The organism is Secundilactobacillus kimchicus JCM 15530 (assembly GCF_001433995.1).
In the GTDB taxonomy this organism is placed as follows: domain Bacteria; phylum Bacillota; class Bacilli; order Lactobacillales; family Lactobacillaceae; genus Secundilactobacillus; species Secundilactobacillus kimchicus.
The window spans coordinates 1-57,671 of sequence record NZ_AZCX01000012.1; the positions used below are offsets into that span (position 1 = coordinate 1).

The 57,671-nt window shown below is 48.4% G+C and carries 54 protein-coding genes and 1 tRNA gene (1 of these 55 running past the window's edge); 16 read left to right on the forward strand and 39 right to left on the reverse strand.

Annotation, left to right across the window (positions count from 1 at the left end; genetic code table 11):
• Positions 1-1,003: 1,003 nt before the first annotated feature.
• Both FC96_RS11110 and FC96_RS11115 read right to left on the reverse strand, forming a co-directional pair.
• A complete protein-coding gene (locus FC96_RS11110) occupies positions 1,004-3,010 on the reverse strand; it encodes a cation:proton antiporter (protein ID WP_056943055.1) in 2,007 nt (668 codons plus the stop codon).
• Between the two features lie 252 nt (positions 3,011-3,262).
• A complete protein-coding gene (locus FC96_RS11115) occupies positions 3,263-4,717 on the reverse strand; it encodes an ABC transporter substrate-binding protein/permease (protein WP_156403224.1) in 1,455 nt (484 codons plus the stop codon).
• Between the two features lie 233 nt (positions 4,718-4,950).
• Between FC96_RS11115 and FC96_RS11120 the strand changes: the two genes are divergently transcribed.
• The gene (locus tag FC96_RS11120; RefSeq protein ID WP_056943056.1) at positions 4,951-5,691 is read left to right on the forward strand and encodes an amino acid ABC transporter ATP-binding protein; all 741 of its coding nucleotides are present in this window, start codon (positions 4,951-4,953) and stop codon (positions 5,689-5,691) included.
• A 106-nt stretch (positions 5,692-5,797) separates the two neighbouring features.
• Here FC96_RS11120 and FC96_RS11125 read toward each other — a convergent pair whose 3' ends face one another.
• On the reverse strand, positions 5,798-7,639 hold the full coding sequence (locus FC96_RS11125) for a S53 family peptidase (RefSeq protein ID WP_056943057.1): 1,842 nt from the start codon (positions 7,637-7,639) through the stop codon (positions 5,798-5,800).
• A gap of 249 nt (positions 7,640-7,888) precedes the next feature.
• Between FC96_RS11125 and FC96_RS11130 the strand changes: the two genes are divergently transcribed.
• Together FC96_RS11130 and recA are read left to right on the forward strand one after the other, a co-directional pair.
• Positions 7,889-8,095: a hypothetical protein gene (locus FC96_RS11130; RefSeq protein ID WP_055679602.1), complete on the forward strand. Its 207-nt coding sequence runs from the start codon at positions 7,889-7,891 to the stop codon at positions 8,093-8,095.
• Between the two features lie 468 nt (positions 8,096-8,563).
• A complete protein-coding gene (recA, locus tag FC96_RS11135; protein WP_082593628.1) occupies positions 8,564-9,613 on the forward strand; it encodes a recombinase RecA in 1,050 nt (349 codons plus the stop codon).
• 87 nt (positions 9,614-9,700) lie between these two features.
• On the opposite strand, the gene FC96_RS11140 is transcribed toward recA, so the two are convergent.
• The 3 genes from FC96_RS11140 to FC96_RS11150 form a co-directional block, all read right to left on the reverse strand.
• Positions 9,701-11,014, reverse strand: coding sequence for a DUF5776 domain-containing protein (locus FC96_RS11140; RefSeq protein WP_156403225.1), 1,314 nt, complete (start codon positions 11,012-11,014; stop codon positions 9,701-9,703).
• A 297-nt stretch (positions 11,015-11,311) separates the two neighbouring features.
• Complete coding sequence (locus FC96_RS11145; RefSeq protein WP_162253154.1) at positions 11,312-11,608, reverse strand: type II toxin-antitoxin system death-on-curing family toxin; 297 nt, start codon at positions 11,606-11,608, stop codon at positions 11,312-11,314.
• 49 nt (positions 11,609-11,657) lie between these two features.
• Positions 11,658-13,109, reverse strand: coding sequence for an NADP-dependent glyceraldehyde-3-phosphate dehydrogenase (locus FC96_RS11150; protein WP_055679600.1), 1,452 nt, complete (start codon positions 13,107-13,109; stop codon positions 11,658-11,660).
• Positions 13,110-13,382: 273 nt separating this feature from the next.
• On the opposite strand from FC96_RS11150, the gene FC96_RS11155 reads away from it, so the two are divergent.
• A complete protein-coding gene (locus tag FC96_RS11155) occupies positions 13,383-14,399 on the forward strand; it encodes an FUSC family protein (RefSeq protein ID WP_056943059.1) in 1,017 nt (338 codons plus the stop codon).
• A 158-nt stretch (positions 14,400-14,557) separates the two neighbouring features.
• Here the strand turns inward: FC96_RS11155 and gap are convergent, their stop codons facing one another.
• Both gap and FC96_RS11165 read right to left on the reverse strand, forming a co-directional pair.
• The gene (gene gap / locus FC96_RS11160) at positions 14,558-15,568 is read right to left on the reverse strand and encodes a type I glyceraldehyde-3-phosphate dehydrogenase (protein WP_055679598.1); all 1,011 of its coding nucleotides are present in this window, start codon (positions 15,566-15,568) and stop codon (positions 14,558-14,560) included.
• 209 nt (positions 15,569-15,777) lie between these two features.
• Positions 15,778-17,595: a S53 family peptidase gene (locus FC96_RS11165; RefSeq protein ID WP_162253155.1), complete on the reverse strand. Its 1,818-nt coding sequence runs from the start codon at positions 17,593-17,595 to the stop codon at positions 15,778-15,780.
• A 233-nt stretch (positions 17,596-17,828) separates the two neighbouring features.
• Here FC96_RS11165 and FC96_RS11170 point away from each other — a divergent pair, with 233 nt between their 5' ends.
• Positions 17,829-18,194: a DUF805 domain-containing protein gene (locus FC96_RS11170; RefSeq protein WP_055679595.1), complete on the forward strand. Its 366-nt coding sequence runs from the start codon at positions 17,829-17,831 to the stop codon at positions 18,192-18,194.
• A gap of 86 nt (positions 18,195-18,280) precedes the next feature.
• On the opposite strand, the gene FC96_RS11175 is transcribed toward FC96_RS11170, so the two are convergent.
• From FC96_RS11175 to FC96_RS11215, 10 genes are all read right to left on the reverse strand, one after another.
• Positions 18,281-18,988, reverse strand: coding sequence for a CPBP family intramembrane glutamic endopeptidase (locus FC96_RS11175; protein ID WP_056943060.1), 708 nt, complete (start codon positions 18,986-18,988; stop codon positions 18,281-18,283).
• Positions 18,989-19,017: 29 nt separating this feature from the next.
• Positions 19,018-19,341 (reverse strand): heavy metal-binding domain-containing protein, encoded by a 324-nt coding sequence (locus FC96_RS11180; RefSeq protein WP_056943061.1) that lies wholly within the window; start codon positions 19,339-19,341, stop codon positions 19,018-19,020.
• A gap of 165 nt (positions 19,342-19,506) precedes the next feature.
• Positions 19,507-19,878 (reverse strand): hypothetical protein, encoded by a 372-nt coding sequence (locus FC96_RS11185; protein ID WP_055679592.1) that lies wholly within the window; start codon positions 19,876-19,878, stop codon positions 19,507-19,509.
• A gap of 542 nt (positions 19,879-20,420) precedes the next feature.
• The gene (gene dltD, locus FC96_RS11190; protein WP_082593612.1) at positions 20,421-21,668 is read right to left on the reverse strand and encodes a D-alanyl-lipoteichoic acid biosynthesis protein DltD; all 1,248 of its coding nucleotides are present in this window, start codon (positions 21,666-21,668) and stop codon (positions 20,421-20,423) included.
• Positions 21,665-21,898 (reverse strand): D-alanine--poly(phosphoribitol) ligase subunit DltC, encoded by a 234-nt coding sequence (dltC, locus tag FC96_RS11195; RefSeq protein ID WP_055679591.1) that lies wholly within the window; start codon positions 21,896-21,898, stop codon positions 21,665-21,667. Before dltC ends, dltD begins: the two co-directional genes overlap by 4 nt.
• A gap of 13 nt (positions 21,899-21,911) precedes the next feature.
• The gene (dltB, locus tag FC96_RS11200) at positions 21,912-23,126 is read right to left on the reverse strand and encodes a D-alanyl-lipoteichoic acid biosynthesis protein DltB (protein ID WP_056943062.1); all 1,215 of its coding nucleotides are present in this window, start codon (positions 23,124-23,126) and stop codon (positions 21,912-21,914) included.
• Positions 23,123-24,646: a D-alanine--poly(phosphoribitol) ligase subunit DltA gene (gene dltA / locus FC96_RS11205; protein WP_056943063.1), complete on the reverse strand. Its 1,524-nt coding sequence runs from the start codon at positions 24,644-24,646 to the stop codon at positions 23,123-23,125. The genes dltB and dltA overlap by 4 nt, the downstream gene beginning before the upstream one ends.
• Before the next feature lie 15 nt (positions 24,647-24,661).
• Entirely contained in the window at positions 24,662-24,796 is a 135-nt protein-coding gene (locus FC96_RS12790) for a teichoic acid D-Ala incorporation-associated protein DltX (RefSeq protein WP_082593613.1), read from the reverse strand.
• Positions 24,797-24,906: 110 nt separating this feature from the next.
• Positions 24,907-26,292 (reverse strand): sensor histidine kinase, encoded by a 1,386-nt coding sequence (locus tag FC96_RS11210; protein ID WP_056943064.1) that lies wholly within the window; start codon positions 26,290-26,292, stop codon positions 24,907-24,909.
• Positions 26,255-26,974: a response regulator transcription factor gene (locus tag FC96_RS11215; RefSeq protein ID WP_054661219.1), complete on the reverse strand. Its 720-nt coding sequence runs from the start codon at positions 26,972-26,974 to the stop codon at positions 26,255-26,257. The genes FC96_RS11210 and FC96_RS11215 overlap by 38 nt, the downstream gene beginning before the upstream one ends.
• Before the next feature lie 253 nt (positions 26,975-27,227).
• On the opposite strand from FC96_RS11215, the gene FC96_RS11220 reads away from it, so the two are divergent.
• Complete coding sequence (locus FC96_RS11220; RefSeq protein ID WP_056943065.1) at positions 27,228-28,544, forward strand: serine hydrolase domain-containing protein; 1,317 nt, start codon at positions 27,228-27,230, stop codon at positions 28,542-28,544.
• 48 nt (positions 28,545-28,592) lie between these two features.
• On the opposite strand, the gene FC96_RS11225 is transcribed toward FC96_RS11220, so the two are convergent.
• From FC96_RS11225 to FC96_RS11235, 3 genes are all read right to left on the reverse strand, one after another.
• The gene (locus FC96_RS11225) at positions 28,593-29,714 is read right to left on the reverse strand and encodes an LCP family protein (RefSeq protein WP_056943066.1); all 1,122 of its coding nucleotides are present in this window, start codon (positions 29,712-29,714) and stop codon (positions 28,593-28,595) included.
• A gap of 338 nt (positions 29,715-30,052) precedes the next feature.
• The gene (locus FC96_RS11230) at positions 30,053-30,259 is read right to left on the reverse strand and encodes a hypothetical protein (RefSeq protein ID WP_054661215.1); all 207 of its coding nucleotides are present in this window, start codon (positions 30,257-30,259) and stop codon (positions 30,053-30,055) included.
• A 111-nt stretch (positions 30,260-30,370) separates the two neighbouring features.
• On the reverse strand, positions 30,371-31,582 hold the full coding sequence (locus FC96_RS11235) for an aminotransferase-like domain-containing protein (protein WP_056943091.1): 1,212 nt from the start codon (positions 31,580-31,582) through the stop codon (positions 30,371-30,373).
• A gap of 115 nt (positions 31,583-31,697) precedes the next feature.
• Here FC96_RS11235 and FC96_RS11240 point away from each other — a divergent pair, with 115 nt between their 5' ends.
• Positions 31,698-32,597 (forward strand): LysR family transcriptional regulator, encoded by a 900-nt coding sequence (locus FC96_RS11240; RefSeq protein ID WP_056943067.1) that lies wholly within the window; start codon positions 31,698-31,700, stop codon positions 32,595-32,597.
• A gap of 310 nt (positions 32,598-32,907) precedes the next feature.
• Here the strand turns inward: FC96_RS11240 and FC96_RS11245 are convergent, their stop codons facing one another.
• On the reverse strand, positions 32,908-33,747 hold the full coding sequence (locus FC96_RS11245; protein ID WP_054661214.1) for a TMEM175 family protein: 840 nt from the start codon (positions 33,745-33,747) through the stop codon (positions 32,908-32,910).
• 84 nt (positions 33,748-33,831) lie between these two features.
• Complete coding sequence (locus tag FC96_RS11250) at positions 33,832-34,674, reverse strand: hypothetical protein (protein ID WP_056943068.1); 843 nt, start codon at positions 34,672-34,674, stop codon at positions 33,832-33,834.
• A gap of 151 nt (positions 34,675-34,825) precedes the next feature.
• On the opposite strand from FC96_RS11250, the gene FC96_RS11255 reads away from it, so the two are divergent.
• On the forward strand, positions 34,826-35,233 hold the full coding sequence (locus FC96_RS11255; protein WP_056943069.1) for a hypothetical protein: 408 nt from the start codon (positions 34,826-34,828) through the stop codon (positions 35,231-35,233).
• A gap of 184 nt (positions 35,234-35,417) precedes the next feature.
• Here FC96_RS11255 and FC96_RS11260 read toward each other — a convergent pair whose 3' ends face one another.
• Complete coding sequence (locus FC96_RS11260) at positions 35,418-35,954, reverse strand: phenolic acid decarboxylase (protein WP_056943070.1); 537 nt, start codon at positions 35,952-35,954, stop codon at positions 35,418-35,420.
• A gap of 97 nt (positions 35,955-36,051) precedes the next feature.
• Between FC96_RS11260 and FC96_RS11265 the strand changes: the two genes are divergently transcribed.
• Positions 36,052-36,576 (forward strand): PadR family transcriptional regulator, encoded by a 525-nt coding sequence (locus FC96_RS11265; RefSeq protein WP_056943071.1) that lies wholly within the window; start codon positions 36,052-36,054, stop codon positions 36,574-36,576.
• A gap of 1,309 nt (positions 36,577-37,885) precedes the next feature.
• Here FC96_RS11265 and FC96_RS11270 read toward each other — a convergent pair.
• Positions 37,886-38,530 (reverse strand): hypothetical protein, encoded by a 645-nt coding sequence (locus FC96_RS11270; protein WP_056943072.1) that lies wholly within the window; start codon positions 38,528-38,530, stop codon positions 37,886-37,888.
• A 179-nt stretch (positions 38,531-38,709) separates the two neighbouring features.
• Between FC96_RS11270 and FC96_RS11275 the strand changes: the two genes are divergently transcribed.
• Positions 38,710-39,747: a zinc-dependent alcohol dehydrogenase family protein gene (locus FC96_RS11275; RefSeq protein WP_156403227.1), complete on the forward strand. Its 1,038-nt coding sequence runs from the start codon at positions 38,710-38,712 to the stop codon at positions 39,745-39,747.
• A 77-nt stretch (positions 39,748-39,824) separates the two neighbouring features.
• Here the strand turns inward: FC96_RS11275 and FC96_RS11280 are convergent, their stop codons facing one another.
• From FC96_RS11280 to FC96_RS11300, 6 genes are all read right to left on the reverse strand, one after another.
• Entirely contained in the window at positions 39,825-41,111 is a 1,287-nt protein-coding gene (locus FC96_RS11280) for an NAD(P)H-dependent oxidoreductase (RefSeq protein WP_054661207.1), read from the reverse strand.
• Positions 41,112-41,125: 14 nt separating this feature from the next.
• A complete protein-coding gene (locus FC96_RS11285) occupies positions 41,126-41,734 on the reverse strand; it encodes an NADPH-dependent FMN reductase (RefSeq protein ID WP_055679608.1) in 609 nt (202 codons plus the stop codon).
• Between the two features lie 38 nt (positions 41,735-41,772).
• Positions 41,773-42,699 (reverse strand): FAD:protein FMN transferase, encoded by a 927-nt coding sequence (locus FC96_RS11290; RefSeq protein ID WP_056943074.1) that lies wholly within the window; start codon positions 42,697-42,699, stop codon positions 41,773-41,775.
• A 341-nt stretch (positions 42,700-43,040) separates the two neighbouring features.
• On the reverse strand, positions 43,041-43,166 hold the full coding sequence (locus FC96_RS13245) for a hypothetical protein (RefSeq protein ID WP_268872582.1): 126 nt from the start codon (positions 43,164-43,166) through the stop codon (positions 43,041-43,043).
• Positions 43,167-43,218: 52 nt separating this feature from the next.
• Positions 43,219-43,443, reverse strand: a complete 225-nt coding sequence (locus tag FC96_RS11295) for a DUF2922 domain-containing protein (protein ID WP_054661206.1) — start codon at positions 43,441-43,443, stop codon at positions 43,219-43,221.
• Between the two features lie 23 nt (positions 43,444-43,466).
• Positions 43,467-43,673 (reverse strand): DUF1659 domain-containing protein, encoded by a 207-nt coding sequence (locus FC96_RS11300; protein ID WP_056943075.1) that lies wholly within the window; start codon positions 43,671-43,673, stop codon positions 43,467-43,469.
• A 185-nt stretch (positions 43,674-43,858) separates the two neighbouring features.
• On the opposite strand from FC96_RS11300, the gene FC96_RS11305 reads away from it, so the two are divergent.
• From FC96_RS11305 to FC96_RS11315, 4 genes are all read left to right on the forward strand, one after another.
• A complete protein-coding gene (locus FC96_RS11305) occupies positions 43,859-44,419 on the forward strand; it encodes a hypothetical protein (protein WP_056943076.1) in 561 nt (186 codons plus the stop codon).
• Between the two features lie 169 nt (positions 44,420-44,588).
• Positions 44,589-44,762: a hypothetical protein gene (locus FC96_RS12960; RefSeq protein WP_156403228.1), complete on the forward strand. Its 174-nt coding sequence runs from the start codon at positions 44,589-44,591 to the stop codon at positions 44,760-44,762.
• A 399-nt stretch (positions 44,763-45,161) separates the two neighbouring features.
• The gene (locus tag FC96_RS11310) at positions 45,162-45,428 is read left to right on the forward strand and encodes an AbrB/MazE/SpoVT family DNA-binding domain-containing protein (RefSeq protein WP_056943077.1); all 267 of its coding nucleotides are present in this window, start codon (positions 45,162-45,164) and stop codon (positions 45,426-45,428) included.
• Between the two features lie 61 nt (positions 45,429-45,489).
• Positions 45,490-45,564, forward strand: a tRNA-His gene (locus FC96_RS11315).
• A 77-nt stretch (positions 45,565-45,641) separates the two neighbouring features.
• Here FC96_RS11315 and FC96_RS11320 read toward each other — a convergent pair.
• Complete coding sequence (locus FC96_RS11320; protein WP_054661203.1) at positions 45,642-46,076, reverse strand: GNAT family N-acetyltransferase; 435 nt, start codon at positions 46,074-46,076, stop codon at positions 45,642-45,644.
• 146 nt (positions 46,077-46,222) lie between these two features.
• Between FC96_RS11320 and FC96_RS11325 the strand changes: the two genes are divergently transcribed.
• Complete coding sequence (locus FC96_RS11325; protein ID WP_054661202.1) at positions 46,223-47,164, forward strand: L-lactate dehydrogenase; 942 nt, start codon at positions 46,223-46,225, stop codon at positions 47,162-47,164.
• A gap of 56 nt (positions 47,165-47,220) precedes the next feature.
• On the opposite strand, the gene FC96_RS11330 is transcribed toward FC96_RS11325, so the two are convergent.
• The 7 genes from FC96_RS11330 to FC96_RS11360 form a co-directional block, all read right to left on the reverse strand.
• Positions 47,221-47,655: a GNAT family N-acetyltransferase gene (locus tag FC96_RS11330; RefSeq protein ID WP_054661201.1), complete on the reverse strand. Its 435-nt coding sequence runs from the start codon at positions 47,653-47,655 to the stop codon at positions 47,221-47,223.
• A gap of 10 nt (positions 47,656-47,665) precedes the next feature.
• Entirely contained in the window at positions 47,666-48,091 is a 426-nt protein-coding gene (locus tag FC96_RS11335) for a MarR family winged helix-turn-helix transcriptional regulator (protein ID WP_056943078.1), read from the reverse strand.
• Positions 48,092-48,634: 543 nt separating this feature from the next.
• Positions 48,635-51,637 carry an MBG domain-containing protein gene (locus FC96_RS11340; RefSeq protein WP_056943079.1) on the reverse strand — a complete coding sequence of 1,001 codons (3,003 nt, stop codon included), beginning with the start codon at positions 51,635-51,637 and terminating at the stop codon, positions 48,635-48,637.
• Positions 51,638-52,196: 559 nt separating this feature from the next.
• Positions 52,197-54,143: an ABC transporter ATP-binding protein/permease gene (locus FC96_RS11345; protein WP_056943080.1), complete on the reverse strand. Its 1,947-nt coding sequence runs from the start codon at positions 54,141-54,143 to the stop codon at positions 52,197-52,199.
• A 200-nt stretch (positions 54,144-54,343) separates the two neighbouring features.
• On the reverse strand, positions 54,344-55,120 hold the full coding sequence (locus FC96_RS11350) for an ABC transporter permease (RefSeq protein ID WP_054661195.1): 777 nt from the start codon (positions 55,118-55,120) through the stop codon (positions 54,344-54,346).
• 6 nt (positions 55,121-55,126) lie between these two features.
• Positions 55,127-56,044, reverse strand: coding sequence for an ABC transporter ATP-binding protein (locus FC96_RS11355; protein ID WP_056943081.1), 918 nt, complete (start codon positions 56,042-56,044; stop codon positions 55,127-55,129).
• A gap of 222 nt (positions 56,045-56,266) precedes the next feature.
• Positions 56,267-57,229 carry a 2-hydroxyacid dehydrogenase family protein gene (locus tag FC96_RS11360; protein ID WP_054661194.1) on the reverse strand — a complete coding sequence of 321 codons (963 nt, stop codon included), beginning with the start codon at positions 57,227-57,229 and terminating at the stop codon, positions 56,267-56,269.
• A 102-nt stretch (positions 57,230-57,331) separates the two neighbouring features.
• On the opposite strand from FC96_RS11360, the gene FC96_RS11365 reads away from it, so the two are divergent.
• Positions 57,332-57,671, forward strand: partial view of a winged helix-turn-helix transcriptional regulator gene (locus tag FC96_RS11365; protein WP_056943082.1) — the 5' portion only. 59 nt of this gene lie beyond the right edge of the window; only the first 340 of its 399 coding nucleotides appear in the window; its start codon is at positions 57,332-57,334; its stop codon lies off the right edge, out of view.

Sequence of the window (57,671 nt, forward strand, 5' to 3'; positions counted from 1 at the left end):
AAGACCCAGATAAAGTGATTTCTTTAAGCTAGATTGCATGAAAAATTCCTCCAAACATATTTGTATGTAACTCATCAAGCAGAAACAGTATACCTGAAATTACTCTGAATGTTAAGTAAAATCCACTAGGAAATTACAAAATGGTTCTGAACTGGCACCCAAAATAACTCATGCACACCCCATTCAACTTACGACCGAATTATAACGCAGGCTCACAAATAAAATCAAGCAGAAACACCAAAATGTCTCATCCTTGACATGTTTTAACGTAATTGAAATATACGTCAAAACCTGCACCATAGACGGTCCGCCACTGAGTCATTTTCATCATAACGCACTTGATTCGAATATGCTATTAATTAACTTTGTTAAATAGCTGATAGGTTTTTTAAACCCTTTTAAAACCCTAGTTATCGTAAATCAGAGGCCTAAATTATTCTGAAATCAAGCCGAAAAATAAAGATTGATCTGCCGCTAAAAACGGTAAATCAATCTAAGTAGGTGAAACATTCTATGATGACCTTCCAGCTAATTTACGACTCACAAATATAGGAATCATGGGGAATGAGTCCCTGACTACAAAACAAGGGTGTGAGCCGAAGACCTCACTATCAAGTCCCCTTAAATATAGCAAGCCCCCTACCTAATTTCAATTAGTATTACCTGCAATCTGTTCTTAAAATTGACCAGATTATAAAATTCCTAAAACTTCTCAAACTTTGGCACTAAAAAAGCCCCCATAATCGGGGACTCAGGGGAGTAACCACATTTGCGGCGCTTTCGGGCGGTAAGAACCCTAACGCTATCAATGTGTCTGCCAATCAGTAGGACGTTCTTAGCTCAAATGTCCGTGCAACACAACAATCATAGGGGAATGAAAAAACTGGGAGAACGGCAGAAACGAGCGCTTTGTCGAACTGTTGTCGATTTACATTATAGTGTAAACCGTTACCAAAATGCAACGTGTTCGTAATATTCGTGACAAAGCGTCACAAACGTATTATTACCGCCAGATGCCGTGCTGTCCGCTATACGCATCCGTATTCTCCAAATACGTCATTTCATCCGTTGAAATTCGACGTTGTAACTTTTCTGCAATCGGCTTTTCCAACCGACCGTCTTCCACAGCGCTTTGAATCAGATCATACTCGGCATGAAACGCTCGCAGAAACATCTGATAAACGTAATCGGAGTTCACGTCTTCGGCATGGATTCGCCGGTGCCGCGTCCGGTAGTAGCGTTTTACCATGTTCGTTTCAACGGCATTGCCCTGCTGTTCATTTAAAAAGGCCATCACAGCATCAAACCCCGCCTGCTCGATTGGGAGGATATCCTCACCATGTTCTTCAAACTGTTCGCGCCAATAAACTTCTTCCATCGCAATCGGCGCCGTCAAAAACGCCTGTTGAGCCCGCCCTAAATTCCGATACTGGGCCCCCATATGGAAGGTGAAGCGAATTTTGAGCACCACATTCTTCCAAATTTTTTCGTCAGCTGTGAAATTAGTAAACTGCAGAAACCGACCATAGTATTTGAACTCATCATCCGTAATTTGACCGTCATCGCGCATCTTAGAAACGGCTGCCAGTTCAATTTTATGGCTCTGCCCGATCAGCTCCCGCCGGATTCTCATATTCGGGGTAGCATCCAGAATCAGCTGCTGCTGAAGCGATTCAATCACCACCTGGGCCTCCGCTTTATGCGCCGTTTCTTGACTAAGGTCATGAATGGCGGCTTGAATCATCCGTCTGACCCACCGATACCGCGGTTGCCCCGTTTCTTGCGACGGCAATAATAGGGGCACAAAGATGGTGGGCGCAATCAGACTCGTTAAAATAACAACGGCCGCTAAGAAGATCAACATGCCACGTAGCGCAAACGGCTGACCATTCACACGATCCGGCATTGAAAAGGCCAACGATAGCGTAATCGTCCCATTTGCGCCACTCAGGGCCATAATTAAGCTATCCCGCCAGGCATGCTCCGATTTTGTCTGACGCTTAATCATATAACGCGACCAAACCCAACGGAGTGCACCCTTAGCGAGGTAAATTCCAATACCAACAACGATGAGTGTCAACACCGTGACGTTTGATTCATCGGACAAGTGTAAGGCACGGGTCACTTCAGGCAGTGACAGGCCGAGTAAAACAAACACGACCCCACTGAGTGTGCCGGAGGCAATCTCCCAGACGTTGCTAGTCACCAACTGCATTCGCGAACTCGTCAGCTGCAACTTGTCACGTTCTGACCCCTGGACGAGCCCAGCCGCAACAACGGCTAAAATCCCAGATAATTCGAGTTCCTCGGCCAACAAATAGACTAGAAATGGTGATAACAGTTGAATCAGTACCATGATTAACGGCGTATCGTCGTTGTAACGAATCAGCGCTAACCGCACGCTAACAACAATGGTTCCAACAATGCCTCCGAATAACAAGCCCCCTAAAAACTCCCACAGGAAGACCACTAGGGCGGTCCCCATCGAAAATTGGCCAGAAATGTACGCCGTCATCGCCATATCGAAGATAACGATTCCAGCGGCGTCGTTGAACAGAGATTCGTTTTTCAGCGTGCCCGCCTGCTCTTCAGCGATGGGATTCGCCTCGAAGATTGAATTAACCGCTGACGCATCCGTCGGCGAAACAATCGCCAGTAACGCGAAGCTTAACGTCAATGGTAAGAGGGCAAACAAAAAATGGAGCCCCGTCCCGACGATGATGACAGTCATTAGGACCAATCCCACCGCCAGCGACAAAATATTAGAAATCGACCGGCCAATCCAGTCCCTTGAGCTGTTCTGCGCCTCGTTAAACAAAAGCGGTGCAATAATAGCCAGAGCAAACGTGCTTGGATTCAGCTCAAATGACCGGTACATCGGTAACCCAGCCAACAGCAAGCCAAGCGCAATTAAGAAAAACGGCAACGGAATAACGGGAACGTGCCGCGCAATAATGTTAGCAACCACCACGGCTGCGATGATAATGCCAAGTAATAATACCTGTTCCAAAAGGTTCGGCCTCCTCAACTTTTTTTCAACCCTCATTTTACGCTACCCTGCAAAAAATAGCGGTAATTTGTGCTCATCTCACACCAAGCAAAAAGCGGCCCCGAAATTAGGCCGCCACGATTGGCTTACAAAAAGGTATCCGCTCCGGACGCGAAACGGTCTGAAGCAGATCCTTTCTCATTTATTTTAGTCATCTTTTTTCTATATTAAAAGGTTTAAACTCGACCAATTGACGATTCGCCGTAACTCGGCCTAGCTGGCCAGCTTGTAGTGTCTCTTCACCGCATTGGACAAGTAGGTCAAAAATCCAATAAGAATTAGGTACATCAACGCAATCAAGAACCACACCTTGAACCCTTCCATGTTCTTCGCGATGATGATGGTTCCCTCTTGGGTCAGCTCGGCAATCCCGATGGCTGACAGGACCGACGTTCCCTTGAGGGCAATGATGAACTGGTTGATAAAGGATGGCACCATGATGCGAATGGCTTGTGGTAACACAATTTGCCGCATGGCTCCAAAGTACGAAATCCCGCAGGCTCGTGCCGCTTCCATCTGGCCCTTCGGTACGGCATCAATCCCACCACGGACAAAGGACGCGGTATAGGCACTGTTTTCCAGCGTAATGGTCACGACCCCTGCGATAAACAGCGGAATCTTTTCACCAGTCAGGTTGGGAATCCCGATGTAAACGAAAAAGGCTAGCACCATAACGGGAATGCTTTTGAAAACAAAGGCATAGGTCGTCGCGATGGCTTGCAACGCCTTGTTCGGGAAAACGCCCAGAATACCCAGAAACACCCCAATAATGGTGGCGAAAATGATGGAGAGGACCGTGATTTCCACGGTCATGGTGATCCCGCTGATAAACGAGTCCGCGTTTTGACGTAACAAGCCTAGAAATGACCGATCAACTTTCGGCCCATCCGTGACCGTACTATTTTTACCAAGGTAGGTGGTCATAATTCGATCGTAGGTGCCATCCGCCTTGATGGCCTTGAGCCCGGCATTAAATTGCCGCAACAACTTTGCGTGGGTGCCTTTCTTAACCCCAAACGCCACGGGATTCTTGTTGTACGCTTTGCCCACCATGTGCAACTTCATTTTGTTTTTGATGGCCGACTCAACCGTGGCGGTCGAATCCACTGCCGCCACCGTGTTACCGACCAGTACATCGTTAAATTGCGTATTACTATCCTTAAACCGGCGTAGGTTAAACCCGTACTTCTTTTGCACACTTTCCGCGTACGCCTCAGAGGTAGACCCCGCCTTAACTGCGACCGTTTTGCCTTTCAGATCCGACCAACTCTTAATCTTGCTGTTCGTCGGGGCCACCAAGGTTAACCCCACGTCTAGGTACGAATTGGAGAAGTCGATCTTTGCCTGACGTTCAGGCGTCACCATCAAAGCCGCCAAAATGCCATCCGTCTGGTTCCCCTCAAGCGCCGTGATGTTGGCCGTTAGTTCCATTGGCCTAAAAGTATAGGTAAAGTGTTCCTTTTTTGCGATCGCCTTAAAAAGTTCAATTTCTAGTCCGGGGTGCTTACCGGTATAGCCCCCTTTATTATCCTGAATCTGAAATGGCATAAAGGTCGGCCCGGTGCCAATCGTATAATGGTCAGCCGCTTTAGCCTGGTTTGAAAAAAGCAAGATGAAGGAGAGCAAAAAAACAAACGCGAGTGATAGTTTAACCATAATTTTTCTCATTGTTTTCACACCTTTTTGCATTTTTCTCACACTATAGCACGCCGTGTCAAAAAATAAAAGTGCCTAATTTTCTTAATTTAATGGTGTTTAACAGTAAATATACCGAAAGTTCCCGTCTATTGACAGATTAAAAAATAGTTAGTATATTTAGGTCGTTCCATAATATTCATTCAAAAACCTTGTAATTATTCTGTATCTGCCTAAGAAAAGCCTCACAGAACGGAGGAACCCCCATGTCGATGATTGAATTTCATAACGTCGAAAAATACTATGGCGATTATCATGCGCTACGCCAAATTAACCTCACCATTGAAAGCGGCGAAACGGTGGTGTTAATCGGCCCATCCGGTTCGGGAAAATCAACCCTGCTGCGCACCGTTAACGGCCTCGAAAGCATCCAGCAGGGCCAGTTAATCGTCAACGGGCAGGACTTGGCCGACAGCAAAACCGATATGAACCGGATTCGTAAAAACGTCGGCATGGTCTTTCAACACTTTAACCTCTATGCTAATAAAACCATTCTAGAAAACGTCATGTTGGCGCCGCGGATGGTCCTCCACCGACCGGAAGCCGAAAATAAAAAAATCGCAATGGACCTGCTCGATCAAGTGGACTTGGTGAATCAAGCCACTAAGATGCCATCGCAATTGTCAGGTGGTCAACAACAACGCATCGCCATCGCGCGGTCACTGGCGCTCCAACCCAAAGCGCTCCTCTTTGACGAGCCCACCAGCGCGCTAGATCCCGAAATGATCGACGACGTGTTAAACGTCATGAAGACCATCGCCAAGGATTCCGACATGACGTTACTGGTCGTGACCCACGAGATGGGCTTCGCACGAGAAGTTGCCAACCGGGTCATCTTCATGGCGGACGGGCAAGTCTTGGAAGATGATAGTAAGGAACACTTCTTTAATGGCCAGCCCTCAAACGAACGAGCCCGCCAGTTCTTGGGGAAAATCATTACCCACTAACACACTTGGAGGACAAACAAGCCCCACCCCAGTTCGACTTCAACTGGGGTGGGGCTTGTTCTTCATCTATTCTATTGACCCAATTTTTTACTTTAATGCCGGGTCGTTACTGCTTAAACAGCGTCATTAACTTATCGAAATTAATGGTTCCAAGACCACTTGCCTGATTGTACAACTTACCGGGTTGGCCGGTGTAGTAAAGGTTCGTACTATCGACACTATCCAATACGGTAAACGGCGAGTTCGGTTGTTGCGCAAACTTGTAAATCTGCGGGTTCCAGAACCCAACTGGTTGACTGAGTCCACTGTTCATGACGGCGTTGGCGCCCGCCATTTGCGGTGTCGTAAAGCTCGTACCACCGCTAACTTGCCAGAACTTAATTGGATGGGTCAAAACCTGATTACCAACCGGCATCACTTGCACACCACTGGCATACACGGCGTAGCCAGTCGTCTTATCAGCGTTCCCTGAGACGTCCGGCAGGTTTCGCCCCGTCTTCGTTCCCGTAATGACCTTCGGGTTCTTTTGGACCACGTACTTGCCCTTCTGATATTTCAGAAGCGAAATCGCGCGGAACGTGTTCACACCCGGTACGCCCAGTTGATAAGGTGGTGTTGTGTTCAGTTCAGAGAACCCACCACCACCAGCCGCAAAATGACCACCGGCAATATCTTTTGTCCCCATCGAAATCATATCACCCCACGCCGTTTCGTTCGGTTGGTTGACATCCTTCCCCCGGATATTGTACTGGTATGGCAATGTTGTGCCCCCAACTACGGTAATATATGGTGACGTTGAGAACGGGTGATTCTCATAGCTGGCTGGTTCGCCCCAGATGCCGGTGTCGCCACTGGCTGCAAAGACCGAGATTCCCTGAGCAGCCGCCTGCCGGAAGATAATGTTGAAGGCCTGATTAAGTTGCTGCACGGTCTCGCTAGCACCGCTACTAAACAACTTGGCATCTTCCATATCCGAGCTAAAGCTGGTACTCAACTGCTTATCGCGATTAGCGCTGATGGCGTTCGCAAAGGCGTTGTAGTACAGTTGGTCCATCTTTTCCGTCTCGTTTTCCGAAATGGCCGTGTAAACGTCAATCTTCGCGCCCGGCGCCGTTTCACCAGCTTGCTCCACGTCTAGTGACGCTTCGACCTGTCCGTCATTGAAGCCCATCGACTGGTTGTAATCCGCCACGGCCGCTTTTTGGTCATCCGTGTAGTACTTCGTAATCCGGTTCGCGCTTGCCGGTGCCCCAACCATCCGCCAGTACGTCTGAGCGTCCTTGACATTCATATCGGCGGCCAGGGTAATAATGCCAATCCGCTGACCCTGACCGGTTTGGCCGTTTTTAGTCAACTGGTCCAAGTGGTATTGCTTCGCAAACTTCGCTGCCCCGTATTTGTTCGCAAAATCGGTCGAATTCAGCTTAAGATTTGGCTTATCGTTGAATTTCGGATAAACCGCGTGCTTGGCTTTCTTAGCCTTGGCGTCGGTCTTCTTAGCGTACAACCCAATCACGGCCACCGTTTTTTTCGATAGTGTGGCTGGTAGCTTCGTCGTCGTGTGCGTGTTCACCTTGGTCTTGGTCAGCTTCGCCTTAAACGCCTTCACGAGGTTAGCCCGCGTCCCAGTCACTCGCAACACGAGGTTCCCCGGGAACACCTTGGTGGTTAACTTGTAGCGCTTAAAATACTTTTGGAACTGCTTGACTGTACTGGTCGACTGGCCGAACTGGCTGGCCACCCCACTCGGTGTCAGATACTGGTGGTAATGCGCCGTCCCCGGTGTGACCGTCTGGTACACGTAGTCCGTAAAGCCGCCGTCATTTGTCGGTTTCAACACCACGTTGATCGACGTCTTAGCGGCGGCATGGGCCGCCACAGTCGTTGAAGCGCCGCCAAAAAGCAGGCCCGCGCCAACTAGCGTCAGTGTCGCTAGCGTTTTGTTCATTATAATACCCCTCCCCAATTCCTCGTGACCCATCAGCCCCCAAATTTGCTAACCAAAATGGCCAGTAAAACACTGCTGCATCAGCTTTATGGCGTTATTTTGTCATAATGCCAACGTCGGGTCAATTGGAACGTCTCGGGAATTTGAACGGTCGGGGTTGGTGAGGCCCGTGGCGATGGTTCTGGCCGAGGATAATGGGTTTGTATTTGACGAGATATCGACTATACTGACCTCACGGAGGGACGTCCGATGCCAGAAACCACCAAAGTTAGAAAAGTCGGCAATAAATGCGTGTTACCTATTCCGGCGACAATATCAAGTCACGTTGGTGATGTCTTTCAGGTCACCGAACAAGGCGATGGCACACTCGTTTATTTGCCAGTGAAAAGCGCCAATATCTTCGCCTCACTCGCGTGGCAAAAATCACGATTACCAGGGCGACATGACCAAAGTTGACGCTTTGAAGCCTTTACTCCCAAGGGGGCTGGAGCGCTTAGATGACTCGCAATGACCGACTTTCAGCACCCCAAAAGTGCCATTATCGTCATGGATGCCGAAGCTTTTTTGCACACAAAAACCCCTACCAATCGGCAGGGGTTTTCATGACTTTGACGAGTTACGGGGTCCTTTTTCACAAGACCACATTAACACTTATGACGCCAGGTCACAACTAAAGTCTCTCTTCTTTACTGAATCAATTGAATCTTTCCGTGATTTTGTGCGTATATAACCCTATTGGCAATTAAAAAATCCGCGGGGAGGTTCAACTGGCATGACGAAATGGCCGGCATCATTTAAAATTCATTTCCATTTTCACTTTTCAACTATTATGTGATATACTATAACTCGAACAGACGTTTGGCACATTTGAGAGTATGAGGAGGACGCCACGTGGCTGCAAAAGCAGATAATTTAGATAGCAAAATGACCGACAAACAAAAAGCCTTAGAAAAGGCCATGAAAGACATTACCAAGAAGTTCGGGACCGGGGCCATCATGAGTATGGGCGAAAAGCCCAACCAACATGTTGAGGTCACTTCAACCGGGATCTTATCCCTTGACGACGCGCTTGGGGTAGGTGGCTTACCAAAGGGCCGGATTATCGAAATCTACGGACCTGAAAGTTCCGGGAAAACGACCATCGCCTTGCAAGCTGCCGCAGAAGTGCAGAAAAAGGGCGGTACCGTCGCTTATATCGATGCCGAAAACGCGATGGATCCCGTCTACGCGCGGAACTTAGGCGTTGATATCGACTCACTCCTGCTATCCCAACCTGATACTGGTGAAGTTGGGATGGAAATTGCGGACGCCCTGGTTGGGTCATCCGCCGTTGACCTCATCGTCGTCGATTCCGTGGCCGCATTAGTTCCAAAGGCCGAAATCGAAGGCGAAATGGGCGACTCCCACGTGGGGTTACAAGCCCGGTTAATGTCACAAGCCTTGCGGAAGCTCGCTGGCCGGGTGCACCAAAACCAAGTGACCATCATTTTCATTAACCAATTACGTGAAAAGATCGGTGTGATGTTCGGCAACCCCGAAACTACCCCTGGTGGTCGGGCCCTGAAGTTCTACGCTAGTATCCGGATCGAAGTGCGTCGTAGCACCCAGATCAAGGAAGGCGACAAGGTCATCGGGAACGAAACCCACATTAAGATCGTGAAGAACAAGGTTGCGCCGCCGTTCAAGAAGATCAGTACCGTCATGAGTTACGGTCACGGGATCGACAAGTACGGCGACATGCTCAACTTGGCCATCCGAGATGACATCGACATCGTTAAGAAGTCCGGTTCTTGGTACTCCTATAATGATGAGCGACTCGGTCAAGGAGCTAACAACACCGCGCGTTACTTGGAGTCTCACCCTGAATTGGCTGATGAAATCGAAGCCAAAATTCGCGAAAAGATTATGCCGACCGAGACACCAGATGAGGAAACGGACGCGCCAGAGAGCACGGACTTAGACCTCGGTGAATAAGCCACGCATGACATTTCAAAGTTTCACCTAAATAAAGCTCGATCCCGGGGTCGCCGGAATCGAGCTTTTTTGGTGTCTTGCGATGAACTAGTAACGTCCCGCAATAATTAATTTCTTGTTGGCCGTGATGTAGGTCCCGTTGCTCAGGACGTAACGCGTCGTCAAATGATGTGTCACAATCTTAGCGACCTTGAGGTGGGCACCCTTGCGGTAATGCTTCGTAGCGCCCGTCAAGTTAACGTTCTTGTAAGCTTTAACCCCCGTCTTGTTGATGACCGTAATCACCCGTGACTTCGGTAATGACCGGTAATAGACTGGGACCACAAACGTCCGGTTAGCGGTAATGTAACCCTTCCAGCCGTCCGTCTTCTTGGTGTGGTTGACGTCGCGAACAATGTACCGTAGCGCACCAGTTTTAGACCGCGCATAACCCGTCACAACAAACATTGGCCGGTTAACTCGCGTCTGCTTCGCGTAGTATGTCTTGCGCGCCGATTTAGCGAACGTTCTGGAGTTGTACATATAAAGGCCGCGGACAGCGTACACCGCTTGGCCCTTAGCGGCAACCCCTTGTTCAGTGACCGTCACGCCCGTTTGACCCGTTACGGTTGGCACCGTGTGGGGTTGTTCTGGGATCGGCGTTGTCGCTGGTGTGGTTGGTGTTGTGGCCGTCGTTGGTGCCGGCGTTGGCACCGTCACTTTATAGGTGACATGAACGTCAGCGAGGTCCGTGATAAATTGATTGACCAAGTTCACCTTCTTGGGATCCATCTTGTTAGTAATTGACGTGGTGTAGGTGTCCCCCGAATTTGTCACATAGTTTCGAATATAGGCGGCTGCCTGAGCCGTTGCGTCCGCTTTAGCCTGGGCTTGTTCCTCACGAGTGCCTAATGTTGCCGCTTGTTTTTGTAAATCCACTGTTTGGCCATTAGACGTTGCGACAACGTTGCCAATCCCCGTATTTTCGTCATATGAGACAACCACGGTACTGGCATTTTTCCCAGTATTTGTCAGTGTCAAGGTCACAGAATCCAGCTTGCTACCCGCTGGCACCTTATCGGTGATCTGACCCTTAACGTCACTGTCCCGCACGGCGGTGATTAACCCCGAATCCATCACCGTCAAGTCAAACCGCGACGGTGAGCTTTGACTCGCTAACTGGTTGCCGTTTTGGTCCACCACGTTAGTTGACGTCTTTTGGTTGATTGTGACATCTTGAGTCTGTGCTGCTGGTTGCGTCGTCTCAGCCGATGGGTCATCAGCTGCCGACGCCACGTTGGATTGACTCATCACCACCAAACCAAGCGCTGCTGAAGCCACTCCCACAGCCAACCAACGCTTGCTTTCTTTAGCTAATTTTTGTTTGAGTGTTGCCACCTTTACGATCTTCCCTGTCATCATATATACCCCCTATGATCTCACGATTGAGCCTGTCTCAATCTACGATTAGTATATGGCATGTTGTTTTAAAATCCTATATTTCGATAGTGTCCTTCTTTTGATTAAAACGTTAAAAAATGGACACTAGCATTATATAGTCAGTGCTAAAACCGCTAGATATAGGGGAATGATCGCTACTTATAGTGGGTTGTTAGTATCAAGTTTCTAGATCCGATTAATGACTCAGTTTAACAAAAGTGTTTGTTTTAACTAAAAAGTGCGAAGTCATAAGACCTCACACTTTTTAACCGCATCCAATCACTGGATCCGTTCTGAATTGGCTTCCAAGAAACTAGCAATCTTAACCATTTCTTCTTCCGAATCTGGTGCTACCGTAATTTCAAGGACAAAATCGACAATCAACCCTGCCTTGAGATTGACGTTGTAACCGTTAAGCTTCAGAAAAATCATGACGGAGACCCAAGACGTTCGCTTATTGTCGTCGAAAAAGACGTGCTTTTTGGTAATTTTTTGAAAAATATAAGCCGCTTTTAACCATATCGTCGGATAGGCTTCGCGACCAACAAAAAAGTTTCCGCCCAGTGAATCAGCCAAAACGCTGACCAACTGGACGGAAACTTTTACTTCATTTCAAACAAAATTGCTACCTTAAGTTCATCACCGTCAGCTTCTCCCGTGACATAGACAGGATACTGTTATGAACGCCTTGCGTGCCCATTCCGGACGACTTCACACCCAAGAACGGGAAGTTATCAGGGCCCCGTTCCGGCCGGCCGTTGACTTGCACCGTCCCAACTTCAACCGCGTTCGCAATCTCGAGCGCCTTGTCGATATCTTGGGTGAAAACGCTGGCCTGTAAGCCAAAGTTTGACTTGTTTGCAATCGCGATGGCCGCATCAGTCGTCTGAACCCGGATGATTGGCAACACCGGTCCGAACGGTTCAATCCAGGCAACGGCCATGTCTTCAGTCACATTGTCCAACAGCGTTGGCGCTAACAGGTTCCCCTGGCGCTGATTACCAGTGATGAGTGTTGCGCCCTTAGCAAGGGCGTCATCGATCAAGCCCTGAACAAAGTCAGCGGCTTTCTCGTCGATTAACGGGACAACGGTACTATCATCAACTGGCGATCCCACGGCGAGGGCTTCGACTGCTGGTTTGAGCTGTGCCACCAGCTGGTCGGCGACCTTGTCATCGACCAACACCCGCTTCACTGCGGTGCACCGCTGACCGGAATACGAAAAGGCCCCACTCACGATATTTTGCGTCGTCAGGTCCAGATCAGCATCCTCACACACGATGGCAGGATCTTTGCCGCCCAATTCAAGGACCAACGGAATCATGATCGACTTCTGCGACAGATGCTTCCCTGTCTTGGTACTCCCGGTAAAGCTAATCATGTTGATGCCAGGATGTTCGGTGAGGTAGTCCCCAATGACCGAACCACGCCCGGTAATCAAGCTCAGTAAGCCAGCAGGCAAACCCGTTCGATCCAGCGCTTCAATCATTTTGATGCCACTAATGGACCCCTGCGTGGCTGGCTTGAAAACTACCCCGTTACCGGCCATTAACGCCGGTGCAATCTTGGATGCCGCTAAGTTCACTGGGTAGTTAAACGGTGCAATCGCCAGTACAACACCTAACGGGACGCGTTCAATAATCCCCAACTTATCCTTGGAGCCGCCCGGGAAGCCGTCCCCACGAACACTTTCACCGTGCATGTGCAGCGCTTCTTGAACGGTATAGCGAATTAAATCCACGGTCCGAGTGACTTCTTTTTCAGCATCGTTGTAGTTCTTGCCGACTTCGTTCATCACAGCGGTCGCAATCGCTTCTCTGTCCTTTTCCAGCTCACTGGCCCACTGGTTCAGATAGTCCCCGCGTTCCCCAAGGGACAAGTCCGCCCAAACTCGTTGCGCAGCTTTTGAAGCCGCAATACTTTGGTCAACCTCATCCTGAGTCAAGGCTTGCACCCGACCGATCACATCCGCTTTCCAAGGCGATGTAATCGCAATCGTTTCCTGGGACTCGCTGAATCGCCATTCTCCCGCAATGTAGGCGGGATAAACCTTCACTTCTTGATCATTCGCTTTCATCCATCATGCTCCTTTACTGCCGGTTTCCACCGTCAATTATTCAGTCGCCTAAAAAAACATTAAAACAAGTTTATCACCATGCCACCAAAATCTCATCCTTTTTGATGATTATTTTGTGAATCTTTCTTTGTTAGAGCGCCAACAAATTATAATTAATTTCACAAGCAACGGCGCCTTTTTCTCCGATCAACGTCTCCCCCTCCTCGTCAATTTGCTTTTTCCTCAAAAAAATGTTAGGCTGGTAAAATTTTTCCAACGGGAGACTCGATGACAATGAAAATCACCAGAAACGATATGATCCTCGGCTTATTCAACAACATTGCGCTAATCGCACCAATCATTCTTGGACTGATTGCTCACAACATTCAGCTGGGTGTCTTCGGGGCATTCGGCGCCCTGGTTTACAACTACTACGTGCCGCAGGAAAACAAAAAGGGTCTCGTGTACTTTGGCCTAATGGGAACCATCGCGTTTGTCGGCTTTTTCATCGGCCTCCTCATTAACATTATCCCGTGGGTGACCCCCATTTTTATCTGCACCCTAGGCGGCCTGACCCTTTTCATCAACAAGCGGTGGAATATTATCGGGCCCGGCCCATTTTTCATCATGATGATTGGCAGCATGGCTGGCACTCAAGCGTTCGTCAGTTTCCAGAGAATCGAAACCGTTTCGTGGTACCTGTTGATTGGTATATTATCCGCAGCGGCATCCGCGCTAGCAGCTGAGTGTTGCTTGCACGTCTTTCACGGGACGTTTATTCCTGAACAATCTCGGTTTAATAACGATTCATTCTTAGACGTTTTGATGCTTCTCTCGATTGGCTATGCCATCGCTATTTTCCTGGCTTTTTACATCGGCAAGAACCTACAGCTCTTCAACTATTATTGGATCGTCGTGGCCTGCGCGGCCGTCATGAAAGCCGAAAATTCAAAACACGCGTTCACTCGATTTCATCAGTACGTCATCGGCGCTGCGGTGGGCTGTGGGCTCTCATTTGTCTTGATGTCCTTGCCGTTAAATTTGACGACCCACGTCGTAACGATCGTGCTTTTGAACACCTTAATTTACTGGCAAATCAACAAAAATTACCTCGTCGGCAATTTTTTCACTACCCCGCTTGCCCTCCTTCTCTTTAAGTTACTCATTCCCCAATTAAATAACGATGCCATTATCGCCCGGCTAGTTGCCGTGGTTATCGGGACGACGCTCGGCCTACTTTTTATCTTTTTGACCGAAAAAACCCTTCATTACGTCTTCCCACATCGAATGACTAAATTTTCATCCCGCTAAGGATTAACCACAATGTGCTCTTGAGACGGATAATGGTGCCGTATCAGCCACTTCGACCCAATTCGTGAGTAAACCCCCCCCCCGAAGAAGCAAAAAAACGTTGCTGCAGCGATTAAAGGCTGCAGCAACGTTTTTTAGTTTAAGCTATCAATCTAATCTTAGAGTTGGCCGTACTTCTTAGCTGTCCGGATCATGTTTGACACAAACCCGTATTCGTTATCGAACCAGGTAGCGGTCTTCACAACTTGGAACTTGCCGTTTGAAGTAACTTCCGTCAAGGTTGGGTCGAAGACCCCACCGTGGGTGTCGCCGATGATGTCTGATGAAACGATACTATCTTCGTTCCAGCCGAATGATGGGTTGTCATTCGTGTAAGGCTTGATGGCGTCGTTAACTTGGTCAGCCGTCACACCTTCAGTTCCTAATACAGAAACTAATTCGCAAACGGAACCGTCGATGACAGCAACCCGTTGTGCATGACCTTGCAAGTGCCCATCAAGTTCTGGAATAATCAAGCCAATGGCCTTAGCTGCCCCAGTTGAATGAGGAATCGTGTTAGCTGAAGCCGTCCGGTTTGGCCGTAACTTCGACCCCTTAGGACCATCCAAAATCATTTGTGAGCTGGTGAAGGCGTGAATAACCGTCATTGTCCCAACTTCAACCCCGAATTCCTTTTGCAAAGCCGCTGCCATTGGTGCTAAAGCGTTGGTCGTGCAAGAACCGGCTGAAATAATTTGGTCGTTAGCGTCTAACGTGTCGTCGTTAACGTTGTAAACAATGGTCTTCATTTGACCAGCAGGTGCTGAAATCAAGACCTTCTTAACGCCGGCGTCCAAGTGCGCTTGGGACTTGTCAGCTGACGTGTAGAACCCAGTACATTCGAGAACTAATTCAACGTCGTCGTTTTTAACCCAAGGAATGTTCTTTGCGTCACGTTCAGCGTAAACCTTGTATTCCTTGCCGTCGATAACCAATGAATCGTCCGTAGCAGAAACATCGTAAGGAACGGTGCCGTGCGTTGTGTCGTATTTAAATAAGTAAGCAAGCATCGATGGTGTTGTTAAATCGTTAATAGCTGTCACTTCGATGTCTGGATCTTTGAGTTCCAAAATCCGACGAAGTGCTAATCTACCAATTCGACCAAAGCCGTTAATCCCAATCTTTACCATGTGTTAATAGCCTCCCTATTTGCAACTAGTGAATAAACTAATTAAGAACCAATTTGATAATAACAGGTTTCACCTGAAATACAACGAAAACGACTCCACTTCTATAATTACCCAATATCAAGCTAAATGGCGCATAGTTTACCATTCAAACTAGCGAACTCTCACTCACGTTACCGCTTAACTAACCCAATTCAGTACAGGGATACCGACTACTGTCGGTTGAAGTGATTGTACAGTTTTTCAAAGTTAACGGTCCCTAGGCCAGTCGCCTGATTATACAGTTTACCTGGTTGACCCGTGTAATATAAATTATCATTATTCGTCGTATCTTGCAGCGGATTGAACGGTGAATCAGCTGTCTGCGCAAAGGTGTATATTTGCGGGTTCCAAAAACCAGTGACTGACTTTAAGCCACTATTCATCACTGCATTAGCTGCCGCCATTTGAGGAGCGACGTAACTCGTTCCCCCACCAACCATCCAAATCGGATTTGTCTTTTTACCCACTCGTGCCGTGAAGTACGTTGCGTACCCCGTCGCACCAGCGGCATTTCCTGAAACATCAGGCACATTTCGACCACTGCCAGTACCCGAAATAACTTTTGGATCACGGTTCAAAACATACTTGCCCTTCGAGAACGTCAGGTGTTGGATGGCATTAAACGTATTCACGCCCGGGAACCCTAGCTGATACCTCGGAGTTGGGTTAAGGACTGAAAAGCCACCGCCACTCCCCTCGAATACACCCTGTGAGATGTCTTCTTTGGATAAACCGACCACATCGCCCCAAGCCCGCTCCTTAGTAACAGTGACCTGCTTACCGTTCAGTTTCTTGCTAAATGGCAGCTGGGTCCCACCCACTTCGACTTCATAGGCTGAGGTGGGGATGCTAAGGTTGGGTTTCTTGTTCGGTGAATCGTACGGTCCATGATCCCCACTGGCATTGAAGATTGTAATACCTTGTAAGGCGGCCTGCTGGAATAGCGTGTCGAAAGCCTGACTGTACTCCTCTTTGGTTTCACTAAGCGGCAATTCACCGAATCCAAGAACTTCGTTTCCAACCGTGTAGCTTGTTGAAATTTGTTTATCAATATTACGCGAAATAGCCTCTGCAAACGTGTTTAAAAATGAAGCGTCCGTCATGACTGGCGTGTTCGTTGTCCCACTCATCGTACCTAAAAATGTATCAATTTCCGCCTTAGGTGCTAAGGAAGCAGCTTGTTGAACATCCAGTGACGCTTCCATCTGCGCAGGCATCGCTGCAGGTAATTTGAATGCCTGTGTGACCTGCGATTTAGGGACCGCATAATACTTATGGAGGCGCGTTGTATCGGCCGCTAAACCATTTTTCTGTAAATAGGTCGCCACGTCGCCTTTATTGTAATCTGACAACATGACTAGGCCAATCCGCTGACCCTGTCCTTCAAGCCCCTTATCATATAGCGCATTAAGTTGATAATTATCCACAAACTTTTGAGCACCGTACTGTTTTGAAAAATCAGCGCCGTTCAGCTTTAAATTCGGCCGCGTTGTCGCCTTAGTATTTTTGATAACCTTAGCCTTTTTAGCCCCCATTGTCAGACCAACAACTGAGTCCACTTGGCCAGCCAACGTTTTGGGCAACGTCACGTTTACTTTATGCTTACTTGTGACTAACTTGGCTTTAAACGCCTTTAAAACATTACTATACTGACCTGATACTTTTAGCATTAAGTTCCCCGGATACACCGCCGTCGCAAGCTTGTAACGTTTAAAATACGCCTTAAATTGATTAAGCTTCGCCGTCGGCTGGCCGTAGGTGTCGCCCACCTGACTTGTCGACAGGTACTTGTGATAGGCTTGTGATGATGGGTCAACTGTATCATAAACGGCGTCAATCATCGCCTGGCGATTTTGAGGTTCCAATACGACTGATACCGTTGTTTTGCGGCCAGCCGCTTGCGCGGATTGTTCCTGAGTGACAAAAGTCGCAACCCCACCCGTTACTAGCAGTGCTACGGCCACCAAAAATTCTCTCGTCTTTTTCAAATCAAAGTCCCCCCTCGGTTTCATTAATTATTCGTCTAAAATCGTAGCATACCCATTAACGATTCCGAAGAGAAACGGCTTGCAATTCAATTCTTCTTCGACTATTTTGAAGTCTTTATTTACCATATTCTCTAAAAGGTACGGTATGATGGATATTGTGGTAAAAAGCAAGTATCCCGCCCAACAACTGATGGCATAAAAAGCTGATTTTTCATATTCAGGGGGAAATGATTATGATTGAATCTTACAAAAAGTACTGGTTGAACTTTATCAACTTCTCAGGGACCTCTAGTCGTTCCGACTACTGGTGGCCAGCCTTTATTAACGTTATTCTTGGTGGTATTATTATCGCAATTGTCCAATCTATTACAGGCCACCCCATCGTTAATATCTATAATTGGCGAGACGAAGGGATCGCGGTCGTTAATAACGTCGTGGTTTATATCGTTTGGATTGCGGACTGGGCCGTGGCCGTTCGTCGGATGCACGACACTGACCGATCGGGCTGGTGGATCTTAATTCAGCTGATTCCAATTATTGGCTGGATTTGGTTCTTGATTTTACTGCTTTTACCAAGCAAACAAAATCGCTGGAGCTAATTGGCGCTGACACCATCTCATGATTTAGAATAAAAACGCCTGCTTAGAAGGACGAGGGTCCCTCTAAGCGGGCGTTTTTGCCATCTCTAATTATTAAACAGTGCCACAAAGAACAAGACCACGGCGGAAATCACCTGCACAAAATCAAAGAAAAAGTGCGTTGCGATATTTTGCCAAATGTTCTTGGACCAGAAGTAAATCAGCGCAAACCAGGCCCCGGCTGCCATGTAGGGTACCATGGCAACAATATCACCGTGAAAGTTGTTCCAGTGTACCAAACCAAACGCTACTGACGAGACAACAAACATCGCGCATAGCCCGACTTTGTTACGGTTAAACTGAAAAAATAAGGCATGGCGAAAGATGATCTCCTCAGTAAAAGGGGCCAGCAAGGGTGATATAGCTGCTCCAAGGCCTAAAGTTGCCTGTTCCATCGTACTAAAAGCCAATACATTACCAGTTTGAGCCATACCGAAATTCAGTCCCGCTAGCCCCAGGCCACTTCGCACCAAGCCAATGACCACATAGGTCAATGCGGCCCCAGAAATGGCCAACAATAGGTTCCGCCAGATATGCACCCGAAATTTGGGCCAATCCGTTTTTAAAACCCGGCCGTACAAAGCTAGGGCGACTGATAAATTGATCACCGAAATCACAATCATAAAAACCACTTTATTCCACACATTATCTGTCAGTGTCATCAGCCAGGCACCGACCACTAAACTAACAGGCGGAATCAGCGCAGCTCCTACGGTACGGCCCAGGTTCACCCGGTCTAGATTCAACTCTTTCATTTGATACTCCCCCAAATTATTCCGACCCCTCAGTCGTTAAATTTAACAGCCGTACCATAAGCGGCGACCGACTGCATATCATCGCCAATTGAACCAGTATCAAACCGCATCATGACGATTGCATCTGCTCCCATCTCCGCTGCGTTGGCTCGTAACCGATCCATAGCAAGATTACGAGCCTCTACTAACATCTCAGTGTACGCCTTAATCTCGCCACCAACGATGTTTTTTAAACTGGCTCCAATATCTCGAACAACATTTTTAGATTGGGTCGTTAAGCCAAATACTTCTCCAATTATCGTATATTTTTGGCCAGGAATTGTTTCCGTTGTAGTCACCATCATTTCTGCCATTATAAACCCCCACTTTCAAGTTATAGGTAAACGTTTAACCACGCCTAGGATATCATAAAAAATTAATTTAAGGGGCCCTTTAACCGCAAACTGGTATACCCACCGTGCATGGCTCCTTGTCGTAAAGGGTCTTAAATTATTTTCAATCACTTTTTTGAATTTGTTCTAAGCCAAACTGTCCTTCTCAAATCGGGTGTGTGCTAAAACTAGCTTATCTTCTGTGTTATACATACTCATCATCTCAAGCGCAAACGTATATGTTAGTCGGGCGACCCCACACCTGGCTAACAACTCTGAAAACACCGGCAACTCGAAGTGAGCCACGCTATACCTTTCTCGCACGCAATCTAACATATCAAGATTCGTTAGACGACTAACGAGCTGTGGATCAGTGACCTGGGCGTTTTCGGTATGCGTGGCAAATTCCGCGACTGCCGTTCCCTGCTTCACATTGTAATGAAGTCTTAATGCCCCTAAATTCCAATAAAATTCAAACAGTTCATCTGTCCGTTCGAACTTCCGATAAAAATTTTTCATCCCCCGCACTCCTCCAAAAATCACTTGCCATTAATCACCTGATTAGCAGAATATAATATCACTAAAATCATAATATCTTCAAGAATAACGTTTTAACAATAAACAGAATTTTGTTTAAATATTAATTCATTATCTTTTTTATATAATTATAGAATCCCCATAAAGACTTATAAACTGCTAACAAATCCTCTACCCCACATCTTATACCACTGGTCCCCAATGTGTAAATATTAACTTTAAAAATCAAAGACGGCTGGCCGATTATAACTGTTTTGCATGTTCATTCTGATCTAATCAAAATTTTTTAAGGCCGAGCCACAAGTCTACTTTGACCAATATTGCCGCGGATGGACTAGTATCAAAGGCCTAGTTATCAACTATTGTTCAATGATTCAACCGAATCTAATCATGTGACCACTCATATTCCGGTCGTATGATGTAAATAACCTCAGTTCCGACAAGCTTGTCGGAACTGAGGTTATTTATAAGATGCTTTGGCGTCTGCCAAGGTTTATGACACCCTTAATCTTTGTCAATCGTCCTTACTTGGTATCAAATGCCCATTGTGCTGTGTAAAATTTAGAGTTCAACCGATAAGATATCGGTTTTAACTTCTGTGCCATAAATGGTCGAACATCGCGGTCTAGGGCCAGCCACCCGCGCCATCCCATATGAATGGTATCCTGCATAAAATACGGGACAGCCCCTTTTCGGGAGAAATCGGCGACGTGGTTGAACCCCTGACTCGTCAATTGGTGCTTAATCTTAGCCGCCGCTTGTCGGTACCGTGGGACGGATAGCCCCGTGTAGTCGGCCCACTTTTGGTTCACTGGTGGGATCACAAACAACACGTTGGTGTGTAGGCTGGCGAACTCATTAAGAATCAATTGAAAGTCCTTGTATTCAGGTGAGAAGCGGTAGTCAATGTGGGTCTGACTCCCCTTCAATAACTTCATGTGACGGCCCGCAAGCCGTTTCGCATAAAAGTTGTCAGCTAATCCGAACCGGTTATTGGTAGTGTGGGCTTTTCCGTACTTACCCGCCAACTGATCGAGGGCCTTAAAATTGTAAATAGCGGGTAACCCTCGGGCGACCGAATGCATGTGTCGAACTCGATTGGAAACGCCAATTTGATCAAACAGTTGGTCTTCATTGCCAAGGATTTGCTGTCTAACACCTAATTCAAACCGTTGTGAAGTCGTAAGCCCCCGTCCTTTAGCTAATCGTGCCACACTATCACCAATCGTACTGTGGGATTTAACAACTTTCATGGCTAGCAACCGCGAGGCTGCAATCATCGTTGAGCGCGACGGTTTAGCGGCCAATAACCAATTAATGGTCAACAACGGTGAATAATACTGTCGAAACGCATCACGCCGTTGCCCTTCAGCGGTAAACCATTGGGGCGAAATAATGAAAACCGCCCGCTTGTTTTTCAGTTGGTTTTTAACGGATTGAATCTGGAAGTACTGCACCAGGGATTGGGAACCCGCTCGGCCAATTAGAAACGGGCGGTACGACCGGTGATACTTCGCAGCCAAGACGCTCGGATGAAACGCGTCCATCCGGGATAACTCTGACGACCCGAAAAACGGGACGTAATTCTTTGCCATGGCCGCCTGCTTGACGCGTTGCCCTTTCAAGATAGAATCGGCCTGCGACAAACTATCGACCTCAAGCTGGTGTTTGCTAAGCGGCATCGGCCGCCAGGCAACCCCTAAAACGACCACGGCCGCCACAATCGCTAAGGCTAACGCCGATACGGTCGTCGCAAAGTGCGGTCGTTTCATTGGAGAGCCGCCACCTGAGTCATAATTTTGGCTGGGGTGTCCCACTCACTCCGTTCAAATTCAGAAATTGGAATGTTCACGTTTAGCTTTTCTTCCAACTCCATCACGAGTTGCACCGTGGCCATGGAATCCATCAGACCAGAGTTGAAGAGTTCTTGATCGGGCTTATCATTCAATTGTTCACCCGTTAAATCGGCTAAAATTGCGTAGACTTCTTGTTCATTTTTCATCTAAATCCACTCCTTAAATTAACTTATCCAAAATTCCTGAGAAAATCAGGAAACTAAAGCAAATCGTATTAAACGTCAGGAAGATGGCCACGCCCTCAGTCAGCCAAGAATGCTTAATCATACCGGCATGGCGACCCTTAAACCGTAACCAGTAGTCGTTAATGATGATGGCACTGGCGTGAAACAGTCCGTAGGCGATGTAATACCACGTCAGACCGTGCCAGAAGCCCATCACCAAGAAGTTCACGAGGTAAGCGGCCTGTGACACCCGGATCCGGTTTTTAAACCACCGTTTCTTCATCATCAGCAGGCTGACCCGCATGAAAATGAAGTCCCGGAACCAGAAAGACAACGTCATGTGCCAACGGTTCCAGAAATCCTTGATGTTATGGGACCGGAACGGTGCGTTAAAGTTGGCTGGTGTGTGAACGCCCATCAGGTTACTGATGGCGATCGCAAACAAACTATACCCGGCAAAGTCAAAGAACAGGTACATACTCCAAACGTACATGTAAGCCACCAGCATCAAAATCAGGTAGCCAGTGTCGCCAATGTGGTGCGCTCGCATCAATTGTTCAGTGACCTGTGGTAATAACCACGTGCCAAAAATGAAGCCCAGAATAAACTTATAAACCAGACCCTGGAACAGCTTATTGATGGCTTGGCCAACTAATTCAGTATAAGCGGCGCGATCTGGGATGGCATCGTAGTCCGCTTCAAAGCGACGGAACCGGTCAATCGGCCCCGACGAAATGGTCGGGAAGAACAGCAAAAACCGAATCACGCTAACCCCGTTGACCTCTTTTAGCGTCCCGTCCCGAAATTCGATCAGAATCTGAACGGTCTTAAAGGTAATATAACTGATCCCCAAGAAGCCTAGTAAGCTGAGTCGACTCAGACTTGGCATCGTTCCTAGCTTCACGAGGATTAACGGAATCAAACTGACCAGAATTGCCACCGCAAACACCCAGGTGGCATTCTTCTGTCGTCGGTACACATGATAAGCGCCCATCACGGCACATTCAAAAAACACGTACGCCGTCAGCGCCATTAACTGGTGCGCGCCGTCGCCCCCAAAGGTGAGGAGAAGCAACGCTCCGGTCCAAATTGTTTCGTATAACTTTAACCGGCGACCATAATACAGTGCGATGATAATGGGCAACATCGACACAATTAAGCCGATAAAGTAGACCGGCGCACCATAAGGCGCCAGATTTGCGCCCATCATGCTTCGTTAACCTCTTGTGCGATTTGTTTAACTGCAACCTTCCCATTTCCGTTTACTGGCAGTTCATCTCTAAATAAAATGCGGGCTGGTACCATGTATGGCATTAGCGTCGTTGACAAGTCGTGGCGGATTCGCATGGCCACGTCACTGTCCGCCTTTAAAGAAGCGTTCAACACGACAACCGCCACTAATCGCTTAACCCGGTGGTCTTTGCCGTATTCGGGCACGACCACGCCTTTGTCAACCGCTGGTAATTGGCGTAAATGAAAGGCCACTTCTTCCAGCTCGATTCGGTAGCCGTTCAGCTTGATCTGGTGGTCCAAGCGACCTTCATAGTATAAGAGGTCGTGGTCAAAATGGCCAAGGTCACCAGTGGCATACGTCATCGTGTTATCCGCGTTCTTCAAGAACACCTTAGCGGTTTGTTCTGGCGCGTTCAAGTAACCAGCTGCCACGCTAGGGCCCGTGATCATTAGCTCACCACTGGATAGGATCTCATCACCCTGCTCGTCAGTCATCACTTGAGGCCGAACAACAACCGTTGTATCGGGCTTTACGCGACCGATTGGTAACCGCCGATCGTTGGCAATCATCTCATCGGTAATCTCAACGCTCGTGATAGCCACTGTCGCTTCCGTTGGCCCGTAAGTGTTAATCACCTTCGCCTCTGGGAACCGCTTCTTTAGTGCGGCCGCCGTTGCCACCGTCAACTCTTCGCCACAGAAAATAAACGAGCGCAGGGTTGGGTACTTGCTGGCGTTGAAGTTCGGGTCGACCATGCACAGTTCAGCAAACGTCGGCGTCGAGACCCAGTCGTTAACCTCTAACTGTGACAGCATTGCAAAGAGGTCCTTAAAACTCTTGGTGTTCGCCTGTGGCAGCACCTTCAACGTCCCACCACTCACTAACGTGGGATAGGTGGCCATGACGGATAAGTCAAACGAAAACGGCGGCTGAAGCAGTGAATTGGCAGGGCCCAAGAGATCTGAGTCCACCACCCAGTTCACAAAGCTTAACAGGTTAGCGTGAGAAATCGGCACCCCTTTTGGCCGGCCGGTACTCCCCGAGGTAAAGATCACGTAAAAGGCACGGTCTAAGTCGTAGTCAGGCGTGAAGTTAAGTTCAGTCACGTCACTTAAAATTGGCATTAACCGGTGGTAAGCAATGCGCTTCGCCGGTGTCTCAAACGGCAAGTCGGCGACTTCGATAATCAAGGCCGGCTGAGCCGTTTCAATAATTAATCTTGTCCGGTCGGTCGAACTTTCAGTATCAACTGGAATGTACGGATGGCCCGTCTTAGCAAGGGCTAAAAACGAGACCAGCATCTGAAACGACTGACCACCATAAACCAAGACTGGCGCACCAGCTGTCAAGTTGGCGGCATCTAAGGCATTAGCCAGCTTGTTGGATTGGTCCTCCACATCTCGATACGTGTACTGAGCGCCGCGATAATCGTAGGCGATCCGCTCTGGATGAGCTTGCGCCTGCTTGGTAATGGCTTCAACAATATTACTTAACATGTTTCGGTTCACCTTCTAGAATTCGTTATAAATAAATGTTCCGGTTGGAATGCCACCATAGTCGTACAAGTAGAATAGCGCCATGATGATGCAAAAATAAATGGCCGCCAAGACAATGACTTTCCCAGCGGACTTCATGCTGCGTTTCAATTCACCACTCCTCACAATCAAAAAACCGCCTTGCGGCTGGAACTACAACAAGTGTAGGGGCAATCGCAAGACGGTGCTATTCAAAACAAATAAAATAATTCTGAAAAAATTTAAGAATCCGTCGGGAAGTGCATCAAAAACCGACTCCCCGTTGGCTGATTATCAAGAATCTGAATGTCGCCGCGGTTTAACGCGACCAGCTGCTTTACGATGGCTAACCCTAGTCCCGTCCCTTTGACGGTTGAGTTGGCCCCGGTCTGACTACCCCGGTAAAACCGCTCAAAAACGCGGGCCTTGTCCCCATTACTAATGCCGGGACCGACGTCACTGACACTAATTTCCTTATTCGTCACGCGAACCGTAATAATCCCGGTTGGAGGTGAATACTTACCGGCGTTGTTCAAAAGGGCGAGAAAAATCTGCTCCACCGTCGCCGAATTCACCCGGCGTCGGACACTATCATCCGCCACCAGCATGATGTCTTGGGCAATCTGGCGTTGGTAATCACCGACCACCTTAGCCACCAACGGGACAAGGTCGGTCGGCTGCCGGTCAATTGTCAGCTGACTTGCGTGCGAGAGGTTCAGCAGGCTCTCAATCATCCGTTGCATCCGCAACGATTCCCGGTCGATGACCGCGAGTGCATCCGGCACCATCTTCGGATCACGCTTACCGTGGCGCTGAATCAGTTCCACGTGACCCCGGATGCCGGCAATCGGCGTTTTTAATTCATGGGAAACGTTCGACACAAACTGCCGGTCATTTTCCGCTTGCTGATTGATAGAATGCAATAGTTGGTTAAATTCGATACTCAACTCCCGAACTTCCGTTGGTTTTGTCGGGACCGGCAAACTATCGACGGCTTGCGACCAATTATTATCGTTCAGTACTTTCGTATACTGAGTTAGGTTCACCAGGGGACGGTTCAACCGCTTAGCGAGCCCATAAATGAAGCCCGTTCCCAGTAAGAAGAACAGCAGCATCAATCCTGAGATAATTCGCAGCAGGGTTAATAACAAATTCACCGCGTTCGTTAGACTCATCCATAATTGATACTTCGCTGAGACCGTCTGCTTTCCGTCTTGAACCTTTTGCGTGGTGGTCATGTAGTAGTAAAAACCAGCATCTTGACTGAAGTAGAGGTCGCCAAAGATTTTTTTGGCATCATCCGTTTTTTTTACAAAGTCCTTCGTATGCCTGGTGCTGACGGTGTCTTCTTTAGGGGTCTCGGTTGTGACTCGAATAAAGGTCGAACGACTATTAACCGGACTCCCAACCCGCCACCAATACCAATCATCACGGTTAAGAACGTAGGTGTCGCGTAACCCTTTCAAGACATTATGCGCTTGCTGGTGGGTGTTGTGTAGGGCATTGATACCAACCAACGTCGTCACCGACAAACACATCGCGACCATTAGCCCCAGCAGTAACAGGCCATACACCTTTGTAATCTGGGCACTACTTGTTTGTAGCCGACTTGTTAAGCTTGCTCTCATCGATACGGTACCCCACTCCCCGGATAGTTTCAATAAAGTCGGCGGAATCATCGCCCACGGCGTCCTTGAACTTGTTTCTGACAAACCGAATATAAACGTCCACGATGTTGATCTGACCGTCAAAATCCACGCCCCAAACGTGGTCTAATAGCTCATCACGCGTCATCGCCTCACCGTTAGCCGCCACAAGGGTCAACAAGAGTTCGAATTCGCGTTGAGTGAGCTGAACCTTGGTGCTCCCGTACATCACTTGCCGGGTGCGCGTGTCGATCTGCAGGTCCCCGACCGCATAGCTATCATGAACCGTTGGCATACTCTTCCGCCGTAAAATCACCCGGATTCGAGCCAGTAATTCTTCAATATCAAAGGGCTTGGTGATGTAATCATCTGCCCCGGCATCCAGACCGGACACCTTGTCGCCAACGTAATCTCTAGCCGTCATCATAATAATGGGCACCGCCGCCTGGCGACGGACCCGGCGCATGACCTCGAGACCGTCAAGTTTGGGTAGCATCCAGTCTAAAATAATCAGCGAAATATCGGTTACATGAGCCTCATAGGTGGTCACAGCTGCTTCCCCATCTTGGGCAACCAAAACCTGATAGCCTTCGTATTGCAGTTCTTTTTCTAAATAAGTAATGACACTATCTTCGTCATCGACGAGTAAAATTGTATCGTTCATTTTCCAACCTACTCCATTTCTCAGTCCAATTGTCACTCATCTATATTATAGAGGATTTGCCGCTAATTCCTAACACACATCGTTGAACGTTGTACTATATTAAAGAATCTGCCACCGTTTATCTTAAAATTAGCCGGGATTCGGTCAACCCTTAATTCTTTCTTAAGGGTTCTAAGTCTTTATCAAGGCCCTTGACCCCAGGAACCGTTTACCAGGTCACACTTCTATAATGGGCTTAAAGGATGGATTTTCTATGACATTAAAAAAATGGTTTCAAGTTGGGGTGGTCACACTGGGAAGTATCGGCGTCTTAATGAGTGCGCCAAAACACCCCCAAGCTGCGACTTACAACCCCGTTCTCAAGGTTAATAACCACCACTATGACGTCCAGCTCAGCCACCAACCAGGTAAAACCGGCTACGCCCTCTTCTGGTATGGACCGTACAATACGTCGCGGTCAACTAAGACGCGTGATGATAACGGGAGTCGTTACCAGAATCAGTTTGCCCGCGTATTGCAGCGCAAAACCACTAAAACTGGGACATATGCTAAGTTACGCATCAACGCCAAAACAATTGGCTGGATGAACGTTCATGGTTTAAAATCAGTTTCCTTCAGCGACGTCGCCCAAGGCACGTTTGCTCAATCCGGTGTGACCGGCAGCGCCGCGTTGATCTCGGCTGGTGAAACCACGCCAACCGTCGTCAGTAACGGGCTAGCCCTGCAAGCTGACCAAGTTGCCAACACGTCGGATGGGTCAATCAGCTACCCCACCGCGTCGCTACAGAAACTATTCACCGGGGCGATGGTTGAGCAGCTCTTCACTGAAAAAAAGCTGGCGCCAACCACGCGGGTCAGTTCATTTTACCCCGAACTTAAAAATGCTCGCAACATCACCATCGCTCAGTTACTGACAATGACGGCCGGGATAACCGGGCCAGAATGGACGCCAAATAAGCCCGTCTCAGAGACGGCGGCCGTCGCTCACGCGATTCAAACGGCGACAATGACCAACAATCACAACTTTCAGTATTCTGATGTTGGTTACGTGATTTTGGCTGGTATCATCGCCAAGGTCACCCACCAATCGTATGCCCGCAACTTTCAGGACCGAATCTTAACGCCGGCTGGCATGACCCACTCGGAGCTTGTGAATCAGTCGACCCGCGTCCTTGATCAGCCAATGGCCCAGTCGTTTAACCTAGATGGCAGCGCCGTCGCGCCCCTATCATTTGCCCGGCTAACCGCCCTGCCCGGCGCCGGTAATCTCGTGTCGAATCCGGTCGACTACATGGCGGGCGTCTTGGCCCTGCAAAACGGTCAGGTGCTGACCCAAAAGCAATACCGCCACCTTACGTCACTTGGAACCCACTACGCCAGTATCTACGTCTGGCGGCCCGGTGTTCGATTTATCAACGGGGCCTTTTCCGGCCAACAGTACCGCACCGGCTACTATGCGACGCCGGGGAACTACCACGCTGCTGTTGTTTTCGCAAACGGCACAACGCCCAATGGCACGGCCCTCAAGGCCATTACCGAGCAATTGTACCAAGTCGCCAAGTACTATTAACAAGATAAAAACCCCTCCAAACCAGCCGGCTTGGAGGGGTTTTAGTAGCTATTGAGCTGTCTTAGACTGGCCTGAAGCGCCAACGGAAGCCCCACCATACAAGTTATAAGTCGGGTTGTAACCGTCCGAGAAATCAAACCCAGCCGCAACGTTTTGCTTGTTTTGGCGGGTATTAAAGTTATTAAGTGTTACTTTTTTTAGGCCTAATTGGCCGCGCAACAGTGCTGAAACCCGGTTAAGTTCCTTCGTCGAAGTCACTTGGAACGCCTCATCGCCGATGTAGGCTCCGGTCCCCTGCAGCGAACTCTTCTTCAAGTTCTGAATTGCTTCATTATCGTGGGCCGCTAAGCCCACCAAATCATCAAAGGTCAGGTTGGTCCGTAAGTTGTCAGCCACCAAGCTCATCAGTTTCTCGTATTCCGATGGTGACTTGGAAGCTAACACTTTCTTAGCAATGGCCGTGATCACTTGCTGTTGGCGCTTTTGCCGACCGTAATCTCCCTGGGGATCTTCATACCGCATCCGCGCAAATCCCAAGGCGCGCTTTCCGTTTAAGTGGGCCTTACCCTTGGTAAAGGACATGTGAGTGTGGGAATCCGACCACGAGAACGGTACGGTCACATCAATCCCGCCAATTGCATCCACGATTTTTTCTAGGCCACCCATGTTCATGATGGCATAGTAGTTAATCGGGACGTTAATCAGGTTTTCGACCGTTTTGATCGCTCCGCCAGCACCGTCAACGGTGTAGGCCGCGTTGATTTTCTCAACCCCCGCGTTGGAATTTTGCCCCGAGCGCAAGTTCACCATCGTGTCCCGTGGAATGCTGACCATCGTGGTCTTATTCGACTTCGGATTAATGGTGACGACGATCATGGTATCCGTGCGGCCTTTGTCCTTTCGGCCCAAGGCCCCGGTATCGGTGCCCATCAGCAACACGCTAATGGGTTGACCGGCCTTAACGGTTGTCTGGGTCGTTGACCCCACTCCCGAGTAAGATTTTGAGAAGTTGTGTTTTAACTTACCATACGTCTGTGCCGCAAAAACACCACCGCCAATCAGGATTAAAACGATGACGGCCATGATAATCAAGCGAATCCGCGATCCGCGCTTACCATGCTTTTCGGGTTTTTTATGACGATCTGTGCGAGTTGGCAACTCGTCTTTCATCTATCTTTCCTCCAAGCAACTTTACTAAACTTATACCATTCTATCCCAACTACCCCCGTTAAACCTAACTTTTGCTCAAATTTCTATTTTTTCGCAAGAGTCTTTAGAGAACATTTAAATTTTTCTATGCTTAATTGACGATTTCGTCGCTGTCGTTGTTAGTTTTTCGCTTCTCATCAAGCAAAATCAATCAGACACCATGCCAATATAAAAGTCAGTGAAGCACCATAATCGAAAAAGCCGTTCATGATATAAAATGAACGACCTTTGACTACTTATCTTCTTTATTGGCTATTCTAGTGCCGTACACGAACACACCATCATTAACTTCGTGTGATTTACCGCTTTGCTTGTTTGAATTTTGAGTCATAATCCACCATTGCACCGTCTAATTCTTTGCCAACTGTAACCCAGTCTTGACGCATTGCATCCGCATCGGTTTTGATAAACGTTTGCTGCCTTTTCCGTTGTGTCGAACCAATGTCTAAAATTCTGGCTGCGCCCTTCATAAAAGAGCTCAGAACAAATGGACTATTAGCTGCCATGTTATCGCCCTTCCTGTGCTACCATTTTAACTTACTAAGGCCATTGTTTCAACGGGAACAGATTGAAGAAACTGCTACCAAAAAGCTAATCCATCTCTTATCCAATCCAGACTAATTCGTCGTCACAGTCATTGCCGCCGTTAATACCGTGCCCAATCGGTGCATCCCGTCTTGAATCTGCTCCGGTGTCAGGCCGGTGAAGTTCAGGCGCATCCCATTTGAGTGGTTTTTGTAGGCGTAGAAATTCTTCGACGGCACATAGGCAATGTGGGCCTGAGGGGTGCAAATATCATACAGCAGTGCCGTTGTATCAATGGTTTCGGGTAACGTAAGCCAAGTAAAGAACCCACCTTCTGGCGCTGTGGCCGTCACCCCGTCCGGCAACTCGTCCTTGATTGCTTGGACCATTGCCTGTTGGCGCACCGCGTACTCGCTGGTCAGCCCCGCAATGTGGACGTCGAGGTCGTTTTTGGCCATGAATTGATTGATGGCACTTGCCGTGATATTAGGGACTTCTAAGTCGTTGGCTTCCTTGAGCTTGTACAACTGAGTCAAGATTGACTGGTCAGCAACCAACCAACCCGTGCGCAGCGTCGGCATCAGAATTTTTGAAAAGCTCGACAGGAAAATGACGCGGCCTTCGGTATCAAACGACTTGATGGTCGGCAAGGACTCACCAACATACCGCAAATCCCGGTACGGCGTGTCTTCTAGAATCATCACGTTGTACTGGTTGGCCAGTTCCACCAACCGCCGCCGCTTGGCCAGCGACATGGTCACACCACCAGGGTTGTGGAAGTCGGCCACCGTGTAAATTAACTTGATTTCTGGATGCTGCTTCAACAGGTCTTCAAGCTGGTCAACCGCCATCCCGTCGGCTTCAAGCGGGACCTCATAGTAGGTCGGCTCGTACATGTCAAAAGCACTCAGTGCACCCACGTAGGTCGGGGCTTCCACCACGATGGCATCCCCGCGGTTTAACATCAGCTTCGCCACTAGGTCAATTCCCTGCTGACCGCCGGCCGTCAACATCACGTTATCCGCATCGATGTCTTGAATCTGGTGACGCTTCATTGCCCGGTCCGCTAGTCGCTCCCGCAACTCAACCGGGCCTTGAACCGTGTGGTACTGGAATGTATGGGCCCCTTCAGCGGCGATGGCATCCAAGTACGCTTGTTGCATCGCCGCCTTTGGGAATAAGTTTTCCGCTGGCGAACCCGCCGTAAAGGTAATCGCGTCGTCGTATGGCATCTGCGGGAATAATCCCTGCAAGCGAGACGCTACTTCTGATTGTACCCGATTAGCAAATAACTTTTGATCCATCATCCCAACACCTCTTCTTAAGTCTTTTCAGCTATGATATACTGTCTTTTAAAATTAGTAAATCGCAACTTATTCAAGCTTAAATGAATTTATTTCAACAAAGGAGTCAGCACGCATGTTACCATTCGCCTATCAAGTCTTCTCAACCGTCGTGGCCGAAGGCACTTTTTATAAGGCCGCCTTATCGTTAAACGTGACCCCCTCCGCCATCAGCCATTCCGTTAACCAACTCGAGTCCGCCCTTGGCTTCCCAGTTTTCCAACGATCACGCTCAGGGGCCACCCTGACCCCGAACGGCCAGCAGATTTTGCCAATTATTCAAGACATTTTAAATTCCGAATCCCGACTGGAACAAGAAGCTGCCAATATTCAGGGCCTGACTACTGGTGCTATCCGAATCGGGGCCTTCTCATCCGTCTGTATTAACTGGCTCCCCCCCATTATCCGCACGTTTCACAAGTCCTACCCCGACGTCAATATCTCGGTCGCTCAGGGCGGGTTCAACCGCATCGTTCAAGAAGTAAAAAACGGCACCCTCGACATCGGCTTTGTCGCTTTACCCATTAGCGAAAACCTGATCGTTAACGACCTCGTCAAGGATGAAATATACTGTATTGCCCCGCGCGAATTCACCCCGGCTAATGGTCAGACCGTGACGCAAGCGGATATGGCTGACAAGAGCTTCATCCTGCAGCCTGGTGACTATGACCGCGATACCAAGGCGGCTTTGGACCACTACAACATCGCCCCGAACGCCATTCAGTTCTCGATCGATGATCAATCCATCATCGCCATGGTCGAAGCCGGGTTAGGCTTTGGCATCCTGCCGAAGCTGGCTCTTGAAAAAATGACCGGTGACGTGGCCATTTACCCCTTTGACGCCCCCTTTTACCGGTCCCTCGGCCTCGTAACGTCCAGCGTTCAGGCCAAGGCGCCGTCCACCCGCCACATGATTTCGGAGATTCAAGCCTTCGTAACCCAGCAGTATCCGTCCGCCGTTTTAAGGCTGGATTAGATACAAAAAGTCCCAGCTCACGGTAGATTACCAGTGGCTGGGACTTTTTTATTTCAGGAAGTCGTCTTATCAATTCGGAGTATCGTTAGGCGCCATTTCAGCACAGGTCCGTGTCACGTGGAACCGGGGGAGGCTCTTTCACGCCACGTTCGGGCCAGTGAGGGTCCAAATGGTACCAACTATTGACTTGAGAAACTTGTTTGTCAATTGATGACACCTTAATTATAGCTCACTACCCACGAATCAGAATGTGGTTTAAGCCGATTTTTAAAAGTCGGTACACAACGGTCAAAGTGTTTGATTCAATAGGCTAATGGTGCGATTGGTGACGGCCGCGTTCTTGTTGATGGTCACGGTGGTGGGTCTGATTTTGCTGTGCGATTTCTGGATTTGCCTTCACCAGTTCTCCCAGCTCAGCGGCCAACTCTTGTCGCCAGTTCGGATTTTCATGTCGCTGCTGCGCGTACTTTTGACTAATCTCACGTTGCTTTTTCCGAAATTCACGTAAGTCGTGGCTAGACAAGGCCAAGACGTCTTGCTGCGCTTCGTTTGACAAACTAGTCACTTGTTCAAAATCCGCGTAATCTTGGCGGTTAAAGACAAACGAAATCACCGGAAGGGCTAAGTACCAATAGACGGCCCATTCTGGTTGAAAATAGGCCAAGACCAGCACAGCAACACCTGCCGCCCCTTGATAGTTATTATGCGACCCATACACCAGTCGAAAAACTTTACGCATCTGAGCTTTGTCTTTATATTTTTGGCGTAATACCAGGTTCGTCACGATCATCAACAACAAGCTGACGATCATGGTCAGGATACCATAAGCCATCACGGTGTGCCGGTTGGTGTCGGAGGTCATCAATTTTGTAAAAATTGGCACTAAGCATAAAAACGCCATGAAAATGAATTCCCAGATGAAGATTCGCTCCGTAATCGTCTCGGCGGCGTTATACAACATCGAATGCTGGTACCAGACATTGGCAACGAACACAAAGCTAATAAAGAAAATGCCAATCCCTTTCCCAAATTGCAAGTATTCCGTCCAGGAGTCATGCTCTGGTAACGGTAACTCGAGGACCATAATTGTGATCACAATGGCAATGACAGCGTCTGAAAACGCATCAAGTCGCTCTTTCAGTTTATTCATCGTTAACGCTCCTATTATTTCTGATTCACATGCTACTCTTTTTGACAAAAAAAGAAGCCCAATTTAAGGCTTCTAATGAAGGGGTTACTTTTGACCCAGAACCAGAGCATATCCGGACGCTAACCGGGCGTGGGATTGACCAAATTTGGTGTTGTTGGTAAAATCAATGCCTAACTGTTGATTCGACAGGCTATTAAACTTGCTGGAAGTGTAACCCGCTTTGACAAGGTCCTTGTTAATCAACGATAGTTTAGTCGTATCAGACTTGGCATTGTTGGCGAGTAAGTCAGCGGCCAGATCCTTAAAGTCGTCAATGGACTTGTAGGCACTGGTGTCAACTTCAGTATCACTGCGACCAGTCAAGTATTTCGATTTTTCATAAGCACCATACTTAGCCCGGGCAATTTTACTCAATTCCAGACTCACCGGCGTGTTGGGGAACAGCTTTAGCGTGTTTTTGGCTAACTTCATATACGGCGAATGCTTCAAGTAGTTGGTATATTCAGCATCAGTTGAAAATGCGTCCAACATGACATCACCAGAATACGGGTTCACGCCTTTTTTGACGTAGTTCCGGCTAACCATTCCCGAAACGGCCTTGCCAGAGTCAATGCTTGAAATATAGTAGTAAATTCCCGTCCTTCGGCCGGTTGCCGTCTTATATTGAACAGCGGCACGGACATTGAAAGTCCGGTTCGGGTAGTCCTTTAAGTTAAAGTGCGACTTCACTTTTGTATGATTCATGTTCCATAACCAAGCTGATTGATGGCGGGTCTTCGGCTGAACGACGTGGCCCTTGTTACCGACGTACCAGTGTTGTTTGACAATCGTATACTTGCTAGCTGCATCGGCAGGTTGCGTTGCGGCAACCAGTCCTGTTCCAACGACTGCAACAGTTAGTAAAACTGCTTTCATCCATTGTTTCATTTTGACGCCTCCTCTAATCTCTTTAGCCATTATATCGGTTTGCGTCTATCGAATAAACAATTTTAGTGAATTGTCATATTAAGTTTCAGCTTAGTGGCGCTCGTTGACCTAGCGCCAGCAATTTGCTAAGCTCTTCGTGAAAGGTAGCCAAGTGACCAAAATGAACAACTTCGATTGGCGTTATGCTATTTTTAGAAATATTGAACTCAGCATTGTGCTCGTGAGCATGAGCGTTCTATTTTTTTACTGGGACTTTGACCAGTTGACCCTTACCATTCTGCTGATTGAGTTCGCACTCTGGGGCGCTAGTACGCTCTGGTTAAAGCGACCGTTCATGAAAAATCACCCTAGCTACGACCCTAGTAATCGTTCCGTGATTCATCCTCGAATTGCCATTACAGTAACGGTACTAGCCAGTCTGGTCATCATCGGCTATGTTTTCTTCTTCCATTTCGATGACAACTACGACATTCCCGTTTGGGTGATTATTATCAACAGCTTCGTTCACGACGGACTCACGGTTTGTTCAAAATCGGCTTACCGAACACCCCGCGTTTAAAAAATGGTCACTGAAATCAAATTTCAGTGACCATTTTTAGTAAAGAAACGTTACCCACAACGGGATTTAGGGGTATGGGGGTGGGACGAGTAGGGGGTATTTCGGCCCGTTGCGGGTTGTTGTCGATTAACTGATGTGATTGTGACCTGGCAAAGCCGTCACCCTCAGTAAGTGAATTCATGGCCTACTTGACGCGACGGTAGTCTGCATCAAAATATTGACCATTCCGAATATCATTCGGCATTCCTTCATACGGTGCTTCGCTGATCACGTCGTCGTTGTTTTGACCCGCTTCACCCACATAAGTAATCTTGGCGAATTCTGGAACCACCAGCTTCGGGTAGGTGTCGTACTTTTCACGGGATTCTTCCATTAACTCAATGTGCTCATTTTGGAAGGTCACCGTGATTTCTGGATGGTCTTGCACCCACTTTGGGAAGAAAATCGTCCCGTTCAGCTTCTTTTCGTTCGGGACAAAGTCCAAGGCAACGTCCGTTCCCGTTGGTTCCGTCCAAGCAACCTTGTAGATGCCTTCCGTCAACATCACAATGTTGGCTTTCTGGTCCTTCACCCACCGACCGGCAACCATGCCGCCGTGAATGCGGTAGTCAACCGTGTGGTCATTTTTAGCGTACCATTCGTATTCCCAACCGTTATCGTAAGTGTAGATAAAATGGGTGCCTAAGAAGTCATCTAAGGTCTTAAACGTTTTTTCAGTCATTTGAGTTCCTCCTAATATTATGTAATTAATTACATGTTTTAAACAACACAGCTATGGTAAACTCATCTTAACGACAAATCAAGGGGGAATTTAGACTGTGGCACAAAAAAATCGGTTAAAATACATTATTCTTGGACTCCTTATCGACCGCCCTCAAACAGGTTACGACTTAACCAAGTCGTTTGACTCTGACATTGGCGAATTTTGGTCGGCCAATCACAGCCAAATTTACCCGTTATTAAACCGAATGGAAACTGCTGGCCTCCTTCAACACGATCAGGTGCAGGTGGGCGAAAAACTCGTTAAAAAGCGCTACAGCGTCACCGATACCGGTCAACAGGAATTTTTCCGCTGGCTACAAGAACCCTCCCCCCTTGATAACGCCCACGATGAATTTCTATTAAAACTCTACTTCGTTAAGGACCAGCACGCTGACTTATTGCGCGTCATGGTCACCGAACAGTTGGCCCTTCATCAAGCTAAACTCGACAACCTGAACGCCCAACTGGCTGACAAGTTCCCTACCACTCAGCAACAGACGCAAAGCTACGGTCACTATCAGCTCCTCCGCCATGCCATCTTGCGTGAACGGGATTACGTTGCCTGGCTAGGCGAAATTTAAAAGCGCGCCCTGAGCCGATTAATCAGCCTAAGGACGCGCTTTCTCATTACTTCATTTGGCGCCAGTTCGTGATGTGGTCCTGCCAGATGTAGTCAAATTCACCGATGACTTCTTCTGGCAATTTCGAGAAATCCCCAACGATGTTGTAGACCTTCCGCGCCCCCCTTACCGAGAAGTGAGGCGCGCCGGCTTTTGTACGCACTAAACTAACAGGAAATCGCTGCCGACCGGCACTCGGCAAGTAATGGCAAAACGCCAAACCCAGCAAATGTGGGTCAGGCGTTTTTTAGAACCTTATGCTAGTTTTTCATGATAGAGATTGCAACCCCGCTAAGAATTGCTAAAAAACAACAGCGTCAACCTACGCCAAGACTAAGCTGGACTGAGCCAACCGTTAGTTAATCACTGCAGCCTCAATCACCCCAGCGTTCAAGGAATCAAGTACAAGTCAGCGACATTCCCAGAAGTTCGTTACTTCAGTACGTGTCATCCACGTGAGACCAATTTCGTTGAAGCAAAACCGGCTGTTTGTTATGTATAAGGAATCGGAGATGGGCGCTGTTAGGGTGCAGTGACAAGGCTGTTGGCGCTTTAGCGCTTACAGCCTGGGACGCTATTGGAGACCCGTGAAACGGGGCTTCAATGCGAGGTTCGAGACCGCCCCTCAGGCTCGGACTGGTCCCCACAGCACCCTGACAGCGGCCATCGGAGATGGCAACCACCAGCTTTACTCGGTTACGTAGCCGAAACGTGCTCCCCAAGGCAGACCGCGGCCATGTAAGAGCGATTGGTAAAACCTCCACGCCTAGGAGCTTCTACCAATCGCTCTTACATTCTGCGGTCTAACCGCCTTGGCTCGCACTCTACAAAAAAAGAATCCCTCAACATCCCCTAGTAGTTGAGCGATTCTCACGACCCTGTGTTTTGTGTAAAGTTAGTTGTGACCAGTTCAAATCGCAACTGAACTTCCCCCAGTTCGTCATGACCTTGCGGTGTCCTTGTCACTCGGTTAAGCGACCTTTCTGCTTTTGTCATAAAAATAGAACTATCTCCAATTCTGACACAGGTTAGCTGCTTGATGAAAAAAGAGTGAAGTGGAAACCACTTCGCTCTCCACATGTTTGGGGACTTACTGAAATATAACATACAGGGGAAATATTCCAGTACGCAATGAAAAATTGAGCTACAGAATCGTAATTCCATAACCATGTACAATTGTAACCCGAAATTCCGACTAAAGCTATTAAAGTTATTCTTTTTGTTTGAAAAATTTTCAAAAATTCGGCAATAACGGTTCATATAGACCACTTCATTGGCCACACTTGTGAACTGTGAGCTCAATTTCACTCCAGATTGGTTGTCCTTCCCGCATAACTTCCAAGGCATACCGGCCACTTTGATTAACATCACCGGCCCGCACCACCAGCCGTGGCCGGGTTTCCCCCGCTAACGGTTGATCGTTGAAAAACCACTGATACCGCTCATCATAGACGTTGGTGCCGGCGGCCGATAAGCGAACCACGTCGCCGCACTGGACTTGTTGTGGCGGAATTGAACTCAAAATGGCCGGCTTTCTAACGTCAACTTTCAATTCAGTGCTCACCGTCGCATACATCGCCCCACTGGGCCCATGTCTCGCCACCTGACAGCTGAACAAGACACCGTCTAACGCATATGGGACCGCGACTAAGTTCAAGACCGGATGACTCTGGCGGTTCAACAACTTATCCCCCATAAACCACTGAAATTCATCACTGAAGTGTTGTGGTTCAACGACCACCCGAAGCTGGATCGTTTCGCCTTCGCGCCCCTGCTCCCCCGTGATTCGGACGTCTTGAAACATCGGCACTCTCAGCTCATCTGCAATCACTTTGGCCAATTCGGCGTCACTAACCGAAAACGAATAAATCGGCGTTTTTGGCAACTTCGACTCATCGATGGATCGGTTCATCATGGGAATCGCTCCTTTCCTGGCTCTGCTATCCTTAAGACCATTGTAACGAGCAACCCGCCCCCTTGGCTAGAAAAGTGCAAATTTACCGACCGACCCCTTTTAATTGAATCGGCATCCCAAACTGACTAGAATGAAGATGGTAAATGAAAAATTGCACAATGAAGATTGAGGCGATCAAAATGACCACAATTCCTACTAAAATGAAGGCTTGGGAGGTGACGACTCCGGGCCCAATCGAAACGAATCCGGCACCCCTGCACATGGTGACTAAGCCCGTACCGCAACCCGGTCGGGGCGAAGTGCTCGTTCGAATTCTTGCCTGTGGTGTCTGTCACACTGACCTGCACGTTTCCGAAGGCGACTTGCCCGTCCACCATGACCACGTCACACCGGGGCATGAAATCGTCGGTGAAGTCGTCAAACTGGGGCCGGAAGCCAGTCGGTTCAAACTTGGTGACCGAATCGGGGTCCCATGGCTTCGTTGGACCTGCGGGGTCTGCAGCTACTGCCGGTCAGGTCAGGAGAATCTCTGTCCCAACTCACGTTATACCGGCTGGGACCACGATGGCGGCTATGCCGAGTACGTCACCGCTCACGAAGCTTTTGCCTACCGCATCCCGGCACGGTTTGATTCACTGACCGCTGCCCCCCTCCTATGCGCTGGCATTATCGGCTATCGGGCCTATGAACGCGCCAACGTCCCAGAAGGCGGTCGCCTGGGACTATATGGCTTTGGCGGTTCCGCTCATATCACCGCTCAAATTGCATTGGATCAAGGCATGGAAGTCCACGTGCTCACCCGGGGAAAGGACGCTCGTCAATTCGCCCTTGAACTAGGTGCAACGTCCGCCCGTGGCGCCTACGACCTTCCACCCGTACCGCTAGATTCTGCCATCTCATTCGCGCCAGTTGGTGAGATTGTTCCCACTGCTCTGGCTGGCCTCAAACCGGGTGGGACCCTCGCCCTTGCTGGCATTCACGTCAGTGACATTCCGAGTCTAAACTACCAGGACGCCATTTTTCACGAAAAGAATCTGACGAGTGTTGAAAGTAACACCCGTCACGACGGGGAGACCTTCCTGAAACTGGCGGATCGGCTGGATATCCATCCCGAGATTACCGAATACGCCTTTTCAGATGCATTAGCAGCACTTCGGTACGTCAAAAAGGGCGATATTCGTGGCGCTTGTGTTCTTCGAATTGGTGAATCTAACTAGCCAAAAAGGGAATATCCTAAACCGGTCTCGATAACCGGTTCAGGATATTCCCTTTTTTGGTTCTTTTAATTAGCTAATTAGCTTTCAGAAGCGCCGGCCCCGGCATCCGCACTCATATCAGGTGCTGGTGCGGGCGTGCTAGCTGAATCATTATCAACGGACGCACTGGCCCCCGTATCAGAACCGCCAGCACTTGCACTATCATCAACAGAAGCGCTAGCGCCAGCATCCGTCTTGGCATTTGGATCTGGCATCAGTAACTGGCCGCTCTTCTTTAAGTACCACTTCACAACGGGCATCACATCAAAGACTGACTCGTTGACACCTGCGTAATTGCCGTTTTCGTCATGCATGGCCTTGTAATAGTGAATAATGGCCTTATCTGCGGTCCAACCTGGCACTGGCGTCATCACGTAGTCGGTACCAGTCCGAAGGGCATGAATCACCTTTTTAACGCCCCGAACAGCCCGGTCAGGGTGCACCTTTTGGAGTGGATCCCCAGTTTGGCCGGGTTTTCTTGGTGCCAACATCTTGCCCTTGGCTTGGCCACGGTTGTAGTAAATGAACTGGTTGTTGTCATCAGCATACGTCAGTTCAAGCGGCACGGTGTTCAAAAAGTAGTTCAATTGGTTGACCGTCAACAACCCGCGGTCCAACTTCACGTAGGTGTCACCGTCAACGGCGTTGGTTTTCTTAGCCGCTTGTTCTACCCAGTCGTCAGCTTCCATGTCCACGTCTTTAACCGTCGTTTTGACGGGGTGTTGAGCCATTAAGTCCTCTTCTTCAGCAGCCCCATCCGTTTGAACTGGGACGTCGTTCATCGTGTTGATCACTTTAACGAACTTGGTGAACTTCAAGAGCGTCGTTGCTAAAAAGTCGACGGTCTTGCCATCTTTCAGGTTACCGTTAGCGTCAAAGGCTTCTTTGACGTTGGCCAGCAAGAATTCGTTGCCGGGCATCACAACGGCATTCACACCAGGGGCCTCCAGAATTTGTCGTAAATTCAACTGAGCCCGCGATGACCCTTGATCGTAGTACGAAGCCCCCACGATCATCACCGGTTTGTCTTCAAATGGGTGAACCCGGTAAGATAACCATTCGATAACGCTCTTAAGCGCTGCTGTAATGGTGTGGTTATGTTCTGGCGTGGCGATAATCACCCCGTCAGCCGCCTTGATCTTACGGTTCAAATACTGAACGGCCTGCGTTTCGGTCTGGTCGTTGTCTTGGTCGAACATCGGAATGCCTTCAATGGGCAAAATATCAATGTCAACTTGGCTACTAAAGTGGTTCGCCATAAATTGTAATAACTTTTTGTTGTAAGAAACCTCTTCAACGGTGCCTGCAATCCCGACTAATTTCATGTTTATCTACTCCTTTAGGCCTTGATATTGTTGCGATTATCTAGCAATTCTTTGTCCACCTGAGTGGAGTGCCACAACTCTTTGGAAATGTTCACAAATTGCTGAAAATCCGCAAATAGTGCTTCTAGTTGTGCTACTTTTTCAGTATCGTTTAATTTGCCTTCGTCGTCAAAGATTTTTAGTGATTGCCCCACCAAATATTCGGAGCTTGGCATAATGCGGGCGTGAACCTCTGGTGCGTCCATCATTTGCCGCAGGTGTTCTTGGGCCCGCGACGTTCCCAGGGACCCAAACGACGCCCCAATAATCATCACTGGCTTGTCTGCAAACGGATGAATGCCAAACGAGAGCCACTCAATCGCGTTCATTAAAATAGCGGGCACCGCATGATCGTACTCTGGCGTGCTAATAATGACGCCGTCAGCCGCATCGATTTCTTTTGCCATCGCCTGAGCTCGGTCTGGTACGTGCATGTCTTGCGGTTTATCAAACATTGGTAAACCGGTAATTTCCATCAATTCAATGTCGGCCTGGCCGGCAAAATGTTGTTTCATAAACTGCAATAACTTCCGGTTGGTGGCGTCTTTCGTGTTGGTCCCAACCAGTGCAACAAACTTCTTCATTTCTTTGCTCATCTTGTGATCCCCCAACAGTTAAATTTTTAGCCAAAATACGACTTCGGCAAAGTGGTGACTAACCGCCCATCTGCCGTGATGACAATAGCGTCAATGCCTGCCATCGTGGCCACCTTGGCCATAATGCGGTTGCGTGGTTGACCAAACAACCGGGTCGTCCACAGTTCGCCGTCTAACGAACTGTCCGACACGATGGTGAGACTAACCACGTCGGTGTCGACCGGATAACCGGTCCGTGTATCCAAAATATGGTGGTAGGTGTGCCCGTCAGCCGTTAGCTGTCGCTCGTAAATTCCCGACGTCACAACCGACTTATTCTGCAACTTCAGCACCAACTTGAACTGACCTCGCGGCTTAACTGGGTCCTGCAAGCCAACCCGCCAGTCGCCGTCTGCGTGCTTGGCGTTTGGCCCCATGACCACCACGTTACCACCGAGGTTAATGAGGGCCGTTTTAACTCCCTGGGCCCCCAGATAATCGCGAATGAGGTCCGCAAAATACCCCTTAGCGAGCGCCCCTAAATCAATGGCCATCCCTGGCTTCGTTAAGTACACACTGTGAGCCGCATCATCAAGCCGGATGTTGGCTGGGTCAATCAGGGCTAAGGCCGTCTTAATCTCGGCTGGTGTTGGCACCTTAGCGTCGTTAAAGCCAATGCGCCACGTCTGGACTAACGGGCCGATGGCGATGTTTAAATTATCTTCGCGCACCGCGCTAGCCTGCTGGCCAATCTTGATCAGTCGATACAGTTCAGGGTCGACGACGAACGGCTGGACGCCCGCATTATGGGTCACTTGCATCAGTTCAGAATCAGCCGAATTCGCGCTAAATCGGTGTTCATAAGACCGCAAGCGGCGCTCAACCTCATCTAAAATGGGACTCGGCTCTATCGCATCGATTTGAATCGTGATGACAGTCCCCATTAGGTGCAGGACCCTTGAAGCAGTCTGCATAATTGTTCATCCTAACGATTATAGAGTAGGTCTTAGTACGACCTCTTTCGGCCGCCTTAAGTTGCCATTATTATACGCCATTTTGTTTGAAATATCACTAGTTAGTTCTCTCCTTCATATATTTTTATTGTATTTGAACTTTTTAAATTGTTATAAAGCGAGTAACACCAACTCTTTGTAAGCGATAACAAGGCTATGTAAACAGGAATATGGTCATGTGAAAATCTCATATAGACGACTATCCCATTACCATCAAAGCCTCCCCTCCTATTAATCATTTTATTTCACAAACAAAAAGGACACCCCCGTTCATTTTCGGGAATGTCCTTTTTCGGCCGTCATCATTGGGGCCGATTTGTCAGGTTCCAGAGGCTCAGTGCCACCAGAACCAGTGTTGGATTGTTCAACTGAATGGCTGCGACCAATGTCGCCGCTGCCATCAGCAATTGAGTCGTTGAAACTTGCAACCTATCGCCCCCACCGTGAGAAGTTATCGAAATGATCCGGGGGCGGGGATGATTAAGCTTCGAAGACCTTCGTGGTGGTCGTATCAACGTATGACGCACCATCGATGGTGGCATAAAGCGCGACACCGTCTTTGACGAAGAGGCCAGAAGCCGCGATGTCTTCCATCACCTTCTTCACCGTTGACTCGGTCAGACCCGCCTTCGGGTTTGTAATTGAAATCGTGTGTTGCTTGCCATTGATATCTTTAAAACGCAATTGTAAGACTTGCTTGTTCATCGTCAGTTCCTCCTCGAATTAAATTAGATTTCCGCCATTGTAGAAACGTTTGTTGCTTCAACATGATCCAGCGTTAAGCCAGTCAAGGTTGCTAAGCCCTGGGCAAACGTGTCAACGGCGTCTGTGCTGAAGCCTTGAATGACGTTGCCATAGCTCTTCTTAACGGGTTTGTCGCTGATTTCGTCGTGCAAAATAACGGTTAAAGTGGTCTTTTTCCAGAGATTGTTCATGGGGTAAACTCCTTTAGTTTTATTAGTTCGTAAGTTGTTGGCCAACGCCCTACACTCTTACAAACAAGCGAAGATCTAAAAGTGTCAACCATCCTTTTCCGAAATAAGCTGTATTTTTGGGAGAAAGTTCGGTAGAATAGAAAAAGTGATTCATCAATTGTTTTTAGGAGTAGGAGGAACTTAAGTTGGAACGAGTCGTATATCCAGCTGTCTTTGATTCAAGTCTGATGCTGAATCAAGTTCAGGTCACTTTCCCTGATATTCCAGGGGTCAAGGTTATTGGACTAGGCGCTGGCGACGCCATTGACCGCGCTGCCGAGGCAGCCGCAAAGGCACTCATGAATTTAGGAACGTTACCCGTACCGAGTGGCCCCGGTGAGATCGAGCTCGAACCTGGCCAGTACGTCAACATTATCACCATCGATGTTGATAAGTACCGCAATGCGCTAACGGCCACTAAATCACCAGCAAAGAAGAAAGCTGCTACGAAAAAGCCGACCGCAACAAAGTCAGCCACGAAGAAAGCAACTACTCGCAAGAAATCGACAAGTGCCAAGGCTAAGCCGAACACAACTTCGGCAAAGGCAACGGCCACGACCAAGAAGACGGCAACGGCTAAGAAAGCCGCCACGACCGCCAAGGCTAGTGCCAAAAAAGCACCAGCTAAGAAAACCGCTGCTAAGGCGAATGCAGCGAAGAAGACGACCACTAAGCGGGCCGCAACCAAAAAAACTGAATCAAAATAGGGTAAAAGTCGGGGGACTTTCGTAATTTAGAGGACCCCCGACTTTTTATTTTTCTGTCCGTTATCCGGAAATGCAAAAGACTAACCAAATAACCGAAATCGTGCTATGATGTACGCAATCCGGATCACTTCTGTTTGGACTCACTGCGTTGTGTAAAGGAGGAATAATGATGGTTCGCTATATTTTAACGAAACCTGAGGAACACCTCATTCACCGGACGAGCAGCTTACAAACAGCTGCTCAGATTACTAAACGCCCCAAGTGGGTGGTCGAACGCTACGTTAATAGCGATAAGATGTTGGACGGCTGGAAGATTATTGCGCGACACCAAGTCGGCGCCTAATTTCCTATCCAAAACATCGTTCGAGCTCGAAACGGCCTGTTGATCAGGCCGTTTTTTATTTGATCAAATTCGGTTACGCACTACCCCACTGATTACGTTGGCGCTCCAAACAGCCTGGGTCCCGCCATTTTGACCCACCGGTGTTTGGCCACTTGTCTCAACCACAAAAGCCCACCAAATAGAAATAACCAGCCTATAACTCATCCGCGGAACCGCCTATTTTGCAGGACTATTCCACCTTGAAAGTCGGCCGATTTTTTAAAATTTCGAACAACCGTCCCCTCGTGATTTCAAAACATTTTCCGAAGTTTTCGCAGAAATTGACCTCTTTGACTCATTTCGGGTTATAATCTACTTATCAAATTTCGTAGATTCACGGGACAAAGGGAGGGACCTCACATGGACGCCAAAACGATCAAGCTACAAAAAGATGCAGACGGTCACATCGTGCTCCAGCTACCGCAAGAATTTCTTGACCAACTCAAGCTTTCTGATTCCGACGAAGTTGACCTCATTCCAACAGCCTCAGGCTTTGAAGTGCGTAAAGTGGACGACGAAGCCGCTAAAAAATTCTGGGATCCGTTCTCAGAAACACTCAACGAATATGAACGGGCCCTTAAATTCATCAAGAATAATGACGAGCCCGACGATGTTTCTTCAAAATAATCAGGATTTAACGGCAACTCAGGCAAAAACTGTGCTATAATTGTTGTTGCTGTTAATGATGGCGGTATTGGTGAAGTTTGGTTAACACACCGGATTGTGGTTCCGGCACGCGTGGGTTCGAGTCCCACATACCGCCCTACCGAACAACAGGTCATGCGACCATAAACGCCCAACCTTGTAATGAATGAGGTTGGGCGTTTTTTGTCATTTCGTTCATAGGTTCTTTCGGAGTTCTTGAACCGGCACATCATCTTCTTCGAAAACTTTTCCCGTTGCGTGATACCCTAATCGTTCGTAAAACGGCACCGCATCCAACTCACCGTGGATAACGGCCATCGTGAGCCCCTGCTGTCGGGCGTACGCTTCCAGCGCTAACAACGCCTGGGCGCCGTAGCCGTGATAGCGAGCTGTGGCGACCGTTGCTACCCGACCAGGCCGTACCGTCTGGTGATCAATCGCCTCATACCGGGCCGTCGCAACAGGGTGCGCAGTATCTTCGTAAACGACCGCGTAAATGGTCTCATCCGTATCCTTATCGTCAAATTCGGCTTCCCGCGCAATACCCCGTTCGGTCACAAAGACCATTTGACGGATAGCCAAAGCCGCGCCTCGATTCCACTTTTGGCGTCCCACAACAACTTCTACCATAAAGATGTCACCCACCTTCTATTAATTGCCGTCATTATAACATGCAACCGCCCAATTCGACGTGGCCGGTTGACAGCGTCCCAGAATTTTGTTAGGTTAGTATCGTTAAAGAATGATTAGAAAATACATAGAAGAAGGTCTTTTTTATGAGAAAATATGCTATTATCGGTGTCGGCCACGTTGGTGCGACCGTCGCTTATACACTGGTTTGTCAAGGTATTGCTGACGAGCTGATTCTGATTGATAAAAATGAGAAAAAGGCCCGAGCTGAACAACTCGATTTGCAAGACACGCAAGCCCGTCTCGACTCCCATACCACGATTAAGATCAACAACTACGATGACATTACCGATGCTGATATTTTATTCATCACCTCAGGTAACATCCACGCGTTAGATCACGCCAGTGGGAATCGCTGGGCCGAATTCGAATACACCCGTGAAATTGTGCAAGACATCGCCCCTAAAATCAAGGCGTCCGGCTTTAACGGCGTCATCATTGATGTCATGAACCCTTGCGATTGCATTACCTACTACCTGCAACAAGCCACTGGGTTGCCCAAGAATCAGGTCCTCGGAACGGGAACCTTCCTGGACACTGCCCGCATGCAAAAAGTAGTCGGCGAAAACTTCAATGTTGACCCCAAAAACGTGTCCGGCTACACCCTTGGGGAGCACGGGGAATCCCAGTTTGTCGCATGGTCAACCGTCTCGGTAAACGGCTTACCAATCGAACAACTCGCCGATGAACGCCACATCGACCTTGAGGATCTTGAACAGCAAGCCCGTGGCGGCGGTTGGGCCGTTCACTTCGGCAAGGGATACACCAGCTACGCCATCGCAACCTGTGCGGTTAAGCTGAGCCGTGCCGTGCTTGACGACGCCAACCTTGCTTGTCCTTGCTCGTGCTATTCTGACAAGTACAACACGTACGTGGGCCACCCGGCCATCATTGGAAAATCCGGTGTCGTTGAAGAACTCCGCTTGCCAATCACCGCTGAAGAACAAGAAAAGTTAGCCGAATCAGCTGGCTTCATTCGTGAAAAATTCGAAACATTGCCAGCCGTTGCTCAAACGGCAACCGCTTAAATCAAACAAATCCCGTACTCACTTCATTGCGAGTACGGGATTTTTGACGATTAAGGTTAATTTGCGTGCTGCATTCGAATATGCGGTGTTGACTCAAACGCGAATGGCGCGCCCACGCTGGTGAATCCCAGCCGCTTGTAAAAGGATTCCACTTGAACCTGGGCCTCAATCTCAATTGGCAGACCCTTAAAGTCCGAGTTAATGACGGCCAATACGTGCTGGACCAGCTCAATTCCGAGCCCAGTACCACGTGCCTCTGGAGCGACAACGACGCGGCCAAAGCTCACGATGTCGGCCTCACGATAAACCCGAGCGTAGGCTAAGACGGCCCCCTGACTGTCCTGTAAGAAAACATGGCGGGCATGCCAATCAACATCATCAACTTCCTGATAAACGCGATGTTGGGCCACAACAAAAACCCGGGTTCGTAATTTGTAGATCTCAAACAATGTCGCTGCATCCAATTCCTGAAACGATTTAACTTGCCACACTTGCTTCACCTCATTTTAATAACAGTTGCTGTAACGTTTTAATCGCTTGAAGAGCTGCTTTCTTATCTTCAACTGTTAGCGGATCAAATAACTGGGTAATTTGGGCGTTTGAGTCGGCATCAATCTGTTGGGCCAACGCAACGCCAGCTGACGTCAATTGCAATAACTTGCTCCGACCATCCTGAGCAGACGGCACTTTTTTTACAAATTGCTTTGCCTCAAGCTGCCGAATCAAGCGACTCACATATCCTTTGTCAACACTCAAGGCTGCCGCCACATCAATCGGCCGAATCGATTGTTGTTCAAAAATCATGAGCAAAATTCGAGCCTCTGGAAATGGCAGTTCAGTATCAAAAACCCGCCGATCCAAGACTCCCAGCAGCTGAACATATTCCCGGTTAAACTGCCGAATTGTCGTTATTTGGTCCTGCTCCAAACGATCACTTCCTCGTGTTCAAGAATAGACTCAGATTAGAATATATAGTAGCTTTTGTCAACTATATGCCAATAAAAATTGCCCGACGCTGGGGAAGCATCGGACAATCAAATTGGATATTGCCCATGTAGTGACTAGTTACATGGAGAGTGAGTTTTACTCAATGCGATGAGTCTCATATTACTAGGTGAGTAATATAAATGAACTACTGTGAAGAGCGACACCAATCAGCGGCATATGCTCCGCTAACTGACGTTAAAAAACACTTAGGCGACTCTGGGGAGAATCCACCTAAAGAAAGAAGTAGCGTCCGTTATCAACCACTCTTCACGTCGATAACTTCAACCGTTCTTGCGACCCTCTCGAAAGACGGTCTAGATTCTTGTCATACCAAACAGAGGTCGGAATTCCGAGCCCCCACTCATGGCACCCAACTATCCATAGACAAGTATTTAAATTCACCCAGTGAAAAGTATCTGACAAAAGAATAGCATATCCTTTCATCGAATTCAAACACTTTTTAAATTCCGTACAATCTGTTCATTACTTTAATTCATCGCGCTTCTTTCGCCCAATTCCAACGAGGCCAAGTAAGCTGATGATCCCCAATAAAGCCGCTCCCATCAACGTGGTTTGCTGGTTAACGTCATCGCCGGTCTGTGGTAACGTCTTGGCCTTAGTTGTGCCCGCTGGCGTTGATGATTGACCCGCCTTTGTTTTAACCGTTGTCACCGTCACTAATTTTGCGTGCCGCGTCAACTTTTGTTGATCAATGGATTGCTGATGGCGAGGAGATTGCCCCGTTTTACCCGGCGTTTCATGTTTTTTCTCAGTGATTGGTTTTGGTTCAGGCGTTAGGGGTGTCTGCTCCTCCTGCCGTCCCGGTTGCGTTGGATCCTCGGGAGTCGTCGGCGCCGTTGGATCAGTCGGGTTGGTCGGTCCTGTTGGATTTGTTGGTCTCGTTGGATCAGTTGGATCAGTTGGATCGGTTGGACCCGACTTTTCAGTAATGGTCAACTGACCCGGAACCGTCACAATCCGGTAGTTTGGATTGCCACCATCCGCGACGTTCACCCCAATCGTGTACGTGCCAGGGTTCACCTCCCCGCTCACATCCGTCAACGTGTAATTAACCGGTGAACCACTAGTTGGCAGTCCCGTAATGGTGGCCTTTAATTCCCCAGAATATGGTTTGCCATCATACTCCTTGGCCACCTTTGGTCCCGTAATGGTCACGGTAGCTGGGGTAATCGTCACTCGACCCAGACCGTCACCAAAATTAATGCCGCTGTTGCCAATGGCTTTTTGAATGGCCTGCTTGCCATCAGCAGTCAGCTTCACTTGATACGTCCCTACGTTGACGTTCTTCGCGTCGTCGGGATTCACGAATGTGTAATCGGTCCCGTAAGTCAGAGCTACGCTGGTTTTATCATCAACCGTGGCTGTCACGGGCACCTGGCTGGCCGTCGTTTGACCATCGTAAACGTGGGTCCCAGTCGGCGTTTTGATTGCATCGGCAGCGATAACCGTAATCGTGGCATTCTTGGTCTCACCGTGATAAGTGACGGGAACTGTATAAACGCCGGATTTATTAAAAATTGAATCACTAATGGTCCCACTCAATTCATTAACTGTAATTTGATGGCCAAATGAATCACCACTCTGGACCAAAGATAGTAACGTTGGTTTGTTGTCTCCTGTGTGGTAAATCACATTTTGAGTCGTAAACGTCCCAACCTTGATTTCACCAGTTGCAGTAACCGTATTACCACTCTTGGGATCGGCTAACCGATAAGTGACCTTATACGTTTGGCCTGCCTTAAGATTACCAGCCGGTATCGTTTGCTGGGTTGATTCTTCTATGATTGAGGAAATTGTCACGTTACCCTTTAGATTAATTGGACTACCCGTTGCCTGGTTGACATAGGCATCAGCAATCCCAGCATCAATAATCTTCCCATCAGTCAAATTGGAATCTTGATAGATGCCATCAATAGGTGTCGTTGTAAGAACTGGCATGTATCCTGGATTAGCTGGCATCAGATACTTGAAGGTTGCGTGGTCAGCCGTTTCTCTTTTAATGCTTTCGTCATCCTTAATCGCATTTAACTGACCAGTTAAATTCACCTTGCTTTGAACGTCTGGATTTTTAACGTAGTAGGTCAGAACTAGAGCAGAATGAAAGTCATCCGGCTTTGATACACTGACGGTGAAACTCTTATGGTCGCTTGCCATCGCGATTGAATAGGACCCTTTAGCTGTATCCGTCACAACGTCGCCGCCATTATGAATTTCATAAGCAAGATTACCGCTCGCGTCTGTTAAGAATTCGTGATCTGACGTCACGGTATACTGGTAGCTATCCGGCTGATCACTGCTCTTTTCAGGAACTTGAACGACAGCCATGCCGGACATAACAGGTTCTTCAAATATAAAATTATATGTGCCATCACTGGCTTGAGACAGTTGGTTGCGACGATAATTGTCGGTTTTAGGTACCTGATACGGAGCATCAACACTCAGTCCAGACAGGTAAGAACCCAACACTGTAGTTGGATCAGACTTTTCTGCCGGTTGAACCACGTACGTGAGCCCCCCATTAGAAGGGGTCAGCGAAATCGGTGTTTTAGTCCCTGCGTTATAATAATTGACCTTAACATCGTAAGTTTCGCTCGTCGACTGATTTTCAGTTGTCAGCGCTCTTGATTCAATCGTCAATGTGGTATTAGTCAAATCTTTAACGTTATTCTTAGCTGTCAATGTGATTGTTCCGGCCGTCTTGTCCCTGCTTATGTCAAAGTTTGCATTGTTACCATCGTCTGTATTGTCATAATCCCAACCCTTAGGATCAACCGTCAAGACAACTTTGTCGCCCGCATTAAGTGCGACCCCAGTAGCCCCAGTATCAATTTGAAGGGCAATCTGTAATTGCCCCCCCTTTAACTTCACGTTACTTCCATTACTTTCAAACGTGGTCGTCATTTCTTTCACTGGGGTACCGTTAGTCGTCCGGCTTGTTGCTGCATCATCTTCTGATTTAACCTGAGCCGCTGATGCCGCAACCGCCATTTTATAGGCGACCGGTGCGACCCGAGTCGTCCGCTTCTCAGCTAATGATGCTGGTTGAGAAACTCTTGAACTCGCAGGTGCGACCGATTGAGTCCCATCACTGGCACTTTGAGCAGATTCATTACCCGAGGCTGCCACCGCACTGCTAACCTTTGCTGGTGCCGCACTGGCGTCAGTTGCCACACTTAATGGCTGATTGTCACTAGCAGCCGGTGCTGCCGAATTGCCAGTGGCACTACTAGTAGCGCCGGCTGGTTGACTCGACGTGGTCGTCGCAACACTGGAAGCCGCCACCTGTGCCGTATCAGTAACCGCCGTATCAGCCTTGGCCGTTTGCGTCGTGGCGGCCCCAAAAGCCGCTGTAAAGAACAGGGACATCCCCACGATGACCCATGTCTTGCCCCGTTTATACATTTTGTAATGCCGCTTTTCTTCAGCCATTACCATTGTTAACTTTGAATTTTTGCCATTAATCATAGTCCTACCTCCCGAACAACTCCCATGCTTGAAAATGGCCATTGGTCTGGTTCAACCATCATTTTCATTGTGCGCCCAATGGTGCACTACCCCTTCCCCAAAGGGCGATTTGGCACTTAGTCGCACAAACGCATTCAATTAAAGAACCCTTTCTAGTATTCAGCTTGTCTTACCAAGTTCAAGCTAACACTTACTCCCCCATCAATCGTTAATGTATCTCAAAATCACAACCATGGTCATCTGCGCTAACTAAATTCGTTAACAACAGCCCACTAATGTGACTTTTTAACTTAAGGATAAGGTAGCATTTCCGAATTCGTTTTGTAAGTAACTAAACGACGGTGTTGAACTTTGTTAATGAAGATAGCCAATTTGGCTTGTTACATCGCACGACGCCTCCTAATTTAAGACTCAATCAGCCCCCCATAAGCACTGACAATTGGATATGGTTTCCATTGCTAAGTGTAGCCGGAATATGTTGAAAATTAAAAAATAAAAAGACCAGCACTATCGTCATAGTTCTGGCCTTTGGTCATTTAATGGTTATTCTGATTCTTAACTATTCGTACGCCAACGCTTCAATTGGATCCAGCTTAGCTGCCCGTCGAGACGGTGATTGTGCCGCAAATAAGGCAATTAAGATTGAAATCAGGGTTCCAAATAACACGTAAAGCACGTGGATATCAATGATAGCGTAATCCACCGACGTCGCCAGTGAAATGTGGTTAATAATCACCGACGCCACATAGGAGAAGATGGTGGCCCATATGCTCGAGAACAAGCCAAGGAAAAACGCTTCGGAAATGAACAGCGTCCGAATGTTGCGCCGTTGAACACCCAGCGCCCGCAAAATGCCAATTTCCTTCGTTCGTTCCGTCACACTGATATACAGCACCACAATGATCATAATTGCTGAAACCAGCAATGAGATGGCCGAGACACCCGCCAAAACCCAGATTGCCAGTTCCAAGTAGGTGTTCAGCGTATCGACTAAGGCACCGGCCCCCGTAATCTGGTAACGTGAATCCGTTTCCCGCGAACTATCCGGAATCGGGTCCTTAATGGCGTTTATTTTCTTTTGAACCCCCTTCACGAAGGCGAAGCTACTGATGTTAACCGTCGCGAAGTTAGGCTTGACCGTCATATTTTTGGTCTTAAAGAAGTCTTGAATCGTCTTATAGGTCAGAATCACGCCGCTTTCGTCACCCAACACCCCGGAAATCTTGACCTTCTTGTGTAACGAAACCGGCTGATGCTTATTGTTCATCGTTGGGATAAAGAACGTCACCGTTTGACCAATAATTTTCTTAGGGTCCTTGGCATAGTAGTGCTTGGCGAGCGCTATGTTAATGGCCATTTCGCCGTCCTTAGGAAAATGCCCCCACTTGATACTCTTGGGCAAAACCGTGCTGTTGGTACTCTGGAACCGGGAAACATTGACGTTATCGCCCTTATAATGAAACGTGCCGCTCCCGCCGAGATAGCCGGTTTCGACACTTTCAACGTGGTCCAGCTGTTTCAGCCGGTTCACGTCCGCCTTGGTCATTTCCCGACTGTTGGGATCCGTATGCTTCGTATTTTGAGCCACCTGAATCGACATCGGATTGACCTGAGAATAAATCTGGTGGTTAATATAGCCCGTGATACCTTCACCAAGGCCCAACATCATGATCACCGAAAAGATCCCAATGGACGCGCCAAAGACGATTAACACGTTTCGCCTCAGGTTATACTGCATATGTTTGAGCGACATTTTGACCAAGTCCCAGAGACTTAATGCTTTGGTCGACGGTTTAGCCGTCTTATCGCTCGTTCGATACGATGGTTGGACCTGAATCTCATCATCGATCACACCGTTTTCCATATGCACGATCCGCGTGCCGTGATCGGCCACTTCCTGCGAATGGGTGACGGTAATCACCAACTTGTCGTCCTTAGCAATTTCATCAAGCAACGCCAAGATTTCCAGCGTATTTTGCGCGTCTAAGGCGCCCGTTGGCTCATCGGCAATGATGATCTCCGGATCCGGCGCTAATGCCCGAGCGATGGCCACCCGCTGCTTTTGACCACCCGAGAGCTGATTGGGGAACTTGTCCTCGTGACCACTCAGCCCCACGACCTTCAACAGGGTCTTAGCCCGCTCAACTTGTTCCTGCCGACTCAACGTCGTCATTTCCAACGAGACCAATACGTTATCTAATATACTTAAATGACTAATTAAATTAAAACTCTGAAAGACAAATCCAATCGTCTCACGGCGATAGGCGTCCCACTCCTTTTCAGTGTTGTTTCGCAGCGACTTGCCGTCTAACAACACTTCTCCCTCATAGTCATCATCTAAACCACCGATGATGTTCATCAGTGTCGTCTTGCCGCCCCCCGACTCACCAAGAATCGACACAAATTCCCCGCGATTAAACTCGAGGTTGATGCCTTTCAGTACGGGAAAGGTCTCCTTATTGACGTGGTACGCCTTTCGGATATCCCGTAGCTCGAGAAAACTCATCCGTCACCCTCCTAGTCGCATTCAAAAATCCAGTCCAATTAAATATAAATTAATAAATAGGCCAATGCAACAGAATCCCAGAAAAGTTAGGAAAGTGTAATGTTGCGTTACGGGTCTACCTGGCTAGCGACGCGGTTACGCAAGACGCGAACAAAAAAACGACGCTCCTAAGCGAGCGTCGTTCACGAGTTCAATCTGGATTAAACACTACGTTTCTTAAAAATCCAGTAGCCTAAGCCAAGGAAGATGGCAATGTAGACGACGTTCCCACAAAACATTTGCACGTTTGTTAACTTCGTCATGGCATGGTACATATCGTAAGAGCTTAACTGCGATGGGTAAAACAACATCGTTAACGGATTCCACTTAAGCCAAGCCCACTTATGGATCAACATTGTTAAAATCGAGGCTAACGTCTGGGTCACGAAGTAACCGACAATCCCGACCGAAACGGCAACGGCTGAATTTTTGAACAGGTTTGCTAACAGCAACACCAAGCTTAACAATAGCCACAGGGTCAAGAAACTAGCCGCTGTTTGCTGGATCGAGTCCATCAATACCGTGTTGCCATTGGCCACCTTAGCGCCTAAATCAATCTTGTCGGCAAACAAGACGGCTCGTAGTAACATTGAAACAACCCAGGATAAGACAACCCAATAAAGACTATAAATAAATAGGGTGAGCCACTTGCTGACCATAATTTCGCCGCGATAATACTTGCGGTACAGGACTTCTTTAATGGTGCCGTACTGAAACTCCATGGTAATAATAGAAGCCGCCGCCGCAATCAGGAAGAACAGGTACCAAACAACCCCGAAAAACTGTTGGTCGAACACCGCTCTGGGATCAAGCACCTTCGGCGTTGTCTTTGCCCAGATAGCCAGCCCAATTTGGGTCACTAACATGATAATCGTCGTGATCCACGTACTACGCTTTTTAATTAATTTAAATAATTCTTGTCTTACTAGCGTTAACATAAACCACTACTCCTTTACTTGATCTTGATCGTGAGCTAGCAGGTCGAGCAGCGAACTTTCCAAGCTGCCTTCCTCATGCTTAACATCCTTCACGGTCAACCCGGCGTTGTTCAACGTCCCCAAGACGTTAGTCATCGCGTTATCATCGCTATCCGTGAGAACAACCCGGAGGCTAGCGTCATTTGTCAGTTCAAAACCAGCTGCCTGCAAGGCTTGGCGGGCAGCTTGGTCATCTGACGTTTGCAGGTCAATGAAACTGCCGCCGCTTGCTAATAGTTCACTCATCGTCGTCTGGCGGATGATGGAGCCGTGATCAATGATCAGGAGATCTTGGGCAAGCTTTTCAAGTTCGCTGAGAATATGAGAGGAAATCAGGAAAGTCTTGCCATCCTTTGCTTCATCCAAAATCAAATCCCGTAAATCCTTGGTAGCTTGCGGGTCCAACCCGTTCATCGGTTCATCTAAGATTACCAAATCCGGATCGTTCAACAAGGCCATGGCGATCCCCAGCTTTTGTTTCATCCCAAGGGAGTAGCCCTTCGCCTTTTGCTTAATATAACCGTCCATTTTCAACTTGGACACAATGTCTTGCATGTGTTCGAGCCGATTGTCACCATCCGCAAATAATCGCAAATGGTCCCAGCCACTCAAAAACGGGTAGAGCCCCGGATATTCAATCAAGGCCCCCACCTTGCTCAACGCCTGGTGACTCGTGGGTGAAACCACTTGTCCGTTAATTTTGATGTCGCCGGATTGATAGTTGATCAACCCGAGAATCGTTTTCATAATCGTTGATTTCCCCGCACCGTTCGGGCCAACTAGCCCCACGATGTGACCCGTTTCAACTGTCAGTGAAACGTCGTGCAGCACTTTCTTTGACCCGAAACTCTTGTTCAGGTTCGAAATGGTCAAGATTTCGCTCATGAGATGCCTCCATACTTCATAGGTTGGTTTCATTTAATCATACGATAAGGCTCAATGCAAACTGACACCTGTGCAGTAAAGCCGCCTAATACAATGCTCCGACAGGCCACACACCTATTTTGAATCGGTTAAAAATCTTGCAATCGCGAGCACAAAAAAGCGGCGACCTGGCTGTGGTCCCCGCTAGCAGTAAACACCGATTCAATTGACTTAATATAGCGACTACCGATTCACAACGTACTTGGCCGGCTGACCCTGATCGACCAAGGCCACGTTATCGGCCACGATTTTAGCCATCGCATCCCGGGCCTCCACCGTCGCATTCCCAACGTGGGGTGTTAAAATCACGTTCTTCAGCGCCTTGAAACCATCAGCAACGTGGGGTTCGTTTTCATACACGTCTAGTGCAGCCCCCCCAATCTCACCGGCAGTTAAAGCGGCTAACAAGGCGGCCTCGTCAATGATCGGCCCACGACCCACGTTAATGATAGCGGCAGTTGATTTCATCTGTTTGAAGACCGCAGCATCAAACTGGTGGTGGTTTTGAGGCGTCTGAGGCGCGTTAATCGTAATGAAATCACTCGTCTTGACCAATTCATCAAACGGCGCGTAGGTTACCCTCATTGACCGTTCTTCCGGGTCTGATAACTGGTTAGGCTTGTAATATTGAACGTTAAGGCCCAAAGCATTAGCCTTGCGGGCCACGTCACTACCGATATTACCTAAACCAACAATCCCCAACGTTTTTCCCGCAATTTCATGACCCAAGAAGAACAGTGGCGCCCAACCATCGAACCCCGTCGACCGCATCAGTTGGTCACCCTCAACGATCCGGTGACTCAAAGCCAACATCAGCCCAATGGTCACTTCCGCCACAGCATTGGTGGAAACGGCTGGCGTGTTGGTCACCACGATTCCCCTTTGCTTGGCATAGGCCGTATCGATATTGTTGAAGCCCGCCCCAAAGTTCGCAATAATTTTTAGCTTTGGCGCCGCATCAATTACCGCTTGATCAACCGTCGTTGATAACGGGGTAATTAAATAATCAACATCCGCAACAGCTGCGACCAGTTCGTCGTGGCCAATCAAGCCTTCACCCTCATAGGTTGCAACTTCAATGCCACTTTGCTTCAATACGTCAGTTGCCAATTCGGGTAACTTTGCACTTAAAAATACCTTAGTCATTAGAATTCCCTCCTGTTCAATTGATTCCAAGTCCATTATGATATAAAGAAAGCGGATTCACAAGAACGCACTTTTTGGTAACCGACGAAAGGAGCCTTAACTATGACTGATACAGTAAGAAAAGACGTCCAGGACAAACTGGCTCGGGGCCTCTATAATTGCCCCAAAGAACTCACCCTATCGATGTTTAACGGCAAGTGGAAAATCAATATTTTGTATCACCTTGGTCAAGAGGGGCGCTACTACTTTGGCGAATTGCAGCGGTTGTTGCCCAAAGCCTCTCATAAGGAAATTGCCGAGAAGCTCAAGGAACTCGCCAACGACGCCCTGGTGACGCGGACGGTGGAAACCGGTGCCCCGGTCAAGGTCGCCTATGCGCTCACTCCCTTGGGCGAGTCTCTGATGCCCATCATTAACGCCATGTATGACTGGGGCGTCAACC

Coding starts and splice junctions, on each gene's coding strand:
- FC96_RS11115 (WP_156403224.1), bottom strand. CDS start 4,717: ATGAGAAAAATTATGGTTAAACTATCACTCGCGTTTGTTTTTTTGCTC.
- FC96_RS11120 (WP_056943056.1), top strand. CDS start 4,951: ATGTCGATGATTGAATTTCATAACGTCGAAAAATACTATGGCGATTAT.
- FC96_RS11125 (WP_056943057.1), bottom strand. CDS start 7,639: ATGAACAAAACGCTAGCGACACTGACGCTAGTTGGCGCGGGCCTGCTT.
- FC96_RS11130 (WP_055679602.1), top strand. CDS start 7,889: ATGCCAGAAACCACCAAAGTTAGAAAAGTCGGCAATAAATGCGTGTTA.
- recA (WP_082593628.1), top strand. CDS start 8,564: ATGACCGACAAACAAAAAGCCTTAGAAAAGGCCATGAAAGACATTACC.
- FC96_RS11140 (WP_156403225.1), bottom strand. CDS start 11,014: ATGATGACAGGGAAGATCGTAAAGGTGGCAACACTCAAACAAAAATTA.
- FC96_RS11150 (WP_055679600.1), bottom strand. CDS start 13,109: ATGAAAGCGAATGATCAAGAAGTGAAGGTTTATCCCGCCTACATTGCG.
- FC96_RS11155 (WP_056943059.1), top strand. CDS start 13,383: ATGAAAATCACCAGAAACGATATGATCCTCGGCTTATTCAACAACATT.
- gap (WP_055679598.1), bottom strand. CDS start 15,568: ATGGTAAAGATTGGGATTAACGGCTTTGGTCGAATTGGTAGATTAGCA.
- FC96_RS11170 (WP_055679595.1), top strand. CDS start 17,829: ATGATTGAATCTTACAAAAAGTACTGGTTGAACTTTATCAACTTCTCA.
- FC96_RS11175 (WP_056943060.1), bottom strand. CDS start 18,988: ATGAAAGAGTTGAATCTAGACCGGGTGAACCTGGGCCGTACCGTAGGA.
- FC96_RS11180 (WP_056943061.1), bottom strand. CDS start 19,341: ATGGCAGAAATGATGGTGACTACAACGGAAACAATTCCTGGCCAAAAA.
- FC96_RS11185 (WP_055679592.1), bottom strand. CDS start 19,878: ATGAAAAATTTTTATCGGAAGTTCGAACGGACAGATGAACTGTTTGAA.
- dltD (WP_082593612.1), bottom strand. CDS start 21,668: ATGAAACGACCGCACTTTGCGACGACCGTATCGGCGTTAGCCTTAGCG.
- dltC (WP_055679591.1), bottom strand. CDS start 21,898: ATGAAAAATGAACAAGAAGTCTACGCAATTTTAGCCGATTTAACGGGT.
- dltB (WP_056943062.1), bottom strand. CDS start 23,126: ATGATGGGCGCAAATCTGGCGCCTTATGGTGCGCCGGTCTACTTTATC.
- dltA (WP_056943063.1), bottom strand. CDS start 24,646: ATGTTAAGTAATATTGTTGAAGCCATTACCAAGCAGGCGCAAGCTCAT.
- FC96_RS11210 (WP_056943064.1), bottom strand. CDS start 26,292: ATGAGAGCAAGCTTAACAAGTCGGCTACAAACAAGTAGTGCCCAGATT.
- FC96_RS11215 (WP_054661219.1), bottom strand. CDS start 26,974: ATGAACGATACAATTTTACTCGTCGATGACGAAGATAGTGTCATTACT.
- FC96_RS11220 (WP_056943065.1), top strand. CDS start 27,228: ATGACATTAAAAAAATGGTTTCAAGTTGGGGTGGTCACACTGGGAAGT.
- FC96_RS11225 (WP_056943066.1), bottom strand. CDS start 29,714: ATGAAAGACGAGTTGCCAACTCGCACAGATCGTCATAAAAAACCCGAA.
- FC96_RS11230 (WP_054661215.1), bottom strand. CDS start 30,259: ATGGCAGCTAATAGTCCATTTGTTCTGAGCTCTTTTATGAAGGGCGCA.
- FC96_RS11235 (WP_056943091.1), bottom strand. CDS start 31,582: ATGGATCAAAAGTTATTTGCTAATCGGGTACAATCAGAAGTAGCGTCT.
- FC96_RS11240 (WP_056943067.1), top strand. CDS start 31,698: ATGTTACCATTCGCCTATCAAGTCTTCTCAACCGTCGTGGCCGAAGGC.
- FC96_RS11245 (WP_054661214.1), bottom strand. CDS start 33,747: ATGAATAAACTGAAAGAGCGACTTGATGCGTTTTCAGACGCTGTCATT.
- FC96_RS11250 (WP_056943068.1), bottom strand. CDS start 34,674: ATGAAACAATGGATGAAAGCAGTTTTACTAACTGTTGCAGTCGTTGGA.
- FC96_RS11260 (WP_056943070.1), bottom strand. CDS start 35,954: ATGACTGAAAAAACGTTTAAGACCTTAGATGACTTCTTAGGCACCCAT.
- FC96_RS11270 (WP_056943072.1), bottom strand. CDS start 38,530: ATGATGAACCGATCCATCGATGAGTCGAAGTTGCCAAAAACGCCGATT.
- FC96_RS11275 (WP_156403227.1), top strand. CDS start 38,710: ATGACCACAATTCCTACTAAAATGAAGGCTTGGGAGGTGACGACTCCG.
- FC96_RS11280 (WP_054661207.1), bottom strand. CDS start 41,111: ATGAAATTAGTCGGGATTGCAGGCACCGTTGAAGAGGTTTCTTACAAC.
- FC96_RS11285 (WP_055679608.1), bottom strand. CDS start 41,734: ATGAAGAAGTTTGTTGCACTGGTTGGGACCAACACGAAAGACGCCACC.
- FC96_RS11290 (WP_056943074.1), bottom strand. CDS start 42,699: ATGCAGACTGCTTCAAGGGTCCTGCACCTAATGGGGACTGTCATCACG.
- FC96_RS11295 (WP_054661206.1), bottom strand. CDS start 43,443: ATGAACAAGCAAGTCTTACAATTGCGTTTTAAAGATATCAATGGCAAG.
- FC96_RS11300 (WP_056943075.1), bottom strand. CDS start 43,673: ATGAACAATCTCTGGAAAAAGACCACTTTAACCGTTATTTTGCACGAC.
- FC96_RS12960 (WP_156403228.1), top strand. CDS start 44,589: ATGGTTCGCTATATTTTAACGAAACCTGAGGAACACCTCATTCACCGG.
- FC96_RS11310 (WP_056943077.1), top strand. CDS start 45,162: ATGGACGCCAAAACGATCAAGCTACAAAAAGATGCAGACGGTCACATC.
- FC96_RS11320 (WP_054661203.1), bottom strand. CDS start 46,076: ATGGTAGAAGTTGTTGTGGGACGCCAAAAGTGGAATCGAGGCGCGGCT.
- FC96_RS11325 (WP_054661202.1), top strand. CDS start 46,223: ATGAGAAAATATGCTATTATCGGTGTCGGCCACGTTGGTGCGACCGTC.
- FC96_RS11340 (WP_056943079.1), bottom strand. CDS start 51,637: ATGATTAATGGCAAAAATTCAAAGTTAACAATGGTAATGGCTGAAGAA.
- FC96_RS11345 (WP_056943080.1), bottom strand. CDS start 54,143: ATGAGTTTTCTCGAGCTACGGGATATCCGAAAGGCGTACCACGTCAAT.
- FC96_RS11350 (WP_054661195.1), bottom strand. CDS start 55,120: ATGTTAACGCTAGTAAGACAAGAATTATTTAAATTAATTAAAAAGCGT.
- FC96_RS11355 (WP_056943081.1), bottom strand. CDS start 56,044: ATGAGCGAAATCTTGACCATTTCGAACCTGAACAAGAGTTTCGGGTCA.
- FC96_RS11360 (WP_054661194.1), bottom strand. CDS start 57,229: ATGACTAAGGTATTTTTAAGTGCAAAGTTACCCGAATTGGCAACTGAC.